This window comes from Phreatobacter sp. AB_2022a (assembly GCF_026847585.1).
Lineage (GTDB): Bacteria > Pseudomonadota > Alphaproteobacteria > Rhizobiales > Phreatobacteraceae > Phreatobacter.
In genome coordinates this window covers 1-57,671 of sequence record NZ_JAPSET010000036.1, presented here as the reverse complement: position 1 = coordinate 57,671, position 57,671 = coordinate 1, and the positions used below count along the sequence as shown (strand labels likewise).

At 67.9% G+C, this 57,671-nt stretch carries 35 protein-coding genes (1 of these 35 running past the window's edge); 25 read left to right on the top strand and 10 right to left on the bottom strand.

Translation table 11 applies throughout. The features are described from left to right. A protein-coding gene (locus OZ671_RS22820; protein WP_268862855.1) for a RidA family protein crosses the window boundary here: on the top strand, positions 1-105 show its 3' end. 276 nt of this gene lie to the left of the window's left edge; only the last 105 of its 381 coding nucleotides appear in the window; its start codon lies beyond the left edge, outside the window; the stop codon is at positions 103-105. Between the two features lie 6 nt (positions 106-111). Here the strand turns inward: OZ671_RS22820 and OZ671_RS22815 are convergent, their stop codons facing one another. From OZ671_RS22815 to OZ671_RS22795, 5 genes are all read right to left on the bottom strand, one after another. Beyond that, positions 112-966, bottom strand: a complete 855-nt coding sequence (locus OZ671_RS22815) for an alpha/beta hydrolase family protein (RefSeq protein ID WP_268862854.1) — start codon at positions 964-966, stop codon at positions 112-114. A gap of 33 nt (positions 967-999) precedes the next feature. Then, positions 1,000-1,242 carry a hypothetical protein gene (locus tag OZ671_RS22810; protein WP_268862853.1) on the bottom strand — a complete coding sequence of 81 codons (243 nt, stop codon included), beginning with the start codon at positions 1,240-1,242 and terminating at the stop codon, positions 1,000-1,002. A 127-nt stretch (positions 1,243-1,369) separates the two neighbouring features. Beyond that, on the bottom strand, positions 1,370-6,079 hold the full coding sequence (locus OZ671_RS22805) for an autotransporter outer membrane beta-barrel domain-containing protein (protein ID WP_268862852.1): 4,710 nt from the start codon (positions 6,077-6,079) through the stop codon (positions 1,370-1,372). A 298-nt stretch (positions 6,080-6,377) separates the two neighbouring features. Continuing rightward, positions 6,378-7,151 (bottom strand): SDR family oxidoreductase, encoded by a 774-nt coding sequence (locus OZ671_RS22800; RefSeq protein ID WP_268862851.1) that lies wholly within the window; start codon positions 7,149-7,151, stop codon positions 6,378-6,380. Between the two features lie 171 nt (positions 7,152-7,322). Continuing rightward, a complete protein-coding gene (locus OZ671_RS22795) occupies positions 7,323-8,975 on the bottom strand; it encodes a hypothetical protein (RefSeq protein ID WP_268862850.1) in 1,653 nt (550 codons plus the stop codon). A gap of 648 nt (positions 8,976-9,623) precedes the next feature. Here OZ671_RS22795 and OZ671_RS22790 point away from each other — a divergent pair. Genes OZ671_RS22790 through OZ671_RS22780 form a run of 3 tightly spaced genes read left to right on the top strand, consistent with a single transcriptional unit; the run spans position 9,624 to position 12,512 of the window. Then, positions 9,624-10,676, top strand: coding sequence for a TRAP transporter substrate-binding protein (locus OZ671_RS22790; RefSeq protein WP_268862849.1), 1,053 nt, complete (start codon positions 9,624-9,626; stop codon positions 10,674-10,676). A 7-nt stretch (positions 10,677-10,683) separates the two neighbouring features. Further along, entirely contained in the window at positions 10,684-11,196 is a 513-nt protein-coding gene (locus OZ671_RS22785; protein ID WP_268862848.1) for a TRAP transporter small permease, read from the top strand. Then, positions 11,193-12,512: a TRAP transporter large permease gene (locus OZ671_RS22780; protein WP_268862847.1), complete on the top strand. Its 1,320-nt coding sequence runs from the start codon at positions 11,193-11,195 to the stop codon at positions 12,510-12,512. The genes OZ671_RS22785 and OZ671_RS22780 overlap by 4 nt, the downstream gene beginning before the upstream one ends. 68 nt (positions 12,513-12,580) lie before the next feature. On the opposite strand, the gene OZ671_RS22775 is transcribed toward OZ671_RS22780, so the two are convergent. Next, entirely contained in the window at positions 12,581-12,934 is a 354-nt protein-coding gene (locus tag OZ671_RS22775) for a hypothetical protein (protein WP_268862846.1), read from the bottom strand. 99 nt (positions 12,935-13,033) lie between these two features. Here OZ671_RS22775 and OZ671_RS22770 point away from each other — a divergent pair, with 99 nt between their 5' ends. The 7 genes from OZ671_RS22770 to OZ671_RS22740 all read left to right on the top strand — a co-directional run bounded on the left by OZ671_RS22770 (position 13,034) and on the right by OZ671_RS22740 (position 41,189). Then, positions 13,034-13,498, top strand: coding sequence for a PaaI family thioesterase (locus tag OZ671_RS22770; RefSeq protein WP_268862845.1), 465 nt, complete (start codon positions 13,034-13,036; stop codon positions 13,496-13,498). Between the two features lie 10 nt (positions 13,499-13,508). Continuing rightward, positions 13,509-14,312 (top strand): crotonase/enoyl-CoA hydratase family protein, encoded by an 804-nt coding sequence (locus OZ671_RS22765; protein ID WP_268862844.1) that lies wholly within the window; start codon positions 13,509-13,511, stop codon positions 14,310-14,312. Between the two features lie 441 nt (positions 14,313-14,753). Further along, positions 14,754-16,274, top strand: a complete 1,521-nt coding sequence (locus OZ671_RS22760; RefSeq protein WP_268862843.1) for a TolC family protein — start codon at positions 14,754-14,756, stop codon at positions 16,272-16,274. Between the two features lie 68 nt (positions 16,275-16,342). Then, entirely contained in the window at positions 16,343-17,107 is a 765-nt protein-coding gene (locus OZ671_RS22755; protein WP_268862842.1) for an efflux RND transporter periplasmic adaptor subunit, read from the top strand. Between the two features lie 7 nt (positions 17,108-17,114). Then, on the top strand, positions 17,115-18,530 hold the full coding sequence (locus OZ671_RS22750) for an efflux RND transporter periplasmic adaptor subunit (RefSeq protein WP_268862841.1): 1,416 nt from the start codon (positions 17,115-17,117) through the stop codon (positions 18,528-18,530). Further along, positions 18,527-20,650, top strand: a complete 2,124-nt coding sequence (locus OZ671_RS22745) for an HlyD family efflux transporter periplasmic adaptor subunit (RefSeq protein WP_268862840.1) — start codon at positions 18,527-18,529, stop codon at positions 20,648-20,650. Before OZ671_RS22750 ends, OZ671_RS22745 begins: the two co-directional genes overlap by 4 nt. 127 nt (positions 20,651-20,777) lie before the next feature. Further along, complete coding sequence (locus OZ671_RS22740; RefSeq protein WP_268862839.1) at positions 20,778-41,189, top strand: Ig-like domain-containing protein; 20,412 nt, start codon at positions 20,778-20,780, stop codon at positions 41,187-41,189. A gap of 16 nt (positions 41,190-41,205) precedes the next feature. Here the strand turns inward: OZ671_RS22740 and OZ671_RS22735 are convergent, their stop codons facing one another. Next, positions 41,206-42,294, bottom strand: coding sequence for a malate/lactate/ureidoglycolate dehydrogenase (locus OZ671_RS22735; RefSeq protein WP_268862838.1), 1,089 nt, complete (start codon positions 42,292-42,294; stop codon positions 41,206-41,208). Between the two features lie 140 nt (positions 42,295-42,434). Here OZ671_RS22735 and OZ671_RS22730 point away from each other — a divergent pair, with 140 nt between their 5' ends. Then, entirely contained in the window at positions 42,435-43,292 is an 858-nt protein-coding gene (locus tag OZ671_RS22730) for an alpha/beta fold hydrolase (protein ID WP_268862837.1), read from the top strand. A 3-nt stretch (positions 43,293-43,295) separates the two neighbouring features. Here the strand turns inward: OZ671_RS22730 and OZ671_RS22725 are convergent, their stop codons facing one another. Continuing rightward, a complete protein-coding gene (locus tag OZ671_RS22725; protein WP_038312048.1) occupies positions 43,296-44,120 on the bottom strand; it encodes an OmpA/MotB family protein in 825 nt (274 codons plus the stop codon). Positions 44,121-44,127: 7 nt separating this feature from the next. Then, a complete protein-coding gene (locus tag OZ671_RS22720; protein WP_268862836.1) occupies positions 44,128-44,898 on the bottom strand; it encodes a motility protein A in 771 nt (256 codons plus the stop codon). A 325-nt stretch (positions 44,899-45,223) separates the two neighbouring features. Here OZ671_RS22720 and OZ671_RS22715 point away from each other — a divergent pair, with 325 nt between their 5' ends. From OZ671_RS22715 to OZ671_RS22680, 8 genes are all read left to right on the top strand, one after another. Further along, positions 45,224-45,484 carry a hypothetical protein gene (locus OZ671_RS22715; RefSeq protein WP_146053061.1) on the top strand — a complete coding sequence of 87 codons (261 nt, stop codon included), beginning with the start codon at positions 45,224-45,226 and terminating at the stop codon, positions 45,482-45,484. A 171-nt stretch (positions 45,485-45,655) separates the two neighbouring features. Then, positions 45,656-45,850 carry a hypothetical protein gene (locus OZ671_RS22710; protein WP_268862835.1) on the top strand — a complete coding sequence of 65 codons (195 nt, stop codon included), beginning with the start codon at positions 45,656-45,658 and terminating at the stop codon, positions 45,848-45,850. Positions 45,851-45,969: 119 nt separating this feature from the next. Continuing rightward, entirely contained in the window at positions 45,970-46,611 is a 642-nt protein-coding gene (locus tag OZ671_RS22705) for a glutathione S-transferase family protein (RefSeq protein WP_268862834.1), read from the top strand. A gap of 142 nt (positions 46,612-46,753) precedes the next feature. Then, positions 46,754-47,266, top strand: a complete 513-nt coding sequence (locus OZ671_RS22700) for a hypothetical protein (RefSeq protein ID WP_268862833.1) — start codon at positions 46,754-46,756, stop codon at positions 47,264-47,266. A 164-nt stretch (positions 47,267-47,430) separates the two neighbouring features. Then, positions 47,431-48,144, top strand: a complete 714-nt coding sequence (lepB, locus tag OZ671_RS22695) for a signal peptidase I (protein ID WP_268862869.1) — start codon at positions 47,431-47,433, stop codon at positions 48,142-48,144. A 7-nt stretch (positions 48,145-48,151) separates the two neighbouring features. Further along, positions 48,152-48,934, top strand: a complete 783-nt coding sequence (rnc, locus tag OZ671_RS22690) for a ribonuclease III (protein ID WP_268862832.1) — start codon at positions 48,152-48,154, stop codon at positions 48,932-48,934. After that, the gene (gene era, locus OZ671_RS22685; RefSeq protein WP_268862831.1) at positions 48,931-49,839 is read left to right on the top strand and encodes a GTPase Era; all 909 of its coding nucleotides are present in this window, start codon (positions 48,931-48,933) and stop codon (positions 49,837-49,839) included. The genes rnc and era overlap by 4 nt, the downstream gene beginning before the upstream one ends. Positions 49,840-49,844: 5 nt before the next feature. Next, on the top strand, positions 49,845-50,081 hold the full coding sequence (locus OZ671_RS22680; protein ID WP_268862830.1) for a DUF1737 domain-containing protein: 237 nt from the start codon (positions 49,845-49,847) through the stop codon (positions 50,079-50,081). 11 nt (positions 50,082-50,092) lie between these two features. On the opposite strand, the gene OZ671_RS22675 is transcribed toward OZ671_RS22680, so the two are convergent. Further along, positions 50,093-53,089 carry an autotransporter outer membrane beta-barrel domain-containing protein gene (locus tag OZ671_RS22675; protein WP_268862829.1) on the bottom strand — a complete coding sequence of 999 codons (2,997 nt, stop codon included), beginning with the start codon at positions 53,087-53,089 and terminating at the stop codon, positions 50,093-50,095. Between the two features lie 135 nt (positions 53,090-53,224). Between OZ671_RS22675 and recO the strand changes: the two genes are divergently transcribed. The 5 genes from recO to OZ671_RS22650 all read left to right on the top strand — a co-directional run. Then, positions 53,225-53,935: a DNA repair protein RecO gene (recO, locus tag OZ671_RS22670; protein WP_268862828.1), complete on the top strand. Its 711-nt coding sequence runs from the start codon at positions 53,225-53,227 to the stop codon at positions 53,933-53,935. A gap of 119 nt (positions 53,936-54,054) precedes the next feature. Continuing rightward, positions 54,055-55,332 (top strand): serine--tRNA ligase, encoded by a 1,278-nt coding sequence (gene serS / locus OZ671_RS22665; protein WP_268862827.1) that lies wholly within the window; start codon positions 54,055-54,057, stop codon positions 55,330-55,332. After that, positions 55,332-56,114 carry a 5'/3'-nucleotidase SurE gene (gene surE, locus OZ671_RS22660; protein ID WP_268862826.1) on the top strand — a complete coding sequence of 261 codons (783 nt, stop codon included), beginning with the start codon at positions 55,332-55,334 and terminating at the stop codon, positions 56,112-56,114. Before serS ends, surE begins: the two co-directional genes overlap by 1 nt. 15 nt (positions 56,115-56,129) lie before the next feature. Beyond that, entirely contained in the window at positions 56,130-56,789 is a 660-nt protein-coding gene (locus OZ671_RS22655; protein ID WP_268862825.1) for a protein-L-isoaspartate O-methyltransferase family protein, read from the top strand. A 95-nt stretch (positions 56,790-56,884) separates the two neighbouring features. After that, on the top strand, positions 56,885-57,671 hold a 787-nt coding region (locus OZ671_RS22650; protein ID WP_268862824.1), incomplete at its 3' end, for a LysM peptidoglycan-binding domain-containing protein.

Sequence of the window (57,671 nt, the reverse complement as noted above, 5' to 3'; positions counted from 1 at the left end):
CGCAAGGAGATGCTGGGCGAGCACCTGGTTGCCTCGACGGTCATCGTCACGGGCATTTTCGACGAATCCTGGCTCGTGGAGATCGAAGCCGTGGCGGTGGCTTGACGCGCCTCATGCGAGACGGCGGTCGATCTCGGCCCAGAGCGGCTCCGCAAGGCCGGCGCGGAAGCAGTCGAAATGGCCGATCGGTCCGCGGTGGACGATCGTCGCGGGCATGATTTCGACGCTCGCGAGCGCGGCCGGAAACCGCGCCGCGAGCGCCCTGACCGCGGCCGGCGGCGCGTAGGGGTCATCGTCGAAGCCGATGAGATGCACGGGCGCCCGTACCTCGGCGAAACGTTCGCGGGCCTGGACGGCCGGATCTCCGAAAAAGTAGCCAGGTGTCGCGCACCAGCCGCCCCATTGCCGGTAGACGCGGGCCGGCACATCCTCGCCGCCGCCGATCCGGCCGGCCGGAAAGTGGCCGACGAGCGCAATGGCGACCGGCGCGACATAGCGCGTCAGCCAGCGGACCTCGCGGGCCACCCGCCGGTCGAACAGGCGCATGTCGCCGGATTGCGCGGCAATGCCGACCATGCGGACGACTGCCGGATGGGGCGCGAGACCATAGGCCTGGCCGCCATAGCTGTGTCCGACGACGTGGAGCGGCTCGTCGGGCCAGGTTCCAGCGGCTGCCGCGCAGACGCCCCAGGCGTCGAGATCGGCCCAGTCCAGCATGGTCGCCGGAAATCCCTTGAGGCGAACCGGTCGCGAGCCGCCGATGCCGCGGTAGTCGAAGGTCACGACGCGCCGACCGCGCCCCGCGAGATGACGGGCGAAGGCGGCATAGAAGCGGCGATGGACCGCCATGCCGGATTGCACGACGACCGTCGACCGGACCGGCCCGGCCGGATGGAAGATGCTGCCCTGGAGCCTGAAGCCGTCGCGAGCCGCAAACTCCATGGTTTCGACTGACACATCGCTCATGCGGTGCTCGCGTCACGCCATGCCCGCGGCATCCTAGAGCATCCGATACAACCGCGTCATGCCGCCATTCGACTCTTGGTTGCGGATTCCCATATGCGGAAGCGCGATCACAAAATTGAAGGGCATGGCGCTCGTTTCCCACCGAACGGCGCCATGCCCGCAAACGCTCTCGCTTTTCTCGAGGCGCTGGATCGCATCGCCCGACAGCGGCCGTTCAGCTTCGCCGATGGCGTGAAGCTCACCACCGACGAGGATCGCCCAAGAGGCAACGTCCACAACCCGGACTTGCCGAGACAGCCGATGCAGGGTCGCTCGTGCCCAGTCCCTTCACGGGGCCGCGATCACATCGTCCCCGTCCAATCAATGGGTCCTGAGCCGGACGGGGAGGGCACGGGCGAAATGATCACCAGTTGACGCGGACGCCGAAGGTGCCGGTGGTTGCGCTCTGGCGGCTTCGGCTACCGTCGAGCGTCCAGCGGTGGCTGGCCTGACCGTAAACGCTCACATTCTGATTCACCCGCGCCGTGACGCCGCCAGCGACCTCCAGCGCCGTATCGCCGAAGCTGCTCTTGATGATGGGCGAGGAGGAACCGAAGGTGGTGCCGTCATTGCCGGAGAAGGCGTGCCAGAGATTGACCCGGGCGTAGGGCTGCCAGAGTATCCCCCGCTCGTCGCGCCCGGTATATTGCAGCCGTGCTCCGAGCCGCCCGGTCCAGGCCGGCCCCGCATTCCAAGCCACGCTCGAATACTGGTCCTGCGACCGGTTCACCGATACGCCCTGGTAGACGATCTGTGCCTGCGGTTCGATCAGCCAGCGATTGCCTTCGCCGAAGTGGATCGGGTAGCCCGCCTCCAGCGACGCCGTATAGGCGGTCGCTTTGGTCGAGATCCCCGCGCCATAGAGGGATGACGCCGATGCGTCGTACCAGCTCGTCTGAAACACCGCGTCGAGATACCAGCCGCCCGGGCCGAAATGTGTCCAATAGGCGCCGACCGAGGGGCCGTTCATCTGCAGCTTGCCGACAGCCAGGGACTGAATGCCCAGGGCGAAGCCCCGCACGGAGGGGGTGTTGTAGTCCGAATAGGCCATATACATGCCGGCATGGTCCCGGTGGCCGCTGTCGGTCGTCCGGCGCAGGATGTCGAAACCCGTCTGGAACCCGATCAGGTTGCCGGTCGCACTCGCATCCACCGTCCCGGCCCAGCGGTTGCTGACCCGTTCGCCGAACACCCGTCCCCAGACGCCGTTCGCATAAGTTCGCGCTTCCGGCCCGCCCCGCAGGTTCTCTTCCTCTCCGACGCGCTCATGCAGCGTCCCCAGGGTTGAAAGCGCCATCTGCCTCGCGATCGCAGGGATCGGAGCATAGAGCGGCACTTCCGGACGATAGAGGGGGATGTCCGGACCGCTCGGCGCCGTCGGGTTGGTCGGTGTGGCGATGAGGTGGGATCGCAGGAACCAGTCGTTTGGATCGGTGCTGCCGCCGCGGAAGAGCTCGTACTCATAGGCGCCGGCAGCGACGCGGCGGCCAAGCGTGAAGGCATCGGTCGTGGTCGTGCCGCCGCCGGTCACCTGCACCAGCCGGATGCCATCCGCCACGGTCAGCGCGCCCAGGCCACCGGTATTGCTGACCCACACCGAAGACGTGCCGCTGGCTCGGCCGCCATTGATCACCAGCACGTTGCTCGGGGAACCGTCGGCGCCAAGATAGGTGTTGAAGCCGATGCGGCTGCCGGCGCTGCCGACATAGTTGCCGACCGTCAGCGTGCTGTAGGCGCCCGTCCGCGGCAGGAACTGGATCAGGCCGGCATTGCTCACGATGCCGGTTGCGTTGGAATCGCCGGTGACGTTCCAGGCGCTGCGGGCATCGATCGCGACATTGGTCGCGTTCCGCGCCAGTCCGGTCCAGAGACTGCCCTGCGCCAGCGCGACGTTGGCCGTATTGCCGGCATCGGCCAGCAGGTCGCCGGTCCATTGCGACGTGTTCAGATTGGCGCTGGCGGCATTGCCGGGGCCGCTGAGCACCAGATTGCCTGTCCAATTGCTGTTGCCAAGGTTGTAGGCGAGCGTCGAGGGATCGACGAGGATATCGCCGGCGAGAGCGGGAATACCGTTGATGTTCAGCGTCAGGTTGCTCGGCGTGCCGACCGCGTCCCCGGTCACCTGCGCCAGCAAGGGCCGGCCATTCATCACCGCCGGAGTGATGGCGGTGCCGCCACTGATCGAGACCGTGCCGGTGCCGCCCTCGGCCCGGACGATCGCGCCGTCGGTGGCGCTCAGCCCGCCGCCGGTCACGGACACGGTGCTCGGCGTGCTGCCCGTCACATAGATTGTCGACGATCCGGCGCCGCGCACCGCCACGGTGGTATCGGAGGCAGCGATCATGCCGCCGTTGACGGTGGCGATGCCATGGGCTCTGGCGCCGGCAGTGGCAATGGCGGAACGCGTCAGGGCGATTGTGCTGCCGGCATCCTGCGCAGAGGCGCCGAAAGCGTTCTGCCCCTGCGTGGCGACCGTCACATCCGTCGCGGCGATCGCGCCGCCTGCCATCGTGTGCAGGCCTACGGCGTTGATGTTCGTGGTGGTGACCGAGGTGCCGGTCAGAGCGATGCTGCTGCCGACATCGGTCGACCGGACGCCGTCGGCACCGCCAACCGTCGAGGTATCGGCGCCATGGGTCGTGATGGTGCCGCCGGTGATCGCGGCCGTGCCGCCTTGGCTGACCCTGACGCCGATGGCACCATCGCCATGCGTGGTGATGGCGCTATTCTCGGCCTGCAGGCGGCTGCCGGCCCCGACCACATCCGCGCCATGCGCCTCCAGGCCTATCTGGGCGTCCGGGAACTGGAGAGCCGGGGGATCGTTTCCGGTCACCCGGTATCCGGTGGTGACCTCGCTGCCCGTCACGATGACCGTGCCGGCGCTGACGACGCGGATGCCCGCGCTGGAAGGGCCGGTCGTGCGGTTTATGATGTTGGTCAGGGTGACCGTGCTGCCGGTCCCGCTCGCCAGCGCGCCGGGGGAATTGGGCTGATAGGTGAAGACGCCGTAGCCGGAGAAGTCGATCCTGCCCCCGGCGTCCGCCCATATACCCGGACTGTTCGCGCCATAGGTGGCGGAACTCGCCCCGTTGCTGGCCTGGATGCTGCTGCCGGCGCCCTGGGCAAGCATGCCAGGGGAATTGGCGATGATCGTGCCACCGCGATAGTCGCCGGTCACGACGCCGCCACCGCTGATGGCGATCGTTCCCCCGCCGACGGCCAACAACCCGGCGCTGTTGTTGCCGTAGGCGCTCACATAGCTGTTGTTCAGGGTGAGCCTGCTGCCGGCGCCGAGGGCGACGGCAGCCGAGGCGTTGTCGCCGGAGCTGAACATATTCGAGTTGTTGAGGGTGATCGCGCCGCCGGCATTCGCGTAAGCAGCGCCGGCGCCCGCACCCAAAGTCGTGACGGCGGTGCGGGTCAGGACGATCGTACCGCCGCTCGCCGCATAGGCGCCATGCGCATTGTCGAGCTCCGTGTTCACCTCGCTGTCGCTCAGCGTGACGCTGCTGCCCGTCCCGACCGCCCGAACGCCGATGGCGTCGGCGCCGGTCGTGGAGACGGACGTATAGCTGCCGGTGATCAGGCCTCCGGCATCGGCATTGAGCCCATGACTGCCCGTGCCCTCGGTGCTGACCGTGACGCCGTTCGACGGTGTGCCGATCAGGGTGATCGCCCCGCCTCTGGTCGCCCGCGCGCCGGAGGCATTGGTCGCGGCGGCGGTGGTCGAAATAGCGGTGCCTCTGGCGGTGATGGTCGCAGCGGTATCGGCGAAGATGCCGGCCCCGTCGGCGCCTTGCGCGGTGACCGAGCCGCCGGTCAGGTCGATCGTCGCACCTTGGGCATAGGCGCCAAAGGCAATGCCAGCCGCGCCGGTGGTGGTGAGCACCACATTGGTGCCGATGGCGCTGGCCCCAGCCGTCACGCGCAGCGCCGTACCGCCGGCGGTGATCGTTGTATGGGTATTGCCGTTGTCCTGCAGCGTGGTCACGCTGCTCGCGCCCGCGGTGCTGACGCCCGTGCCGGTGGTGGTGATGGCGACACCGTTGCTAGTGAAGGTGCCGCCCTGCGTGAGATCGGTGTTGGTGACGCCGGTGACCGCGGTGATCGAGCCGCCGGTCAGGTCCACCTTGCCGGCCTGGGCGACGATGACCCCCGTATTCCCGGCGATGACCTCGGCAGCGATCCCGGTGACGCTGCCGCCGGTGGCGTAGATGCCGACCCTGCCGGCATTGATCACGGTATGGACGGCAGTGGGACCGCGGGTATCGAGGCCCAGGGTGATGGTGCCGCTGGTGATGGCGCCGTAGAGGCCCGCCTGGATGTTGACGCCATTGGCATTGATGGTGGTGCCTGAATTGCCCCAGAGACCGTTGCTGCCGCTGCCGCTCACCAGGATGCTGCCGCCGGTCAGGTTGATCGTGCCGGCTGTCGCGAAGGCGCCCGCATTGGTATTGGTGCTCTGCCCGCTGGCGTGGAGGATGGCGTCGGTCGCATTGATCACCGCGCTGGTGCCGGTGGTCTGCAGGGCGACGCCGGCGCCGCTGCTGGTACCGCTTGAGGTGGCGGTGATTTGCGTCGCGCCGCTGGCGCTGCTGCCGATGGTCAGAGTGCCGGATCGGACATCCACGCCGGTCGCGTTTCCGGTCGCCGTGGACGTGATGACGGTGCCGCGCAGCTCCCCGGCGCCGCCGAATTGCCTCAGGCCCGCCGCGCCATCTGCGGTGACCGTGCCGTCGGTCAGCAGGAGCGAGGCGGCGTTGTTGACGGTGACCGTCGTCACGCCGCTCGGCGCCGTCAGGGTGACGCCCGTGCCGGTGTAGGAGGCGCTGTTGGAGACGGAGATAGCTCCCTGCGCGCCCGCGCCGTTCCGGGTGACGTTGCTTTCGACGCAGGCGCCCGACCCCTGGCTGAGCGGATTCGGCGCGGTGCTCACGCATTGCGCGAGTGCCTGCGCGGAAGGCAGCACCGCCATCATCGCGGCGCCCAGGACGCAGCGATGACTGGACATGGAGCTCAGCAATGCCTGCTTCAGCGAGCGAAGGGCGGAGACATCAGAGCTGGGAACAGCCATCAACATATCCGTCGTATCAGCGCGCAATCGACGTACTCCCGTTTCGCGAATCATCCAAGGCAGGGGACACGCTGCAAGATGTAACAAACGAACCCTACAAGACTATTGCCGATTGCGATCTGTTTTCGAAGCAAGCGGTTGTATTTCGATACCGAACGCAGAAATCAGGGGCGACGCAGACCGGTGTCGATATTCTTGTCGCCCGCGCTTTGTGCTGCGATATCGTCGTCTGGCGCGCGGCGCCTCTACCGCAAGGACATGGCGGACGCGCGCCACGGGGCGCCCGCCACGCGACGGCCTACTTGGTCGTGTAGCCGCCGTTGACGAGAATGGTTTGTCCGGTCATCCACCAGCCGTCCGAGACCAGAAAGCGGACGAAAGGAACGATGTCATTGATGTCGGTGAGGCCCGTCTTGGTGAACTTCGACAGCGCTGCCGCCGTCTTGTGGTAGGCCTGGGCGTCCGTGCTTTCGGCAGGGTAGAAGAAGGATGTGTCCATCGGCCCGGGCCCAATTGCGGTCACCGAAATGCCGCGCTCGCCGAACTCCTTCGACGCTGCCCGCGTGAAATGCTCGACCGGCGCCTTCGTGCCGGCATAGGCGGCATAGAAGGGTGTGTAGGCGCCCAGCAGCGAGGTCACGAGCGTACAGATCTTGCCGTTGTCGTTGACGTGTTTGCCCGCCTCCTTGAGAAAGAAGAAGGCGGACTTCGCGTTCACCGCGGTCATTTCGTCGTATTCGGCTTCGGTGATCTCGACGAAGGGCTTCTTCAGCACCTTGCCGACCGTGTTGATGGCGATGTCCGGCTTGCCGATGGTCGCCACGGTGTCCGCGAAGAGCTTCTCGACCGCGCCCGCCGTGGTCAGATCGGATTGAAGGGCAATGGCCGTTGCACCGGCCGCCTTGATGGCAGCGACCGTCTCGTCGGCAGCGGGTTTTGTTGCGCTCGTGTTGTAGTGGATGGCAACGGCTTTCGCGCCGTGCTGGGCAAGATCGCGGGCAAGCAGACCGCCGAGATTCTTCGCGCCGCCAGCAATGAGAACCGTCTTACCCTTGATGCCGTGATCGAGCATGTTCCGTCTCCGCCGGTCGCAACAGTCGAAACGCGACCTTTGACGAAACTGCTCATGTTTCGGATGTCCAACCAGAGCAGCGACAGTATGTGCTCCTGACTCCTCTTGACGCCGCGTGCTTTCTGTGGACTGCCGTTGGGACAGTCGGAGATTCGCGATTATCCGGCAGCTTCAAGAGCCGGTGCGCGTATCGACGACCGCGAATCCGGCCTTTTCGAGGCCCTCGACGAGATGGGCGATGTAATCTTCCGGGACACATCGCCCTCTCCAGTCGAAATAGAATTCCGCGGCATAGTTTGGCCGCAAACGGCGCAGAACGCTGAGATGCTTCTCGGCTCTGACCGCGAGCCCGAGCTGTCCGCAAACGGCAGCAAGTATGACATGCATCAAATAGTATTTATCATTATCGATATTGAGATTCGAGGCCAGTCGCAGCGCGCCCTCGTAGTCGCGCTGTCGATAGAGCTCCATGATCGGGATGGTGTATGATAACGCCGGATGGTAGTGCTCGCGCGCGTTGGCGATCTGCACGAGTTCGGCACCTTCTTCATAGCGGCCCATGAAATAGAGGCGGTTGCCCAGCATCAATTGGTGCTCGCCTGATCCAGGGTTCAGGGCGATGGCCCGCCGGCCGGCCTTTTCGAATTCCTCGAACTTCCGCAGGGCGAACAGCGCCGTCGAGCGCATGCTGTGAGCCAAAGCGGAGTGCGGGGCGGTGCGGACGGCTTCGTCCGCCATATCGAGAGCTTCCTGCAAGATCCTGCCGCTCTCAGCCGGATGGGCGTAGAGGCTCCGAATCTCGTTCATATGGACATAGGCCAGCATCGCCCAGGCGTCCGAATAAAACGGCTCTTCCCTGACCGCGGCCTCGAGGCACTTCCGGATATCCTTCTGCTCGGCGTCGTCGAGGGTCGACAGATGGGCGACGGCGTGCACGACGCAGCTATAGGCGTCCTGGTGCTTGTCCGGATGAAGCTTGCGCTCATTCACATTGATGATGCCCCAGCGCTGCCCGATCGCGCTGGCAACAGTTTCGCCGATGGCCTTCTCCACCGCCATCATCGAGGACGCTTCGGTGGCTTCGATTTCCTCCCGGGACGCCAGAATGAGCCCCGACCGGTACTCGCTCAGGATCCATTGGCATCGCAGCGTCCGCTCCTCGACGTCGGCGGCGATGTCGAGCACATAGATGCTGCCCTCCCGGCCGGGGCGCAGGGACGCGACGAGCTCCTGCAGCGACCTGCTGGGCTCGAGGCCGGCTATGCGCAGGCCGTGATAGGGGACGAGCGCGGCGATCACCGAGCGGATCATGCGCCGCGATGCTTCGCCGAGCTCCGTGCCGGCGGCCGGCCTCACCACGATGATCGGGATCTTGTGTTCGGGACGTTGCCGGGCTTCTTCCGGCCGCGCCGGCGCGGGCATCGGCTGGAGCCCGGCTCGAACCAGCGTCTCGTTGCGGCCCGAAGTCTCGGCCGCCTTCGCATGACGACGCTCGAAACGCGGCACGTAGCCACCGACAGGCAGGTGAATCGCGACACTCTCCGCCGCGCCATCGATCGCGTAATACAGGGCCAGTGCCGAACGCAATCGCGTTGCTTCGTTGCGGACGACGGCATCCTTGGCGGGGTCGAAATCGGCGCCTCTGCCGAAGACGTCGATAGCGATCGTGTAGGCCTTCACCTGGGCGCTTTTGCCCGCGAGGGTCTTTTCGACGACATACCGGAGGAAACGCCTGCCTCGATCGGAAATGCCGGTAGATGGCGCATTCAACAGATTCGCTAGTGCCGCTTCAATGTCCCTCTCTTCGACGCCATCGATAGGCATATCGCTACTGGTCCACGCTCCCAAGCGCTCCGCGCGCGGAGCCAACTGCGTCTGGCAGGGTTTCTTGGCTTGCCCCCAAGCTTTGCTTCACTGCAGCATAACGTTCCGAGTCCTACAATTCTCCGCTACCGGATATTCCCGACTAATTCGCTCATCGTTGCCGCTTCGCGCCGGTTCGGCTTGATCGCTCCCGACCACCGGTTCGTCCAGGCCCGGGCGCCCCATGGTCTGCTCAAGCAGCCCCGTGTGCGAGATTGCCAGCGCGAGCGGTCGAGCGGCGACGCATGGCGCCCAGGCCGGTCCCGACGATCTCTTGGCCCATCCCGCGCCGGTCGGATGGCGCATAGCGCCTTCTCCGGTGACTTTTGCAGGGATCGCGTCGCGCGGACGGCAAATCGTAAGCTGCTCAGTTCTTTGCCCAAAAGCCGCGCCGCTTGACCGCGTTGACCTGCCGTTCGCCCCGGCGTCGTTCAGCCGGAAGCCAGCGCTCTGCGGTCAATTAGTCTCAATTCCAACTATTTGGGCTTGTCGCCGGTGAGAACATCACTATCGTCGTGACCGATTGGACAAGAGGCGTCCTGGATGGCGCCCCTTCGGCCTGAAGAGCCGGCCATTCTGGGGGAACTCCTGCCGAGGATCTTTGAGACGATGACCCTGTCCCGCCGCCACCTGATGGCGCTTGCCGGCGCAACCGTCGCCGCGCCCGCCACCCTGCGCACCGCCTGGGGGCAGAGCCCGCAGGTCACCTTGCGCATGCACCACTTCCTGCCGCCCGCGTCGAATGCGCATCAGCGCTTCCTGACGCCCTGGGCGCGCAAGGTGGAGGCCGAATCCGGCGGCCGCATCAAGATCGACATCTTTCCGGCCATGCAGCTCGGCGGCACGCCGCCCCAGCTCTACGATCAGGCCCGCGACGGCGTGGCGGACATCATCTGGACGTTGCCGGGCAATACGCCCGGCCGCTTCCCGGCGATCGAGGCGATCGAACTGCCGTTCATTGCCGGCAAGCGCGCGGTGACCAATTCCAAGGCTTTGGCCGAGCTCGCGCCGACGCATTTTCTCAAGGAGTTCTCGGAAGTTCAGCCGCTGTGCCTGTGGGCGCACGATCACGGCCTGATCCATTCCAACAAACCGGTGAAGACGCAGGCCGACCTTGCCGGCCTGAAGCTGCGCTTCCCGACCCGCCAGGCGGGCGAGGCGCTCCGCGCGCTCGGCGCCAATGCCATCGGCATGCCGATCCCGCAGGTGCCGGAGGCGCTCTCGCAGAACATCATCGACGGCGCGGTGGTGCCCTGGGAGGTGGTGCCGTCGCTCAGGCTGCACGAGCTCGTCCGCTACCATACCGAGATCCCCGGCTCGCCGACGCTCTATACCGCCTCGTTCATCCTGGCGATGAACAAGCCGAAATATGAAGGCCTGCCGGCCGACCTCAAGGCGGTGATCGACGCCAATTCCGGCATGCCCGCCGCGATCATGGCCGGCGAGATGTGGGACGAGCGCGGCCGCTCGGTCGCCGACATGGTCAAGGGCCGGTCGCGCAACACCATTTCGCTCTTGGCCGAGGACGAGGCGGCGAAATGGCGGGCGGCGACGAGGCCGGTCGAGGAGGCCTGGCTGAAGGCGGTGCGCGAACGCAACATCGACGGCCAGAAGATCGTCGACGACGTCCGCGCGGCCGTCACCAAGCACATGCTGGCTTGATCTGCCGATGACCAGCGAAACGGCAGGAGAGGGGGGGCGGCCGGCCGCGTCCGGGCCGATCGACCGCCTGGCGCGCGGGCTCGCCGTGTTCGGCGGCATGGTGATGCTCGCGACCGCCGCGATGGTGACGCTGTCGGTGCTCATGCGCTGGCTGTTCAAGAGCGGCATCAGCGGCGATTTCGAGATGGTGCAGATCGCCACCGCTGTGGCGGTCTTCTCCTTCCTGCCGCTGTGCCAGCTCGGCCGCGGCAATGTCTTCGTCGACACCTTCACGCTCAAGGCGCCGGCATGGCTCAACCGCGGCCTCGATGCGCTCTGGGACCTCGTCTATGCCGGCTTCGCGCTGCTGATCGCCTGGCGGCTCGGCCTCGGCGCCTATGATGCCATCGCCTCGCACACGAGCTCGATGGTGCTGGCCATCCCCATCGGCTATGCCATCGCCGCCACCGCGGCCATGGCCCTGTTCCTGGTCCTGGCGACGCTGACGGCGCTCAGGCGCCTGTTCCGGACCGCGTCATGAGCGGCGCGATGGTCGCCGTTCTCGGCTTTGCCGGGATGCTGGTGCTGCTCGGCCTGCGCATGCCGATCGGCCTTGCCATGCTCACCGCCGGCTCGCTCGGCTATATCCATTTCACCAGCGTCGCGGTCTTCCTCAACTATATGAAGACCACGCCCTACCACCTGTTCGCCAACTATACGCTGTCGGTCATTCCGCTGTTCATCCTGATGGGGGCGCTCGCCGAGAAGTCGGGTCTGTCGACGGCGCTGTTTCGCGCGGCAGCGGCCTTTCTCGGCCATCTGCGCGGTGGGCTCGGCATGGCGCTGATCGGCGCCTGCACGGGGTTCGGCGCCATCTGCGGCTCGTCGGTGGCGACGACGGCGACCTTCGGCCGGGCGACCCTGCCGGAGTTCCGGCGCTACAATTACGATGCCGGCTTCTCGACCGGCATGATCGCGGTCGGCGGAACGCTCGGCATCCTCATTCCACCCTCGGTGATCCTGGTCGTCTATGCCATCACCACCGAGCAGAACATCGCCAAGCTGTTCATGGCGGCGCTGATTCCTGGCCTGCTCGCGGCCTTGTTCTATTGCATCGTCATCGCCGTGATGGTCCGGCTGCGGCCGGAGGCCGGGCCGGCGCTGCCGCGGGTCGGCTGGGCCGAGCGGATGCGCACCGTGGTCGGCGTCTGGCCCGTTCTGGTGATCGCCGTCACCGTGGTCGGCGGCATCTATGGCGGCGTCTTCACGCCGACCGAGGGCGCCTCCGTCGGCTGCATCGCCATGCTGGCGGTGGGGCTGCTGCAGCGCACGCTCGGCTGGGCCGAGATCAAGGCTTCGATCATCCAGACCGCCGAGACCTCGGCGATGATCTTCCTGATCCTGCTCGGCGCCGAAGTGTTCAACGCTTTCCTCGCCCTGTCGCAGTTGCCGGAGCTTGCCGCCCAGATGGTCAGCCAGTCGGGCCTGCCGCCCTACGGCGTGATCGTGGCGCTGCTGATCTTCTACATCATCCTCGGCGGCGTCATGGACGAGCTCGCGATGATCCTGCTCACCCTGCCGATCTTCTTCCCGATCGTGACCGCGCTCGAGCTTGGCATGCCCGCGGATGACGTGGCGATCTGGTTCGGCATCCTCGTGCTGATGGTGGTCGGCATCGGGCTTACCGCGCCGCCGATCGGCCTCAATGTCTTCGTCGTCTCGGCGGTCGCCAAGGATGTGCCGATCCTTGCGACCTATCGCGGCGTCCTGCCCTTCGTCGCTGCCGACGTGGTGCGGCTGGGCCTCGTCGTCGCGTTTCCGGCGCTCGCGCTCTGGCTGGTCGAGCTGATGACCTGACGCCGCGCGATTCCAGCTGTCCGGAGCGGCGGAGACGGGACGCCTGTGCGGGGGACCTGCGCGGGCCGTCAGCCGGCCGCGCGGGCGAGCCGGCGGGCATTCGCCTTGACGCGCCGGGCCGCCGGCCTGGCCGCGGCGACGCCGATCGCCACCAGCCCTTCGGCGAGATCATCGGGCGACATCGGTCCGCAGGCCGAGCGGAGCATGAAGCGGCTCGCTTCGACGGTCGCGGCGATCGAGCCTTCGGCCGCCGCGCCGAGCTTCTCGGCCACCATGCGGACGGCTTCCTTCTGGCCGGCGGCGTCAAGCCCGAACGGCGTCGTCATCAGCGCGAGGCGATGGCCTATGGTGATGCCCGCGGCGACCGCGGTGCTGGCGGAGAGCGCGGCGGCGTTCAGCGCGCTGCCGGTAAAGCGGGGCATGTACCAGAACAACAGCGCGTCCCTCGTTCGTCCGGACGGCTTGCCCGGCCGGAATCGAGTTTGCGAACATCGCGGCCGATTGCAAGGAAAGGACGCCGCATGGCAGCTGGTCATCCCCGATTTCCGCCCAAGGACCCGGATTTCGAGGCCCGGGGCCGAGCCGGCTTCGCGCGCCAGACGCTGATGCAGACGCTGGGCGCCGAGATCGGCCTGGTCGAGCCTGGCCATGTCGAGATCGTCATGCCCTTCGCCCCGCATATCCTGCAGCAGCACGGCTTTGTTCACGCCGGCGCCATTTCCGCGATCGTCGACACCGCCTGCGGTTTTGCGGCGGTGACCTTGATGCCGAAAGCCGTCGGCGTGCTGACCACCGAATTCAAGATCAACCTGATGTCCCCGGGCACGGGCGAGCGCTTCATCGCCGTGGGCACGGTGATCCGCCCCGGCAACAAGCTGACGGTGACGCTCGGCGAGTGCTTTGCCGAGACCGGCGGCAAGCGCAAGCTCATCGCCATGATGACGGCCAGCATGATGCTGGTCGATACGCCCGGCATCGTCGATTGAGGAGCATGTCATGACCGATCTCATCATTGAACGCGACGGCCCGGTGACCACCTTCATCCGCACCCGCTCGGCGGCGCGCAACGCGATGAACCCGGAAGGGGCCAAGGCCCTCCATGAGGCGCTGCTCGCCTTCGAGGCGGACAGCGCGGCGAGTGTCGGCGTGCTCTACGGGGCCGGCGGGGCCTTCTGCGCCGGCTTCGACCTGAAACATGCGGCAGCCGCGCCGGACGCCGCCGCTTTCGGCGGGCCGCTGGACATTCCCGACGGCGACACCGACTGGCCACGCGGCCCGATGGGACCGACGCGTCTCATGCTGTCGAAACCGGTGATCGCCGCGATTGCCGGCCCGGCGGTGGCCGGCGGCATGGAGATCGCGCTCTGGTGCGACCTGCGTGTCATGGAGGAGGACGCCTATATGGGGGTCTATTGCCGGCGCTGGGGCGTACCCTTGATCGACGGCGGCACCGTGCGCCTGCCGCGCATCGTCGGACAGGGGCGGGCGCTCGACCTGATCCTCACCGGCCGCAAGGTCGAGGCCGACGAGGCGTTGCGCATCGGGCTTGCCGACCGCGTGGTGCCGAAGGGCACAGCGCGCGAAGCCGCCGAGGCTCTCGCCCATGAGATCGCCCGCTTTCCCCAGGGCTGCATGCGCGCGGACCGCGCCTCGACCTATGCCCAGTGGGACATGCCGATCGCCGACGCGCTGCGCAACGAATGGCGCATCTCGGCGCCGATGGTCGCCGCGGAAGGGGTTGCGGGGGCCGGCCGCTTCGCCGCAGGCAAGGGCCGCGGCGGCGACTTCGGCAATATCTGAAGCCGGCTGATGGTGCGCCGTTCGCCGGGCGGCCCGATCGAAGCGGACGGTGATGCGGTGACGGCGGCGCATCACTTCAACCTCGCTTCGATTCGGCCCGCCGGTACCAACGCTCTGAAGCGCTTTGTTAATACTGCGTTTTTTGAGAGGAAATGGCGCCGCTCGACAAATCAGGGAAGCTATTCTAGCTTCAGCAGAACCACGTAATAGGAAGTAATCATCTTCAACTTTTAGTCGTGCCTCAGGTCCGCTCTGCCAGTATTCGAGCTGGCAGTGCGAGGAAGAGAAATGAGTGATCTTCCGCGGTGGCGGGAGGGGATGAGATCGATTGCAAGGCCGGGGGGGCTTACTGTCGATCATCGTTCCGCGTGGCGTTCGCAGACACCTTTCAAGGCTGACAGGTTCCCGCCGGGAACGATGCGACAAGAGGCAGATTTCTGCATGTTCTGCAGATACACCCCCCTGACGGCGATCTCCGCCAGCGCTGCTTTTCTGTTTCTATCCGGCTGCACCGTCGAGCCACAGCCGATCACCCATTCGGAGCTTTCGACCATCGCGTCGGAGCGGCTGCAGCGCGTGACCGCGGACCAGGAGCCGGTGCGCGGACCGATCAGCCTTTACGAGGCGATGGCGCGCGCGCTGAAATACAATCTCGACCACAAGGTCGAGATCTTCCAGACGGTGGTGCGCACCTCCGAGTTGAACGCGGCCCATTACGACATGCTGCCCAATCTGGCGGTGAGCGCCGGCTATGGCGCGCGCGACAACGTGAATGCGTCGAGCAGCTTCAATCTCGTCACCCGTACCCAGAATTTCGGCGCGTCGACTTCGCAGGATCGCCATACCGGCGTTGCCGATGCGACGTTCAGCTGGAACATCCTGGATTTTGGACTGTCCTATGTGCGGGCGCGCCAGGCCGCCGATCGCGTGCTGATCGCCAGCGAAGCCCGGCGCAAGATGGCCAACCGGATCATCGAGGACGTCAGGACGGCCTATTGGCGCGCGCTGACCGCCGACAGGCTGGTGCGCAAGCTCGCAACCCTGGAGACCCGGACCCGGGCGGCGCTCGCCAGCACGCGGCGCGTTTCGGCGGAAGGCCAGACGTCGCCGGTCGCCGCGCTCACCTACCAGCGCGAGCTGATGGAGATCCGGCGTACGATCCAGGAGCTGCAGCGCGACCTGACGGTCGCCAAGCAGCAACTCGCCGCGCTGATGAACCTCGCCCCGGGGCAGAATTTCCAGATGGTCGCGCCGGGCCGCGAAGGGCGCCTGCGCGCGCCCGGGAACGTGCGGTCGATGGTCTGGACCGCGCTGCAGAACCGGCCGGAACTGCGCGATGTCGAATACAGCAAGCGCATCAACCTGCGCGAGGCCGACGCGGCGCTGCTGCAGATGCTGCCGGGCATCCAGCTCTATGCCGGGCCGAGCTACGACAGCAACAGCTACCTGCTGAACCACAGCTGGGTGGGGGCCGGCGCCAAGGTGAGCGGCAATCTCCTGCGCCTCCTGACCTATCCGGCACGGCGCGACGTCATCACCGCGCAGGACGAGCTCCTGGAGCAGCGCGCGCTCGCGATCACCATGGCGATCATGACGCAGGTCTATGTCAGCAATGTCCGCTTCCAGCATTATCAGCGCGAGCTGACGGCCGCCGCCGAATATTACGATGTCCAGCGCCGGCTGATGGAGCAGATGCGCGCCCAGTCGGCGGCCGAGCGGGCGAGCGAGCAGACGCTGATCCGCGAGGAGATGAACACCCTGCTGGCCGAGGTCCGGCGCGATGTCGCCCATGCAAGCCTGCAGAACGCCTATGCCAACCTCTACGCCTCGATGGGCCTCGATGCCTATGTGAGCGACATCGATTTCCAGGCGCCGGTCGCCGATCTCTCGCGATCGCTCGGCCGGCTTTGGCAGGAACGGGGAACAGGACAGGTCGCGCTGCTGACACCGCCAGCGCAATGACAGGCCCGCGGCGCGGCGGTCGCGCCGCGGAGGCAAGTGACTGCGTCGCATTGAGAGAGGAGCAACCCATGTCCGTTGCCCTGGTCCTCAGGCCTTGGTCCTTGGTCCTGCCGCTCGTGGCGCTCGCCGGCGTCGCGCAGGTTCAGGCGGAAATGCCGGCCGCGCGGCGCGAGGCGCCGGTGCGCGGCGTGGTGCGGCCTGTCGACCAGGCGACATTGTCGAGCGAGCTCGGCGCGCGTGTCGTCGAGCTGCCGCTGAAGGAGGGCGAGGCCTTCCAGCGCGGCGACCTGCTGGTCGCGTTCGACTGCCGCCGGCAGCAGGCCGAACATCAGGCGGCCGAGGCGGCGCATCGGGAGGCGCGCATCGCCTATGAGAGCCAGGTCTATCTGCAGCGCAACCAGGCGGGCTCGCGCTTCGACATCGATGTCGCCCGCGCGCGCGCCGAGAAGGCGCGCGCCGAGGCCGACGCGCTGAAGGTCCGCCTCGACCAATGCACGGTCGTGGCGCCGTTCCGCGGCCGCATCGCCGAGCTTGGCGTCCATCGCCACGAGACGCCGCAGGCCGGGCGGCCGTTCATGACCATTCTCGACGACAGCGCGCTGGAGATCGAACTCATCGTGCCCTCGGTCTGGCTGCGCTGGCTCGCCGTCGGCGCCACCTTTTCATTCCTGGTCGACGAGACCGGCGCGACCTATGCCTCGCACGTCATCCGCATCGGCGCGGCGGTCGATCCGGTCAGCCAGACCGTCAAGCTGATCGGGCGGTTGGACAATCCGGACGACAAGGTGCTGGCCGGCATGAGCGGCTCGGCCGCCTTCGAGCGCGGCATGTAGGCGCGTCATGGGCCAGCCCTCGAACGACCGTCGCGCTCCGCGCATCGAGCTCAGCCCGGCTTCCGCTGCTTCCGCTGCGCCCGCGCCGGCGCGCGAGGCCGGACAGGTCGCGCTGCGGGCGTTGATGCGGCTGGAGGCGGCGATCCGCAAGGTCGGCACGGTCGCGGAGCTGAACGCGCTGGTCGCCAACGAGGCACGGGGTCTGCTGCGCGCTCGCCAGATCTTCGTGATCGACTGCGAGGCGGGAGGGGCGCGGGTCGTGACGATTTCGGGACTGCCGACGGTCGAGCGCGGCGCGCCATTGATCCAGGAAATCGAAAGGGGGCTCAAGCGTCTCGGCGACGAGGAGGGCCTGGCGCGGCGTCACGAGTTCCGCCTCGCCGGTCTCGTCACCGAGGAGAGCGCCGGCTTCGTCGCCTATCCCTTGCAGGACATGCTCTGGCTGCCCTTCAAGGCGGACGGGGCGCGGCCGCCGGGCGGGCTTCTGGCGGCGCGCGAAAATCCCTGGGGCGAGGGCGATATCGGCGTCGGCGAGCATCTGGCCGACGCCATGGGTTATGCGCGGCGCGCGCTCACGGCGGCGCCGGCGCGCGTGCGCCGGTTCCGGCCCGGCCGCTGGACGCTCGTCGCCATGGCGCTCGGCCTTGCGGCACTGACCTTCATTCCCGTGCCGATGACCGTTCTGGCACCGCTCGAAGTGGTGCCGCGCGAGCCTTTCGTGGTGGCGACCAGCCTCGACGGGATCGTCGAGAGCATTCCGGTCGAGCCGAACCAGCGTGTCGTTCAGGGCGAGGTCGTGGCGCTGCTCGTCGGGGTCGAACTGCGCAACAAGCTGGAGGTGGCGGAGCGCGAGGTCCAGGTCGCCGCCGCCAAGCTGCAGAAGGCGACGCAGCTCGCCTTCGTCGATGTGCGCGGCCGGCACGACATGGCGCTGATGCAGGCCGAGCTCGACCTGCGCATCGCCGAGCGGGACTATGCCCGCGATCAGCTCGAGCGCACGGCGCTGCGCGCAGGCCGCGCCGGCATCGCAGTCTATGGCGACCGGCGCGACATTGTCGGCCGGCCCGTTGCGGTCGGCGACCGGCTGATGGAGATCGCCGACCCGGACGCGGTCGAGGTGCAGGTCGACATTCCCGTCGGCGATGCGCTGGTGGTTCGCCCCGGCGCTCGCGCCAAGCTTTTCCTCGATTCCGATCCGCTGCGGGCGGTCGATGCCACCATCGTGCGCGCGGACTACAAGGCGCGGGCGCGCGATGGCGCCAATCTCGCCTACCGGGCGGTGGGCCGCCTTGCCGACACGGCGGGCGTCGCGCCGCGACTTGGACTGCGCGGCACCGCCCAGGTCTATGGCGAGGCCGTGCCGCTGTGGTTCTACCTGTTCCGCCGGCCGATCTCGGTCCTGCGCCAATGGGCCGGGCTATGAGCACGGCCGCTCCCGCAACACCCTTGCCGGCCCTGAGGTCGGACCTCGTTCTCCTGGAAGCTGCGCCCGCGCGCGAAGGGCAGCCGCGCTGGCTGATCCACGATCCGCTGCAGCAGCGCTATATCCAGATCGAGGCGACGGCTCACCGGCTGCTCACGCTCTGGTCCCCGGCGCGCACGGCCTTCGAGCTGGCGAAGGCGATGTTCGAGCGCTTCCATGTCGAGATCGATGTCAGGGAGATCGAAGCCTTTTCCAGCTTCCTCAAGGCCAATCACCTGACGGCCGGCGCCGCCGGCGACTGGCGCCGCCTCCACGAGGCCGGCCAGCCGCGCCGGTCGCTCGCCTGGCGCATCCTGCACGGCTATCTGTTCTTCCGCATCCCGCTGGTGCGGCCGAACCGCTTTCTGCGCGCGACCTGGCCGTTCGTATCGTTCCTGTTCACGCGCGGCGCGGTGACCGGCCTCGCCTTCATCGGTCTTGCCGGGCTCTATCTGGTCTCGCGCCAGTGGGATGCCTTCCTGTCGACCTTCAGCTATCTCTTCAGCCTTGACGGGATCATTGCCTTCGGCATCGCGCTCGTCCTGGTCAAGCTCGCCCACGAGCTTGGCCACGCCTATATGGCGGTGCGCTTCGGCTGCCACGTGCCGACCATGGGCATCGCCTTCGTGGTGCTGGCGCCCATGCCCTATACCGACGTGACCGATGCCTGGCGCCTCACCGACCGCCGGCAGCGGCTGATGATCGATGCCGCGGGCATGATGGTGGAGATCGGCATCGCCGCCGTCGCCACCTTCCTCTGGGCCTTCCTGCCGGACGGGCCGCTGCGCAGCGTCGTCTTCACGCTCGCCACGGCCAGCTGGCTGATGAGCCTTGCGGTCAATCTCAGCCCGCTGATGCGGTTCGACGGCTACTACCTGCTTTCCGACCTTCTGGGCGTCGAGAACCTGCAGCAACGGGCTTTCGCGCTCGGCCGCTGGCGCCTGCGGGAGCTCCTGTTCGGCATCGGCTTCGCCCCGCCGGAGCGCTTTCCGCCGCGTCTGCACAGCCTGCTCATCGCCTATGCCTGGTTCACCTGGCTCTATCGGCTGGTGCTGTTCTTCGGCATCGCCCTGTTCGTCTACCACTATTTCTTCAAGGCGCTGGGCATCCTGCTGTTCCTGGTCGAGATCGGCTATTTCATCGCGCTGCCGATCGCCTCGGAATTCGTCGTCTGGTTTCATCTGCGGCGCCTGATGGTGCGCAGCCGGCGCAGCTGGCTCACCGCCGGCCTCCTGCTGGCGGGTCTTGCGATCCTCTTCGTTCCCTGGTCCGGCACGGTGCACGTGCCGGCACTCCTGGAAGTGGAGGAGACGGCGCAGCTGTTCCCGCCGGTCGCCGCGCACGTCGAGCGGGTCGACGTGACCCAGGGCGAGCGGGTTGCGGCCGGCCAGCGCCTGATGACCTTGCGCGCGCCGGCGCTCGAGCGGGAGATCAGGCAGGCGCAGATCAAGCTCGAACTGACGCGCCTGCGCCTTGCGCGCGGCGCCGGCGACGACGTCGATCGCGCCGAGACGACGATCCTGCAGAACGAGCGGACGGCGCTGGAAGGCCGGCTCGCCGGGCTGGAGAACGAAAAGCGCCGGCTGGTCGTCACCAGCCCCATGGCAGGGGTCGTGCTCGAGCTCAATCCCTCGCTCCATGCCGGCCGCTGGCTCAGCGTCAAGGAGATGCTGGCGCTGATCGGCGATCCGAGCCGGCTCGCGGCTCGCGGCTATCTCGCCGAGCGCGATCTCTGGCGCGTCCAGCCGAGCGCGGAGGCGAGGTTTATTCCCGACATGCCGACCCGGCCGTCGGTGGCGCTCAGGCTCCATGACGTGTCGCGGGCCGGCGTTGCCGCCCTCGACCTCGTCGAACTGGCCTCGACCGCCGGCGGGCCGGTGCCGGCGCGTGCCGATCCGCAGCAGCGGCCGGTGCCGACCTCGGGCCAGTATCTCAGCCATTTCCGGGCGGCGGGAGCCGTCGAGGCCGGGCCCGAGCGGGCCATCCGGGGCGTCGTCCATGTCCAGGGTGAACCGGAAAGTTTTGCGGCTGCCATCTGGCGTCAGATCCTGCGCGTCCTGGTGCGGGAGGCCGGCGCATGAGGACAGGTCGGCCGGGATGAGCCGGCCGCGCGAATGGAAGACCCGTCGCCGGGGGGCGAGACGGAGGCAAGACGGAATTCGACCGGACCGCTGCTTGCGAGTGCGGTCAGAACAGGCGGATTGATCGATGTCGACGAGGCTACCGGTTGCAGGTTCATCGTCCTCCAGGAAGGCGGGCAAGGCGGCGCGCACCGTCACGCTCAGGAGCCCGCTCGGCTATCGGCTGCTCGAGCCGCGCATGGTGTTCGACGGCGCCGCGCCTCATACCGAGGCGCATGGCCAGGCCGCGGCCGAACCAGGAGCCGGCGGGGCGGTTGCCGGCGCGGCGGCGGAGGCCGCCGGCCAGCCGCATGGATTGCCTGCGGCAGCTGATCATGGCGGGCAGGGCCAGAACGCGGGCTCCGATGCTGGGCGGCATGCCGGCCAGCCGGTCGCGGCCAATGCGCATCAGGAAAGGGCGCCGACACCGCTCGCCGAAGCCGCCGGCCAGGGCGCGCCGCAGGGGAGCGATCCCGAGGCCAGCGGTGCGGCGCAGGGCGCGAATGGCGCCGCGGCGCTCTCGCTGCGCAACGACCACGACTCTCATCGGATACAGCGGGATCCGATGCCGGGCGAGCGGAGTGCACGCGAGGCCGTCGCCGTGCAGGCTCCGGGAATGGACATGCTGACCGGCCAGCGGGAGCACCCGGCCGACAGCGGGCCGGGGACCGGTGCGGTCATCGTGTTCATCGACGCCGGTGTTTCGGACAAGGCGACTTTGACTGCCGGTATCGCGCCGGGCGCCATCATCGTCGAAATCGACGCCAACCGCGACGGACTGCAGCAGATCGCCGAAACCGTGCGGGGCTATAGCAACGTCGCCAGCATCCAGATCATCTCGCACGGCGACGTCGCCGAGTTTCGGCTCGGCGACGCGACGTATACCAACGCCAATATCGCCCAGTTCTCCGCGGTATTGTCCGAGATAGGCAGCTCGCTGTCGCGGGACGGGGACATTCTCATCTATGGCTGCAAGGTCGGGAGCGGGGCGAGCGGCGAAGCGCTCGTCGATACGCTGGCGGTCCTGACCGGGGCTGATGTCGCCGCGTCGGAGGACATGACGGGCGCGGCCAGCCTCGGCGGGGACTGGGCGCTCGAATACCGGACCGGAACGATCGAGAGCGCCGTCGCGATTTCTCAAGCCGCACAAGCGGCCTGGGACCATCTGCTTCTGCCGCCGTCCATCACGCTGAATTCCGGCAATCTGGTTGCGAACCCGTCATTCGAGACGACGACGAACTGGACGAGCAATGTCGGGGCGCTCGAGACCAATCCGCCGTCGACCTACGGCGTTCCGTCGAGCGGCTTCGGTTCGCGCGTGGCGGAGGTCGAAGGCGCCTTCAACGCGACGACCATATCGCAGACGATCACGACGGTCGTCGGCCAGACCTATACCTATTCGGTTCTGGCGGTCACGCGCTCGGGCAACACAGCAGACCGGGGCATCCTCCTGGTCAATGGCGCGTCGGTTCTGAACTTCACGACCGGCTCGACCTGGCAGACCTACTCCGTCACGTTCACGGCGACATCGACCTCGACCACGATCGGCATTCAATCGAATGGCTCGTCGGGCGGCCTTTCGTCGCCCACCGACGGCTCGGGCCTGATCGTCGACAACGTCCAGGTCGTGCCGACAAACTACGCGGCGGCTTATACGGAAGGCGGGACGCCGGTCGCGATCGCCGATGCGGCATCGCAGATCAACGATCCCGACAGCACGAACATGGCCTCGGCCACCATCGTCCTGACCAACGAGCAGGCGGGAGACCGCTTCCGGATCGGTGGTGCCACCGGAACGATTCTGTCGAACGGATCGACCGGCGCGATCAATGGCCTGACCTACACGGTCGTCGACAACGGCACGAACATCACCATCACGCTGACGGGATCGGCGACGAAAGCCGTCTATGCGGACACGATCGAGACCATCCATTTCGAGTCGACTTCGGTCAATCCGTCGACGACGCCGCGCACCATCACCGTGAAGGTCAATGATGGGGCTCAAGATTCCAATGTTGCGACGACCACGATCAACGTTGCAGCGATCAACAGCCTGCCGAATGTCGACCTCGATGGTCCGACGACGCCTGCTTCGGCCAACGGCATTACCAACGGCGGCTTTGAGAACGCCGGCACCGGATGGACCTCGGCGCAGGCCTCCGGCGTTTCAGGTCCGATAACCTATCCCGCCGCGGCAAATTCTCCGCTCACGACAGGCCCCTTCGGTGCAAGCACGGGCAGCGGCGTTCAGATCTTCACCGATACGGATGGTGCGATCGGCACAGGGAAAGTGCTGCTGCAGAACACGACGGCCGTCACGCTGACGCAAGGGCTGCAGTACAATTTTTCGTTCGACGTGAGAATGCTGTCGACCTCGCAGCCGGCCGCCGCCAATTTTTCCTGGGTGATCATGGACGCCGCCAACAACGTCGTCATGACCATTCCCGGCACCTACACGACGGGCGGCACCGGAGCCTCCGGCGCGACCACCCTTGCCGTCAATACGTGGCAACAGTTCCAATCGAGCTTCATCAGCGAACTCGCGACGGGGACCTACAAGATCGGTCTCACCTGGGACACGTCGACGACGCTCGGCGATGCGCGGGACGTTCAGATCGATCGTGTCTATCTCGGTCCGGAAGCAACGGGCTGGACGGCGACCTACACGGAGAACGGCACCCCCGTCGGGATCTCGGACATCGACGCGGCTGTTTTGGATGCGGACGGCGCGATTGCTTCCGCAACGATCGTCATCACGAATGGCGTGGCTGGCGACGTGCTCAGCGCGGCAGGCCTGCCGGCAGGCATCACCGCAAGCTACAATGCCGCGACATTTACACTGACGCTGGCGGGCAACGCGACGCCGGCCGACTACGCGGCTGCGATCGCGGCCGTGCGTTTCTCCTCGACGTCGGACAATCCGTCGACGACCCCGCGGACCATCAACGTGACGGTCAATGACGGGACGGTCAATTCCAACACGGCGGTCGCGACGATCAACGTCATCGCTGTCAACGATGCGCCGGTCAACACGCTGCCCGGCACCTTCACGATCGGCGAGGACGGCACGCTGCCCCTTACGGGGCTGTCGGTCGCCGACCCGGATGCTGGCGGCGGCACGATGACGGTGACGCTGTCCGTCGCGTCCGGCTCGCTCACCGCCACGACCGGCGGCGGAGTAAATGTCGTGGGCTCGGGCACCGGCACGCTGACGCTGACCGGCACGCTCGCCAACATCAACACCTTCCTCGCTGGGGCTTCGCGTCCGAGCTACACGCCGGTTGCCGACTTCAACGGCACGGTCCAGCTGACCATGACCACCAGCGACGGCGGTAATAGCGGTACCGGCGGGACGCTGACCGACAGCGACGCCAGCACGATCACGGTCACGCCGGTCGCCGATATCGCCAATGACACGGCGACGACCAACGAAGACGTGGCCGTCACGATCAATGTCGATGCCAATGACAGCTTCGAAAATGCCAGCCATGCAATCACCGCGATCAACGGCACCGCGATTGCCGTCGGCGGTTCGGTGACCGTCGTGAATGGCTCGGTGAGGCTCAATGCCGACGGCACGCTGACCTTCACGCCCACCGCAAACTACAATGGGCTGGCGAGTTTCACCTATACGGTGAGTTCGGGCGGGGTCACCGAGACTGCGACGGTCAATGTCACGGTCAACGCGGTGAACGACGCGCCGGTCAACACGCTGCCCGGCACGTTCACGATCGGCGAGGACGGCACGCTGTCCCTGACCGGCCTGTCGGTCGCCGATGTCGATGCCGGCAGCGGCACCATGACGGTGACGCTGTCGGTGGCTTCCGGTTCGCTGACGGCCACGACCGGAGGCGGGGTGACCATCGCGGGCTCGGGTACCGGCACGCTGACGCTGACCGGCACGCTCGCCGCCATCAATACCTTTTTGGCCGGGGCTTCGCGCCCGAACTATGTGCCGGTGGCCGACTTCAACGGCACGGTCCAGCTGACCATGACCACCAGCGACGGCGGCAATAGCGGCACCGGCGGGGCGCTCACCGACAGTGATACGAGCACGATCACCGTCACGCCTGTCGTCGATATCGCCGACGACACCGCCACGACCAACGAGGACACGCCGGTCGTCATCAACGTCAACGCCAATGACAGCTTCGAGAATCCCGGCCACGCGATCACGGCGATCAACGGCACGGCGATCACGGTCGGCAATTCGGTCGCGGTGGCCGGCGGTTCCGTGATGCTCAATGCCGACGGCACGCTGACCTTCACGCCGACTCCGAACACCAATGGCGCGACGAGTTTCACCTATACGGTGACCTCGGGCGGCGTCACCGAAACCGCGACCGTCAGCGTCACGGTCAATGCGGTCAACGATGCGCCGGTCAACACGCTGCCCGGCACGTTCACGATCGGCGAGGACGGCACGCTGCCGCTAACGGGCCTGTCGATCGCCGACGTCGATGTCGGCGGCGGCACCATGACGGTCACGCTGTCGGTTGCCTCGGGTGCGCTCGCCGCCAGCACCGGCGGTGGAGTAACCATCGCAGGCTCGGGTACCGGAACCCTCACGTTGACCGGCACGCTTGCCGCCATCAACACGTTCCTCGCCGGCGCGTCGAGGCCGACCTACACGCCGGTTGCCGATTTCAACGGCACGGTCCAGCTGACCATGACCACCAGCGACGGCGGCAACAGCGGCGCGGGCGGCACGCTCACCGACACCGATACGAGCACGATAACCGTCACGGCAGTCGCCGATATCGCCAACGACACGGCCACGACCAACGAGGACACGCCGGTCGTCATCAACGTCAACGCCAATGACAGCTTCGAGAATCCCGGCCACGTGATCACGGCGATCAACGGCGCGGCGATCACGGCGGGCGGTTCCGTGGCGGTCACGGGCGGTTCGGTGACGCTCAACGCTGGCGGGACGCTGACCTTCACCCCGGCGGCGAACTACAACGGCGCGGTGAGCTTCACCTATACGGTGACCTCGGGCGGCGTCACCGAGACCGCGACGGTCAATGTCACCGTCGTTCCCGTGAACGATGCGCCGACCCAGATCCTGCCAGGCGCGCAAAGCACGAGCGAGGACGTGTCGCGGGCGATCGCGGGCGTGACGGTCGGCGACGTCGACGGCGACATTCTCACGACGACCCTGACGGTGACGGGCGGTACTGCGACCGTCACGCTCGGCGGCGGAGCCGCGATCTCCGGCAGCGGCACGGCCACGATCACCATTTCGGGGACAGCCGCCCAGATCAACGCCGCGCTCGCCGGCCTCACCTATGTGCCGACGGCCGATTTCAACGGCACGGCCTCCATCGGCATCGCGACCAGCGACGGGACGGCGACGGCGAGCGGCACGGTTTCGATCGCGGTCAGCGCGGTGGCCGACATCACGAACGATTCCGTCGCCACCAACGAGGATACGGCGCTCACCTTCGCGCCGCTCGCCAACGACACGTTCGAAAATCCGGGCCGGACGATCACCGCGATCAACGGCGCTGCCATCGCGGCCGGCGGCACCGTCGCGGTCGCCAACGGCACGGTGCGACTCAATGCCGACGGCACGCTGACCTTCACGCCGGCGGCCGGCTATAACGGCGCGGTGAGCTTCACCTATACGGTGACATCGGGCGGCGTCACCGAAACCGCGACGGTCAGCGTCACCGTCAATTCGGTGAACGATGCTCCGGCGGGCACCGACAAGACCATCACGACCAACGAGGATACGGCCTACACGTTCAGTGCCGCCGATTTCGGCTTCTCCGACCCGAACGATGCGCCGCCCAATACATTGTCCGCCGTCGTCATCACCACACTGCCGACCGGCGGTACGCTGTATCTGTCAGGCACTGCGGTCACGGCGGTGATCTCGGCCGCCAATATCGGCAACCTGACCTGGGTTCCGGTCCTGAACAGCAACGGGACGGGCCTCGCCTCGTTCACCTTCCAGGTGCGCGACAATGGCGGCACCGCCAATGGCGGCGTCGATACCGATCCGACCCCCAATACGATCACCTTCAATGTGACCGCGGTGAACGATGCGCCGGTCAATACGGCGCCGGCCTCGTACCAGACCAACGAGGACACGCCGAAGGTGCTGAACGGCATTTCCGTTGCCGATGTCGACGCCAATGGCGGCATCGTCACCGTGACCCTGTCGGTCGATGCAGGCGGCGTGCTGCAGGCGACATCCGGCGGCGGAGTGACGGTCGCCGGCTCCGGCACGGCCTCGATCACCCTGTCCGGCACGCTCGGCGACATCAACGCCTACCTTGCCGGAAGCTCGGCACCGATCTTTTCGCCGACGGCCGACTTCAACGGGTCGGTCGTCCTGACCATCGTCAGCAATGACGGCGGCAATACCGGCAGCGGCGGACCGCTCAGCGATACCGACACGCGGATCATCACGGTGACGGCCGTCAACGACCCGCCCATCGGTTCCGACGGCAGCCTGACGACGGCGGAAGACACGCTGTTCAACGGGCGGCTGCCGGTCGCGACCGATGTCGACAACCAGCCCCTGACCTATGGCGCCGGCGCAACCGCGCCGGCCCATGGCACGGTGACCATCAATGCCGACGGCACCTATGCCTATCGGCCGGCGGCGAACTACAACGGCACCGACAGCTTCACCTATACGGTGACCGATGGCATCGCGACGGTCGAATATCGGATCACCGTCACGGTGACGCCGGTCAACGATGCGCCGGTGGCAAACCCGGCGACCAACACGACCGCCGAGGACACGGCGCTCGTCGTCAATGCCGCTGGCGGCGTGCTGAGCCATGCCAGCGACATCGACGGCGATCCGCTCTCCGTCACGAGCTTCACGGTGGCGGGAACGACCTACACGGCCGGCCAGACGGCGAGCGGGGCCTGGGGCTCGCTGACGCTTCGAGCCGACGGCTCCTACACCTATCAGCCGGCCGCCAATTTCAACGGAACCGTGCCGCAGGTGATCTATGTCGTCTCGGATGGGACGGCGACCGCCGCCTCGACGCTCGACATCACGGTGACGCCAGTCAACGATCCGCCGGTCTCGACGCCGATTCCGGCCCAGGTCTCCGATGACGGCCAGACGATAACGCCTTTCGACATTTCGGGCCGCTTCTCCGATCCGGATGCGGGCGACACCATGACCTTCTCGGCCTCCGGCCTGCCGGCGGGGCTGACCATGAACGCGGCCGGCGTCATTTCCGGCCGGCTCGACCACAGCGCCAGCCAGGGGGCTCCCGGCGGGGTCTATTCGGTGACGATCACCGCCACCGATGCCGGCGGCCTCACCACGACCCGCACCTTCGCCTGGACCGTGCGCAATCCGGCGCCGGTGGCGCATGACGACACGGTGGCGACCACCGAGAACGCCCCGGTCTCCGGCTCGGTCTTCGCCGACAATGGCGGCGGCGCCGACACCGATCCCGACGGCGATACGATCCGCGTCTCGGCGGTCGGCGGCGCGGCGGCCGGCGTCGGCACGGCGGTCGCCGGCACCGGCGGCGGCACCTTCGTCATCAATGCCGACGGCAGCTACACCTTCCAGCCCGGAACCGACTTCGACAACCTGGCGGCCGGGGCCACCCGCACGACCAGCATCACCTATACGATCTCGGACGGCGAGGGCGGCACGGCGACGGCGACCGTCACCGTGACGGTTGCCGGCGAGAACGATCCGCCGGTCGCGGTCAACGACACGTTCACGACGGCCGAAGATACGCCGGCGACGTTCGACGTGCGGGCGAACGACCGTGATGTCGACGGCGGCACGCTGACGGTGGTGGCGATCAACGGAACGGCCATCTCGGTCGGCCAGACGGTGGCGGTCGCCAACGGCACTGTGACGCTCAACGCCGACGGCCGGCTGACCTTCACGCCGACGGCCAATTTCAACGGCCCGCTGTCCTTCACCTATACCCTGTCGGACGGCGCGGCGACGGCCGTCGCGACCGTCAACGGCACGGTGACGCCGGTCAACGACGCACCGGTGGCGCGCAACGACTCCGTTGCGACCACCGAGAATGCGGCGATCACCGGTTCCGTGCTCGCCGACAACGGCAACGGAGCGGACAGCGACGTCGACGGCGATACGCTGACCGTCAGCGCGGTGAACGGGTCGGCGGCCGGGGTCGGCGCAGCCGTTCGCGGTACGGCGGGAGGCACCTTCACGATCGATCCGAACGGCAGTTTCCACTTCGTGCCGGGTACGGATTTCGACGACCTCGCTGCCGGTGCGACCCGCACGACAAGTGTGACCTATACGATTTCCGACGGCGCCGGCGGCGTCTCGACGGCCACCGTGACCGTGACCGTGACCGGGGAGAACGACGCCCCCGTCGCCGTCGACGACAGTTTCACGACGGTCGAGGATACGGCCGTGACCTTCGACCCTCGGATCAACGACCGCGACGCCGACGGCAATGCGCTGACCGTCACCGCCATCAACGGGACGGCAATCACGGTGGGCACGCCGGCCGCCGTGGCCGGGGGCACGGTGACGCTCGGCGCCGATGGCCGGCTGACCTTCACGCCCACCGCCAATTTCAACGGGTCGCTGGTCTTCACCTATACGGTGTCCGACGGTACGACGGCGGCCGAGGCGACGGTTCGCGGCACGGTGACGCCCGTCAACGATGCGCCGGTCGCGGTCAACGACGCCTTCACGACCTCCGAAGACACGCCCGTCATCATCGACGTCCGCTGGAACGACAGCGACATCGACGGCGATGCGCTGACGGTGACGCAGATCAACGGTGCCAATATCGCGGTCAACGGCTCGATCGCGGTCGCCGGCGGCGTCGTCACGCTCCTGCCCGACGGCACGCTGCGCTTCACGCCCACGGCCAACTTCAACGGCGCGCTGGCCTTCGACTACACGATCTCCGACGGAACCGCGACGGCCACCGCGCGGGTGGACGGAACCGTGACGGCGGTCAACGATCCGCCGGTGGCGGTCGATGACAGCTTCACCACGCCGGAAGATACGCCGGTCATCTTCGACGTCAGGAGCAATGACAGCGATATCGACGGCGACGGCCTCACTGTCACCGCGATCAACGGCGAGGCCGTATCGGTCGGCGTGCCGGTCAACGTCGCCGGCGGCGTCGTGACGCTGCTGGCCGACGGCCGCCTGCAGTTCACGCCCGCGGCGAACTACAATGGCGCGCCGACCTTCACCTATACGGTCTCGGACGGCACGGCCACGGCCGAGGCGACCGTTCGCGGCACCGTGACCCCGGTCAACGATCCGCCCGTCGCCTCCGACGGCAGCCTGACCACGGCCGAGGACACGCTGTTCTCCGGCCGGCTGCCAGCGGCGACGGATGTCGACAACGACACAGTGACCTATGCCGCGGGCACGACCGCCCCGGCGCATGGGACGGTGACGATCAATGCCGATGGCACCTATACCTATATGCCGGCGGCCGATTACAACGGCCCCGACACATTCAGCTTCATCGTCAGCGACGGCCACGGCGGCAGCAACGAATATTACGTGTCGGTGACGGTGACACCGGTCAACGACGCGCCGACGGCAACGCCGATCCCCGATCGGACGGGGGCGGACGGCGCGCTCGAGAATTTCAGCATTTCGGGCTATTTCAGCGATGCCGAAGGCACGCCTCTGACCTTCTCGGCCGGCGCTACCCTGCCGCCGGGCCTGACGATCGATGCCACGACCGGCGTCATTTCCGGGCGGCTGACGGCGGATGCGAGCCAGGGCGGCACGGGCGGCGTCTATACCGTCGCCATCACGGCGTCCGACGGCAGCCTGTCGGTCACCCAGACCTTTACCTTCACGGTCACCAACCCGCCGCCGATCGCGGTCAACGACGCGGTGACGACGGCGGAGGATACGCCCGTCACCTTCGACGTGCGCAGCAACGACCGCGACGGCGGACCGGCGGGCGAGGCGGACAACGATGAGCTCTCGGTCACTGCGATCAACGGAACGGCGATCACGATCGGCAGCTCCGTCGCCGTGACAGGCGGCCGGGTAACCCTGAACCCCGATGGCACGCTGACCTTCTCGCCCAGCGCCGACTATAACGGCACGCCGAGCTTCACCTATACGCTGTCGGACGGGCAGGGCGGCACGGCCAATGCCGTGGTCAATCTGACGATCACGCCGGTGAACGACGGCCCCGTCGCCGGCACGATCGGTGACCACGAAGGCAAGGACGGCACCACCGCTTCGCTCGCGGCCGGCGCCTTCTTCACCGATGTCGACGATGCGCAACTGACCTATTCGGCGACCGGCCTGCCGCCGGGCCTGACCATCGATCCCGCGACCGGCCTGATCAGCGGCACCATCGCGTCCGGCGCTTCCGGCCCGACCGGGCTCACCGCCTATATGGTCAGCGTCACCGCCACCGACAGCCAGGGCGCGAGCGCGACGGCGACCTTCACCTATACGATCGTCAACCAGCCGCCGGTCGCCAATGACGACTTCGCCACGACGGCGGAGGATACGCCGGTCGACATCCCGATCCTTGCCAATGACAACGACCCCGATGGCGATCCCGCGGTGGTCATCCGCGTCAACAACGTCATCCTGACGGTCGGGGGACCCACGGTCTCGACCGCCAACGGCACCGTCGGGCTCGTCGTCGTCAACGGCGTGGAAATGCTGCGGTTCACGCCGAACGCCAACTATAACGGCCAGGAGAGCTTCACCTATACGATCGACGACGGCAATTCCGGCGTCGACACGGCGCTGGTGACCATCACGGTCACGCCGGTCAACGATGCACCGGTCGGCAAGCCGATCCCCGACCAGGATCGCCAGGACAGCCAGGCCTTCACCTATGATCTCTCCGATTCCTTCAGCGATCCCGATCGCGAGGCGCTCAGCTACACCGTGACCGGCTTGCCGGCGGGCCTGACGGTCGACGCCGCCGGCCGCATCACCGGTACGATCGACCGCAATGCGAGCCAGGGCGGTCCGAACGGCGATGGCATCTATGCGGTCACCGTCACGGCGAGGGATGCCGGAGGGCTCACGGCCACCCAGACCTTCCAGATCCGGGTCACCAATCCCGCGCCATCAGCCCATGACGACGCGGTCACGACCAACGAGGATGTGCCGGCGAGCTTCAACGTGCTGACCGGCGCCGGTACGACCGGCGGGGTCGGCGGCGCCGGCGCCGACAGCGACCCGGACGGCGACCCGCTGCAGCTGATCGGCGCGACCGCCGGCAACGGCACCGTCACGTTCCAGCCCGACGGCACGATCACCTATACGCCCAATCCAAATTTCAACGGCACCGACGTCATCAGCTACCGGATCTCCGACGGCAATGGCGGCTTCTCGACGGCGCAGGTGATCGTCACCGTGGTGGCGGTCAACGATCCGCCGGTCGCCTCCCAGATCTCCGACAAGATCGACAGCGACGGCGAAGCCGGCATCTCGCTCGACGTGAAGCCCTTCTTCACCGATGCCGACCATGACACGCTGACCTATGCGATATCGGGCCTGCCGACCTTTCTGAGCTATGATCCGGCGACCGGCATCGTCTCGCTCAACACGGTCGACGGCCGTGTGCCGATGGATGCGAGCGTCAGTGGGCCGCGCGGCGACGGTGTCTATACGATCACGGTGACGGCGAGCGACGGCCATGGCGGCACGGTCAGCCAGACCTTCGCCTGGAGCTTCACCAATCCGCCGCCGACCGCGCATGACGACGTGGATGACGTGTCGGAGGATGGGCCTCAGATCAGGGGCAATATTCTCACCAATGACAGCGACCCGGATGGGGACCCGATCCGCGTGATCCGTGCCGGCGGCGTCGACGTCGCGGCCGGCGCGACGGTTACGCTGACCGGTTCGACCGGCGGCACCTTCACGATCGCCTCGGACGGAACCTATACGTTCGATCCGGCCGGCGCCTTCGACGACCTGCAGGCCGGCGAGACGCGTGTCACGACGATCATGTATCTCGTCCGAGACGCCAATGGCGCCAACAGCGACACGGCGACGCTGACGATCACGGTCACCGGTGCCAATGATGCGCCGATCGTCGATCCCGTGCCCGGCCAGCCGGCCGGCACGCTGCCGCCGCAACATGGCACCGATGGTGCCACCGTCAGCTATGGCGTTGCCGAATTCTTCTCCGATGTCGACGATGCGACGTTGACCTATGCGGTTGTCGGCAGCCTGCCGCCGGGCCTCTCCTTCGACCCGGCGACCGGCACGGTGTCGGGCCGGCTCACCGCCGATGCCAGCCAGGGCGGCACCGGCGGCGTCTACACGCTCACCTTCAGGGCGACGGACGCGCACGGCCTCAGCGTGACGGCGACGCAGACCTTCACCATCACCAATCCGCCACCGGTCGCCGGGAACGACACCGCCTCGACCGACGAGGACACGCCCGTCACCATCGCCGTTCTCGGCAATGACAGCGACGGCGCGCCCGACAGCGATACGCTCACCGTCGTCTCCGCGAGCGCGGCGAACGGCACCGTCGTGATCAATGCCGACGGCACGCTGACCTACACGCCGAACCTCAACTATAACGGCACGGACACGATCACCTACCGGATCAGCGACGGGCAGGGCGGCTTCGCCACCGCGATCGTCACCGTCGACGTCGCCGTGGTCAACGACCCGCCGGCAACGACGCCGATCCCCGATGCGACCCGCCACGACGGCGACGTCATCAATCTCGACATCAGCGGCAATTTCATCGACCCGGAAGGCGATCCGCTCACCTACACGGTGACCGGCCTGCCGCCGGGGCTGAGCTACAATGCCAGTACCGGCGTCATTTCCGGCCGCCTGGCGGCGGATGCGAGCCAGCGCGGCCCGGGGCTCAACGGCGTCTACGAGATCACCGTCATCGCGAGCGACGGCAAGACCGGTGGAGAATCCCAGCCGGTCCGGTTCACCTATACGATCCTCAATGTCGTGCCGGTGGCGAATGCGGATACCGCGACGACGCCCGAGGACCAGCCCATCCTCATCGACGTTCTCGGCAATGATACCGATGCCGACGGCGATCCCGCGGTCGTCCTCAGCGTCGACGGCACGGCGCTGACGGTCGGCGCCAGCGTCGACGTCGCCAATGGCCGCGTCACCCTGGTCGACGACAATGGCCGGCACAAGCTGCTGTTCACGCCGAACGCCAACTACAACGGCGTCGTCTCGTTCAAATATACGATGGGCGACACCAACGGTGGCACCAGCGAAGCGACTGTCAATGTGACGGTCACGCCGGTCAACGATCCACCCGTGGCCGGAACGATCCCGAACCACGCCCAGTCCGACGGCACCACGGTCGACCTCGGCATTGCCGGCTCGTTCAGCGACATCGACGGCGATCGTCTGACCTTCACGATCAGCGGCCTGCCGCCGGGATTGGCCTATGATGCCGATACCGGCCGGATCACCGGCCGGCTGACGGCCGATGCGAGCCAGGGTGGCACCGGCGGCGTCTATACGGTCGTGGTGACGGCGAGCGACGGCAAGCCGGGCAGCACGCCGGCCACCGCCAGCTTCACCTTCACGGTGACCAACCAGCCGCCGGTCGCGACCGACGACACGGTCGTCACCGCCGAAGACACGGCAGTGGTCTTCGACGTCCGCGACAACGATCGCGACGGTGGCACCGGCGGCGAGGCGGATAGCGATGCACTGACCGTCACCATGATCGACGGCCAGGCTGTCACGACCGGCGTCGGGGTGGTGCTGGCGAGCGGCGCCGGCACGGTCACGCGTGGGGCCGACGGCCGGCTGACCTTCATGCCGGCCACGAATTTCAACGGCACGGTGAGCTTTAGCTACACGATCTCCGACGGCCAGGGCGGCACGGCGACGGCCGAGGTCAACCTGACGGTGACGCCGGTGGCCGACCCGCCGACACTCGACCTTGATGCCAATACGCCGGGCACGGGTCATGCGACGACCTTCACCGAGGGCGGCGCGCCGGTGCCGCTGGCCGACGCCTCGGTCGCGGCGGCCGACCCGGAAAACGATATCGTCGCGCTCGACGTGGCGCTGGGAACGGCGGCCGACGGTGCCGCCGAAGTCATCCATCTCAATGGCGGCACCGACATCGTCAGGGGCACGGCCGCGAGCGGCACGGTCACCTTCGGCGGCGTCACCTTCGCCTTCACCTATGACGGCGCCTCGGCGCTGCATTTCCAGAATGCCGCTGGGACGGGCGCGCCGATGCCGGCCGCGGCCCTCGATGCGCTGATCCAGTCGCTGCGCTACGAGAACCGCAGCGACAATCCGACGGCCGGCGACCGCACGCTCGCCTTCACCGTGACCGACAGCACCGGCCTTGCCGCCACCGCCGTCTCCGTCATCACCGTGGTGCCTGTCAACGATGCGCCTGTCGCCGTGGGAGATATGGCGACGACGACCGAGAACAGCCCGATTGCCGGCGCGGCACCCGGCGTGCTCGGCAATGACGGCGACGCGGAGGGCGACAGCTTGACCGTCAGCGCGGTCGGCGGGCTCGCCGGCAATGTCGGCAGCGCCGTCGCGGGCAGCATGGGCGGCAGCTTCGTCATCAACGCCGACGGCAGCTACAGCTTCGATCCGGGCACGGCCTTCGACACTCTCAAGGCCGGCGAGCAGCGGGTGACCAGCGTCACCTACGAGGTTTCCGACGGCAAGGGCGGCTTTGCCACCGCCACGCTGAGCGTGACCGTGACCGGGCTCAATGATCCGCCGGTGGGGGCGGATGCGGAGATCACCACCAACGAGGACGCGGCCTTCGACGGCCGGCTGCCGCAGGCGACCGATATCGACGGCGATGCGCTGACCTATGCCGCCGGCGCGCCTCCCGCCCATGGCAGCGTCACGATCAACACCGACGGCACCTATGTCTACACGCCGACGGCCAACTATGCTGGCCCGGACAGTTTCACCTACACGGTGAGCGATGGCACGGCGAGCGTGACCTATACGGTCCACATCACCGTCGTGCCGGTGCCGGACGCGCCGGTGGCGGGTCCCTTGCCGAACCAGGCGCTGACGGATGGCCAGGGCGGCGTCGCCATCGGCGTTGCCCAGGCCTTCTCCGATCCCGATGCCGGCGACAGCCTGACCTTCAGTGCCACCGGCCTGCCGGCTGGCCTGACCATGGCGGCGGACGGCACGATTTCCGGCACGGTCGACCGCTCGGCTTCGCAGGTCGGCGGCGGCAGCTACCAGGTGGTGGTGACGGCAACCGACACGACCGGGCTGACGGCGACCCAGACCTTCACCATCACGGTGACCAATCCCGGACCGACCGCCGTCGACGACGCGGCGACGACGGGCGAGAACACGCCGGTCACGGGCCGCGTTCTCGACAATGACAGTGATCCCGACGGCGATCCGCTGCAGGTGGTTTCGGTCTCGGGCAGCGCCGGAGGCGTCGGTGCCGTCGTCGCCGGGTCGGCCGGCGGCGCGTTCCGGATCAATGCCGATGGCAGCTACAGTTTCGATCCGGGCGCCGATTTCGACGATTTGGCGGCCGGGGCGACCCGCACGACCAGCGTGACCTATACGATTTCCGACGGGCAGGGCGGCACCGCCGGCGCGACGCTCACCATCACCGTGACCGGCGTCAACGACGCGCCGGTCGCGGGTAATAACAGCCATACGACGCCGGAAGATACCGCGGTGTCGGGCGCGATCAGCGCGCGTGATCCCGAGGGTGCGCCGCTGAGCTACAGTCTCGACGCCCAGCCTGCGCACGGCACCGTGACGCTCGCCGCCGACGGCTCCTACACCTATCAGCCGGCACCGAATTTCAACGGCACCGATACGTTCCAGGTGACGGTGTCCGATGGTGCGGGCGGCACGACGACGGTAACCGTGACGGTGACCGTGACGCCGGTCAACGACGATCCCGTCGCGACGGCGGACGCCGCGACCACCAACCAGAACACGCCGATCTCGGTTTCGGGCGTGAGCGTGCTGGCCAATGACAGCGACCCCGACGGCGATCCGCTCGTCGTCAGCGCGGTTGCCGGCGGAGGGGTCGGCGTGGCGACGGCCGGTTCGACCGGCGGCACTTTCGTGATCAATGCCGACGGCACCTACAGCTTCGATCCGGGAACGGCGTTCCGGGATCTCAAGCCCGGCGAGCAGCGGCTGACGAGCGTCACCTATACTGTTTCGGACGGCAAGGGCGGCACCGCGACAGCGACGCTGACCGTGACCGTGACGGGGCTCAACGACGGGCCGGTGGCGAACAACGACACGGCGACCACGACGGCGGGCACGCCGGTTACCGGCGTCGTCACCGGCAATGATGGCGACGCCGACGGCGATGGGCTGACGGTGGTCGGCGTCGGCGTCGGCACGCCGGTTCGCGGCGTCGGCAATCCGGTGGCCGGCAGTGCCGGTGGCTTCTTCGTCATCCAGGCGGATGGCAGCTACGGCTTCATTCCCGATGCCAGCTTCGCTAATCTGCGGCCGGGGGAAAGCCGCGTCACCAGCGTCGACTATCAGATCTCCGATGGTCGCGGCGGCTTTGCCGTGGCGACTGTCAGCGTGACGGTCCTGGGCGTCAACGATGCGCCGACCGCGGGACCGTTGCCGCCGCGCAACGGCAGCGACGGCCAGGCGGTGAACTACAATCCTGCCTCCGTCTTCTCCGATATCGACGGCGACGTGCTGACCTACAGTGCCAGCGGGCTGCCGCCCGGCCTGATCATGGATCCGACGACCGGCCTGATCTCGGGAACCCTGGCGAGCAATGCGAGCCAGGGCGGATCGGGCGGGGCCTATACGGTGTCGGTGACGGCCACCGATCCCGGCGGGCTCAGCGTCACCAGGACCTTCACCTGGACGGTCACCAACCCGCCGCCGGTTGCCGGCAACGATGCCGTGACCACCGCCGAGGATACGCTCGTCAACGGGTCGGTTACCGGCAATGACAGCGATCCTGACGGGGATGCGCTGACCTACACGCTGGTCACTGGACCGACCAAGGGCTCGATCACCTTCAATTCCGACGGCACCTATTCCTACATGCCGGCCGCGAATGTCACCGGCACCGACACTTTCGTCTATCAGGTCTCGGACGGGCAGGGCGGCACCGCCCAGGCGACGGTGACGATCACCATCACCCCGGTGAACGACCCGCCGGTCGCGGTCGACGATCCGAACAGCTTCACGATCCCGGAGGAGGGCAGCGTCACCATCAGGCCGCTCGCCAATGACAGCGATGTCGAGGGCGATCCGCTGACGATCACCGCGATCGACGGCCAGGCCATTGCTGTCGGCCAGACGGTGACGGTCACCGGCGGCACGGTGACGCTCAACGGCGACGGATCGCTGATCTTCACGGCTGCGACCGATTATTCGGGTACGCCATCCTTCACCTATACGATCAGCGACGGCGTGGCGGCCGCGACGGCAACCGTGTCCGGCACGGTGACGCCGGTGAACGATGCCCCCGTCAATACCTTGCCGGCTTCGCTCAGCGGCACCGAGGATGTCGACCTGCCGATCACCGGCCTCTCCATCTTCGATCCCGATGCCGGCAGCGCGCCGGTGCGGGTGACGCTGAGCGTGCCGGTCGGCACGCTGACGATGGCGGCTGGCGCCGGCATCACCTTCCTGTCGGGAGGTCCCGGCAGCCCCGGCGGCACGGTGGTGTTCGAGGGAACGCTCGACGCGATCAACGCCTATCTCGCGGCTTCGCCGCCGGTCTATACGCCCGTCGCCAACAGCCATGCCTCGGTGACGCTGACCATGACGACGGACGATCTCGGCTCCGCCGGCGATGGTGGTCCGAAGTCCGACACCGATACGATGACCCTCGTCTTCGCCGCGGTGAACGACCCGCCGACAGCTTCGGCCGTGCCGCCGTCGCTGACCTTGGCGGAAGACAGCACCGCCTCGGGTGCCATCGTCGCCGAGGATGTGGACGGCGACACGCTCACCTACGCGCTGACGACGCCGCCGGCCCACGGCACCATTTCGTTCAATTCCGACGGCACCTATGTCTATGCGCCGAACCCGGACTATCATGGGCCGGACAGCTTCTCGGTGACGGTCAGCGACGGCAATGGCGGCACGCTGGTGCTGATCGTTCCGGTCACCGTGACGCCGGAGAACGACGCACCGGTCGGTCGCGACACCGCGATCACCCTGCCCGAAGATACGGTGTCGTCCGGCACCTTGCCGGTCGCCACCGACATCGACGGCGATGCCCTGACCTATGGCCTCGGCACGGGGGCGAGCCACGGCACGGCGACGGTTAATCCCGACGGCACCTACAGCTATCGGCCCGATGCCGATTTCACCGGCACCGACAGCTTCACCTATACCGTTGATGACGGAACGGTCACGGTCACCTATACCGTGACGGTGACGGTGACGCCGGAAAACGACCCGCCGGCGGCACAGGACGATGCCGCGACGACGGCGGAAGACACGCCGGTCATCGTCCATGTCCTGGACAATGACAGCGATATCGACGGCGACGGCCTGACGGTAGTGAGCGCCGACGCTGGCAACGGCACGGTGACGATCAATGCCGACGGCACCATCACCTATCGGCCGAACGCGAATTTCAACGGCACCGACACGATCACCTATCGCATCTCCGATGGGCATGGGGGCACGGCGATCGCGAATGTCGTCGTGACGGTGACACCGGAGAACGATCCGCCCGTCGGCAGCGACGGCACCCTCACGGTGACCGAGGATACGGTCGCGACGGGGACCTTGCCGGCCGCGACCGATGTCGATGGCGATCCCCTGACCTATGACATCGGCTCGCAGGCGAGCAACGGCACGGTCACGGTCAATCCGGACGGCACCTACAGCTATCAGCCGAACCCGGATTTCACCGGCACGGACAGCTTCACCTATACCGTGACCGACGGGACGGTCACGGTCACCTATACGATGACCGTGACGGTGACGCCGGTGAACGATCCGCCGGTTGCACACGACGATGTCGCGGCGACGCGCGAGGATACGCCCGTCGTCATCGACGTGCTCGGCAATGACAGCGACGTCGAGGGTGATCCGCTGACCGTGGTCTCCGCCTCGGCGCTCAATGGCACGGTGACGATCAATGCCGACGGCACCATCACCTACCAGCCCCGGCCCGATTTCAGCGGCACCGACACGATCACCTACCAAGTGTCGGACGGGCAGGGCGGCTTTGCCACCGCCAGCGCGGTAGTGACGGTGACGCCGGTGAACGACCCGCCGGTCTCGGGCGGCATGTCCGTTATGGTCGCCGAGGACACGACGCTGAACGGCAGCCTGCCGCCGGCGACCGATCCGGACGGCGATCCCGTCACCTACGGCCTCGGCTCGCCGGCCGGCCATGGGACGGTGACGGTCAATCCGGACGGAACCTACAGCTATCGGCCAAACCCCGATTTCCACGGCTCGGACAGCTTCACCTTCACCGTTTCGGATGGCACGACGACCTCGACCTATACGGTGACCGTCACCGTCACGCCGGTGAACGATGCGCCGGTCGCCCGCGGCGACACGGCGGTCGTGCCGCAGAATGGCGGCGCCATCATCCCGGTGCTCGCCAATGACAGCGATGTCGACGGCGATCCCTTGACCATTGTCGGCGCGAGCGCCCGGCACGGCAGTATCGTCATCAATGCCGACGGCACGATCGGTTATGTCGCGGCGCCGGGCTATCTCGGCGAGGACGTCATCACCTATCGGATCTCCGATGGTCGCGGCGGTTTTGCGACGGCCGAGCTGCGGATCACCGTGGTTCCGGCCGATACCCACGTGCGGGCGGGCCCCGGGCCGGCGTCAGACCGTGTGCTGCCGCCGGCGATCGAAACATTCGCGCCGGACCTTGCGACCCAGCCCTTCGTGCTCGATGCGCTGCAGGAGCTCGCCGATCTCAAGGGCCTGGCCAGCGGGCTCGCCGCCGACGGCATCGTGGTATCCGCAATCAATGGTCTGGCCAGCCTCGACGGCCTTGCCGGTCGCGCGCCGGTGATCGGTGACGCGGGAGAAAAGAGCGACCTGTCGCGGCCGTCGCAGCTCGAACGGTATCTCGCGCCGATCCCGCCGATCCCCGCCGACGGATTGCCGGAGCCTGCCCAGGGCTTCGTCGTGCGCTTGCCGCTTTCGGACGGGCTGGGCGAGCGCGATCCCCGGTCGGGCCAGATCGTCGTCGAGACGACCATGCACGGCCGGACGATCGGACTGCATCTGGCCGCCCGTGGCCTGCCGGCCGATCTGCGGATCGTCGACTATCGCCTGCTCCAGGCGAATGGCCGGCCATTGCCCGGCTGGCTCGACCGGTCGGCGCGCGACACGTTCTTCGGGCTGATTCCCCCCGACAGTCGCGAGGTCTCGCTGAAGATCGTCGCCATCCTCAACGACGGCCGGACCGTCGAGCGCGATATCCGCATCGATCTCGAGACGGGTGAGGCGAGCGAGGTCCGGGCTGCGGCGCCAGCCGGCCGGCCGCCGCTGTTCCAGGAGAACTTCGTCCCACCGCCGATCCTGCCGGATGCCGATCTCGATGCGCTGGGCGAGGCCTTGCGGCCGTAGCCGCCGGGCCCTCCCGTCAGCGCAGCGCCGCCCGGATGTGGGCGTCGTCGAGCCCGAGCCGGCGGGCGGTCGCGACGATCGAATCCCAGGTGCCATCCGAGAGCGGAATGCCGTCCTTCAGCTTCTTCGCCTTGGAGCGCTGTTCGGCCTCGCCCGGAACCAGGACCTCGCCGCCAGCCTCGACCGGCCGGGCGCTCTTGTAATAGGCGACATAGTCGGCGCATTCGGCAGGGAAGAAGCCGTCGGGATCGACCACGCGCGGGTCGACATAGATGGACATCATGCCGTTGCAGAAGCGCTTGTCGGGGCCGGTCGTGCCGGCGCCGGTCAGCGCGCCGCCGAGGATCTCGCACATGAAGGCGAGGCCCGAGCCCTTGTGCTCGCCGAAGGCCCTGATGGCACCCGGGCCGCGCATCGGGTCGCGTGTGCCCGGTCCTTGCGGATAGGGGCCGTAGAGCACGGCGGGATCGCCGCTCTTGCTGCCGTCGGGGGCGATCAGGGCGTCCGGCGGCACCGGCTTGCCGCCCATGGAAGCGACCAGGACCTTGCCCTCCGCGACCAGCGAGGTGGCGAAATCGAGCAGCAGGGGCGCGGCGCCCGGCCGCGGCACGCCGATGCAGTAGGGCGCCGTCGAGATCCGCCGGTCGACGCCGCCGAAGGGCGCGACCAGGATCGAGCCCACGACATTGACGAAATGGATCGAGACGAGGCCTTCCGCCGCCGCCATTTCGGCAAAATCGCCGATCCGGCCGAGATGCCCGGCATGGCGCAGGGCGACGGCGGCGAGGCCTTGCGCCTTCGCCTTGGCGATGCCGATCTTCACCGCTTGCGGGCCGACCGTCTGGCCGAAGCCGTAATGGCCGTCCAGCACGGCGAGCGAGGGCGTGTCGACGATCGCCGTGACGCTCTTGCCGGCCTCCACCTTGCCTTCGGCGAGCCAGTCGACATAGCGCTGGACACGCGCGACGCCGTGGCTGTCATGGCCGGTCAGATTGGCTTCGGTCAGATAGCGGCCGATGGCGGCGGCTTCCATGGGCGCGCAGCCCGCTGCCTCGAAAATGGCGGCGACCAGCGTCACCAGACGTTCGGCATCGACGACGGCCATGAGGTTCCTCCCTGTTGCCGGGCGATCATGACCGGCTGCGACAGCCGACGAAAGAGGTGCGGGGAACAGCAGGGATGCGCGCGGCCGGCTCTTCCGGCGGCCCGAACCGCGGTTTAGGCTCCGCCGCGGGAGGAGACACCATGCCGCAGTCCAAGACCAGACCCTTGCCCGCCTTCGAAGCCGGTCGCCTCGTCCGGCCGGACGGGGCCGTGATCCATTACGAGGTTGCAGGCGAGGGGCCGGCCATCGTTTTCGCCCATGGCCTGGGCGGCAATCACCTGAGCTGGTGGCAGTCGGCGCCGGTCTTCGCCGAGCGCCATCGGGTGGTGACCTTCGCCCATCGCGGCTTCGCGCCCTCGACCGCGCCGGGCGGCCGGCCCGATCCGACGCTCTATGCGGGTGACCTTCTCGCCCTCATGGACCATCTGGACATCGAGCGCACCGTGATCGCCGGCCAGTCCATGGGCGGCTGGACGGCGGTGGAGACGGTGCTGGCCGCGCCCGACCGGGTCGCCGGCATCGTCATGGCCTGCACTTCGGGTTCGTTCGACTACGACCGTTTCGACGACCCGAAGGTCAAGGCCTGGCGCGCCAGCGCGCCGCAGCAGATCGCCCGGCTCGCCGAGCGCGGCATCCACCGTGCCGCCGGCGCGCGCATGGCCGACGAGCAGCCCGACATCCATGCGCTCTACCAGGCGGTCGACCGGCTGACCTTCGGCCTCGACAAGAACGAGGTGGGCAATCGCATCCGCGCCATGCGGGTGCGCGGCGCCGAGGACGCGGCGCGCATCACCTGCCCGGCGCTGTTCGTGATCGGCGAGGAGGATCTCCTGATCTGCCCGCGCGGCATCGAGCTGGTCGCCGGCTCCTTGCCGAAGGCGCGCTGCGTGGTGGTGCCGGTCTCCGGCCATTCCGTCTATTTCGAGCGCCCGGCGCTGTTCAACGCGACGGTCCAGGGTTTCCTCGCCGAGATCGGCTGGGAGACGGCCGACGGCTGAGCGTCAGCGGCCGAGGATCGCCCGCGGCGCGACCGGCGCTTCCTTCATCAGGAGGATGGAGATGCGCCGGTTGGCGGCGAGATAGGGATCGTCGGGGAAGAGCGGATCGGTATCGGCCTTGCCGGTCACCGCGAAGACACGGTCGTTCGACAGGCCGTTCTCCTCCATGATCATGCGCACCGCATTGGCGCGGTCGGCGGTGAGGTCCCAGGCGCCGTAGCCGGGCCGGCCGAGGACGCGCGCGCTGGAAGTGTGGCCGGTAATGGTGATCCGGTTCGGCAACTGGCGCAGGGCCGGCGTGATCGCGGCGATCAGGCGGCGCGTGCGCTCATAGGGTTCGCGGCCGTCGGGCGGGAACATGGCCCGGCCGTCCTGGTCGACGATCTGCAGGTCGAGGCCGTCCGGCCGCTCTTCCATGATGATGTTCTTGGAAATCTCGGCGATTTCCGGGAAGGCCTGCAAGGCCTGGCGCAGGCTCGCCGCAGCGAGCGCCATCTGCCGGTCGGCCTGCAGGTTGTGGCCGTTCGGATCGTCGCGGTGCGACTGCGGGCCCGGCCGGTCCGACGGCGAGTCCGGCGACGGCGAGACGTTCTGCACGTGCGGACGCATCGGCACGCCGTTCAGCTCGATCATGCCGGTCATCTGCGTGTTGTTGGTCGTGCCGAAAGCCTCCCGGAACGAGCCGGTCATCATGTGCTTCTTGCGCTCGTCCTGGTTCGAGGTCGCCACCAGCACGACGAAGAAAGACATCAGAAGGCCCATCAGATCCGCGAAGGTGACGAACCAGCCGTGACCGCCCGCGTGACCTCCACCCTTACGCTTGGCCATGGGATCCTCAGGCGGCTTCCGCCAGCTCGTTGCGGTCGTGATCGGTCAGATAGGCGAGCAGCATCTCCTTGACGATCTGCGGGCTCTTCTGATTGCGGATCTGCACGACGCCGTCGATGATGATCGAGCGGGCAATATCCTCCTCGATCATCTTGACGTGGCATTTGTCGGCGATCGGCATGCAGACCATGTTGGCGACCACCGCCCCGTAGAGGGTGGCGATCAGCGCCATGGCCATGATCGGGCCGAGCTTCGAGGGGTCGGTCATGTTGGCGAACATGTTCACCATGCCCAGCAGCGTGCCGATCATGCCGAAGGCCGGGGCACAGTCGCCGATCGAGCGGTAGATCTTCTGCGCCTCGTCGAGCTGGATGTAGATATTGTCCTTTTCCGTCTCCATCGCCGTGCGGATGAAGTCGGCATCGTAGCCGTCGGCGATGTAACGCACGCCCTGGGCGAGCGTCGGATCGGCCACGTCCAGCTTTTCCAGCGCGTTCGGCCCCTGCTTGCGCGCGACGTCGGCGATCTTGGCGATCTCCTCGACGAGGTCGCGATGGCTGATGCGGCGCATGCCGAGCGCGCAGCGGAAGCCCATGGGAATGCCATGCAGGACGACGGGAAGCGGATAGCGCGTCAGCGTCGCCGCGAAAGCGCCGCCAAAGATGATGATGACTGCGTGCTTGTCGAAATATTGAGCAAAATTGCCGCCGTCGATCATGATCAGCGTGACAATCGTCACCACTGCGCCGACCAGGCCCAGTATTGTCGCGATATCCATAGGTGGTTCCGCCCCCGGGCCCCTGCATGTGATCGACCGGCTGCAACCCTAGGGGAGGGGCATTAAAGGCCCCTTAACGTTACCTCGGCCGAATGCGCCCTGTTTGCAAAGACTTATCGCCAAGCGCTTGGTCCGGCTCGCAAAATGCTTCGCGGTCTGCAACCTGCGTCGATCCGCCCTGGCCGGCGGGGCAGGCATGGCCTCTTTTGTGATTTGCCTTGGCGCATCGCCACGGCGTAGCGTTCGCCGATCGCCGGGCATGTATTGGGCGCACCGGCGACAGCGAGAGGAACGAGCTCGCGCGCTCCATCACGAGGAGCTGAACTTGACCCATATTCGCTATGCATTCGATGAGGGTTCGTTACCCCGAGAAGAAGTGCTGGTGGCGAGGGAGGCCTACAGAGACGCCTGTGCAGAGCTTGCGATCACCAAGCGCAGAAGCCGCCAGCATCGCATGGTGGCGTTGTGCGTGCGCGAGATGATCGATCTCGGCGAATTTCGCAAGGACAGGATCGTCAAGGCGACGGTGATCCGCTGCAGGAGCCTTGGCAATCTCATCGGCGAGGGGAGGGTCGAAGCGCGCTGACGACTTCGGCGACCTGGACAGGCCAGACCGGCTTACGTTATCCCCTGACAGTGCCGGTCTGGCGCATGGCGCACCGGGAGCGGAGCTGTTGAGCCGGCTCCTCGGGTCCTGCGGTGATCGGCGGTGCCGGCCGCGGCCGGCTTCGACTGACCAGGACGAGGACCGATCACCATGCAGAAGAAGGCCGCGCTCGCTTGCGCCGTCCTCTTGGCTTTGGCCATAGCCGGCTGCGCCCAGAACCCGCCGCCGGCACCGCCCGCCGCCCCCGTCGTCAACGCGACGCCGCCGCCCTTGCCGCCCGATCCGGCGCTCGGCACGCCGTCGCAGCCGTCCCAGCCCGCGGCAGCCTCGCGCCGCCGGCGCTGACCGTGGCGATCCGGAGAACGTTTCCTGCGGCCCTCCGAGGGCCGCCACTTTTTCGACAAGACATGTCGATCAAGTGAAATTGAACGGAGTCGTCCGCCGGATGAGCCAAGAGGTGCCGATTGCCTGACTACCGACTTCATTGCTTCGCCCAGTCGGGCAATTCGTACAAGGTGGCGCTCATGCTCGCCCTGTGCGAGCTCGACTGGGAACCGGTCGTCGTCGACTTCTTCCGCGGCGCAACGCGGGAACCGGGCTGGCGCGCCGAGGTCAATGCGATGGGCGAGGCGCCGGTGCTGGAACATGCCGGCCGGCGCTACAGCCAGTCAGGCGTGATCCTCACCTATCTCGCGCGCGAGCTCGGCAGGTTCGGGCCCGCCGACCTCGACGAGGAGCTGGAGATCCTGCGCTGGATCCTGTTCGACAACCACAAGTTCACCAGCTATTTCGCCACCCACCGGTTTATGTTCTCGCTGTCGGGCAAGCCGGCCGATCCGGCCGTGCTCAGCTTCCTCAGGAGCCGGATCGACGGCGCGCTCGGCATCGTCGACAAGCATCTCGCCGAGCAGCCGTTCATGGTCGGCAGCCGGCCGACCATCGCCGACTTTTCGCTCGCCGGCTACATGTTCTACCCGATCGCCGAGACCGGCTACGACCTCGCCGCCTCGCATCCTCATATCCACGCCTGGCGCGAGCGCATTGTCGCGCTGCCGGGCTGGAAACCTCCCTATGACCTGATGCCGGCCGCACCGCTCGCGGCGTAGGGCCGCCACGGGCGGAGCGTCTCCTGCCGGCGCCGGGCCCGCATTCAGGCCGCGCTTCGATATTGCGCGGAGAGCCGCATTGCGGAGGCGGCCGGGCGTAGGGTATCGGCATGGCATCGGCATCCTGATCGGATCTTCACACATGCGACTTCTCGTGGTTATCGCTTCGGCCGCGGCGCTTGCCGGCTGCATGTCGTCCGGTGACGGGCCGTCCTCCTCCGCGGTGCCGTCGCGGCTCGAGGCGGCGCCGGTCACCCCGGTGACGGCCAGCGCGCTGCCCCCGGCGGGAGCCGCAAGCGCCCAGGCGGCGCCGGTCGCCACCAGCGCGGCAGGCTCCTCCGCGACGACCTGGAATGCCGCGGGCAGCACGATGCAGCGGGCGCCCGGCGCGCGCGAGAGCGCAGGCCTCTCCAATGTCTCGCAGGTCTCGCGCGGGGGCGCCACCAGCGGCAATGCGCTCGGCGGGACCATCGTCAGCGGCCAGACCGCGGGCTCGATCCCGACCGTCGTCGACCGCAACCGCACGCTGCCCAGCCGGCGCAGCACGGTCGCGACCGATCCGACCGGCCCCGGCACGCCGCCGCCCGTGATCGCGCCCGAACTTCGGGATACGATGGGCAATTCGCTCAGGAACCGGCAGCGCGTCGATTTCTGAGGCGGGCCTCCGCCATGCGGGTGATCCGCCGTGCGGCGACGGCGCTGGCCGGCTCCGCATTGGCCGCGATTGCGCCTGCGCGCCGAAGCGGGCTATAGGGCGGGCTCCCTGGGAAATACGGACGCGATACAGTGGCTGAAACCAGCAAGGCCGCCAAAGGCGGAATGGGCGAAACCGTCCGCGTGGTCATCCATGCGCTGTTGATCGCCCTGGTGATCCGAACCTTCCTGTTCCAGCCGTTCAACATCCCGTCCGGCTCGATGAAGGACACGCTGCTGGTCGGCGACTATCTGTTCGTATCCAAATATTCCTACGGCTATTCGCGCTATTCCCTGCCGTTCTCGCCGGGGCTCTTCGAGGGGCGGATCTGGGGCTCGGTGCCGAAACGCGGCGATGTCGTCGTCTTCCGGCTGCCGCGCGAGCCGGATGTCGACTACATCAAGCGCGTGATCGGCCTGCCCGGCGACAAGATCCAGGTGCTGGGCGGCACCGTCCACATCAATGGCGTGCCGGTCCAGCGCCAGCGGATCGACGATTTCGTCGAGGTCGAGGAGGGCCGCGAAACGCGCACCCGGCGTTTCCGCGAGACGCTGCCGAACGGCGTGACCTATACGACGCTCGATCTCTACGACAACGGCTTCTACGACAACACGCCGGTCTATGAGGTGCCGCCGGGCCATCTGTTCATGATGGGCGACAACCGCGACAATTCCACCGACAGCCGCGTGCTGAGCCAGGTCGGGCCGATCCCGATGGAAAATCTCGTCGGCCGCGCGGAGATCCTGTTCTTCTCGATCGAGGAAGGCGAGCGGGCCTGGGCGTTCTGGCGCTGGCCGTGGTCGATCCGCTGGTCGAGGCTCGGCACCATCGTCAGGTAAGACCTTCTTGGCTCCGGGACGCAAACCGAAACCGATCCGACCGAGTCTGGCCGATATCGAGGCGCGGATCGGCCATGTCTTCGCCGACAAGGACCTCCTGGCGCGCGCGCTGACCCACCCGAGCGCGGTGAGCGGTGCGGACAAGCGCGACAAGTCCTATCAGCGGCTGGAATTCCTGGGCGACCGCGTGCTCGGCCTGGCCGTCGCCGACATGCTGTTCCGCCTGATGCCGTCGGATGACGAGGGCACGCTGTCGCGGCGCCTGTCCGACCTGGTGCGGGCGGAAACCTGTGCCGCGATCGCCGCCGAGCTCGACCTCGGCGCGGGGATCAAGGTCGGGCCGACCGAAAGCGCGAGCCAGGTCGGGCGGCGGGCGAGCGTGCTCGCCGACCTCGCAGAGGCGGTGATCGGCGCGGTCTATCTCGACGGCGGCTGGCCGGCGGCCGAAGCGCTCGTCGTGCGCAACTGGCGCGACCGGGTGGCGGTCAGTCCGGAGCACAAGCGCGACGCCAAGAGCGAACTGCAGGAGTGGGTGCAGGGCCGGGGCCTGCCGACGCCGGTCTACCAGGTGGTCGAGCGCACCGGGCCGGATCACGCGCCGGTCTTCACCATGGAAGTGCTGGTGCCGGGCCTTGCCGCCGGCCGCGGCCAGGGCTCGGCCAAGCGCCAGGCGGAAATCGCCGCAGCGACCGCCGTGCTTGTGCGCGAAGGCGTCTGGGCCGACACTCCGCCGGCGGCCGTGGCTGCGGAGCCGCGGTCCGGGGCGGGCGGAGAGGACGCGGAGCCATGACCGAGACGCCGACGCGTTGCGGCTTCATCGCCATTATCGGCGCGCCGAATGCCGGCAAGTCGACCTTGGTCAATGCGCTGGTCGGCGCCAAGGTGACGATCGTCTCGCACAAGGTGCAGACGACGCGCGCGCTGGTTCGCGGCATCGTCACCGAAGGCGCGGCTCAGATCGTGCTGGTCGACACGCCCGGCCTGTTCGCGCCCAAGCGCCGGCTCGATCGGGCCATGGTGACGGCCGCCTGGGGCGGCGCGGCCGATGCCGACCGGGTTCTCCTGCTGATCGACGCGCGCCGCGGCATCGACGAGGTGGTGGAGGCGATCCTCGACAAGCTCGCCGATATCCGCCAGCCGGTGGATCTCGTGCTCAACAAGGTCGACCTGATCGAGCCGCGCAAGCTCCTCGATCTTGCGGCGGCGCTCGCCGCCCGCGCCCGTTTCGACCGGACCTTCATGATCTCGGCGCTGACCGGATCAGGTGTCGCCGACCTGCGCAAGCACCTCGCCGAAACGGTGCCGGCGGGCCCCTGGCATTATCCGGAAGACGAGATCTCCGACCTGCCGGCGCGCATGCTGGCCTCCGAAATCACCCGCGAGAAGCTCTACAAGCGGCTGAACGACGAGCTGCCCTACGATTCAACCGTCGAGACCGACAGCTATCAGGAGCGCAAGGACGGTTCGATCCGCATCGAGCAGACCATCTATGTGGTGCGCGAGGGCCAGCGGAAGATCATGCTGGGCAAGGGTGGCGAGACCATCAAGGCGATCTCCACGGCGGCTCGCGAGGAACTGTCCAAGCTGTTCGAGGTGCCCGTGCACCTGTTCCTGTTCGTCAAAGTGCGCGAGAATTGGGGCAACGAGCCCGAGCGCTACCAGCGCATGGGGCTGGACTTTCCCAAGGGACAATGACCGCCATGCTGACCGCCATCAGTTCCAAGAAGACCACCACGCTCTACCGCTATCTGACCGGGCCTGATGATGCGAGCTTCTGCCATCGCGTCACCGAAGCGATCAACAAGGGCTGGCAGCTCTATGGTCCGCCGAGCCTCACCTTCGACGCCGTGAAGGGCCGGGTGGTCTGCGGCCAGGCGATCGTCCGCGAGGTCGAGGACGTCGCCTATTCGCCCGAGATGAAGCTGTCGGACTACTGAGCCGGGCGCGGTCACCAGCTGATGCTGGCGCCGCCGCGGATCGCATGGCTCGCCTCGCGCTGGCCGAGCGCGCCGTCATAGCGCAGGAACAGGCGGGTCGTGCTGTTCGGGCTGTAGCCGATGCCGGCGCCGACCAGGAAGAGGTCGCGGCCGGCCGCCGTTCCGAGCGTCGTGAACCCGGTCGAAGGATCGCCGATGAAAGCGGCCGAGACCGACGGGACGGTGCCCGACAGTTCGCGGGCATAACGCAGCCGGAGGTCGAAATTCACTGCGCCGGCGCCGATCGGCAGGCTGGTCGCGAAGCGGGCACCGACCGTCGCGCGCAGGCTGTCGAATCCCGAGCCGCGCACGATGAGCCCGCCGGCCCTGGTTCCGCCCTCGACGACGTCATTGACGCTGGCACCGGCATAGTCGAGCCCGATGGCCGGCTCGACTGACCAGCCCGCGGCGGCCAATCGATAACCCGCGGAGAGCGAGGCGCCACCGACATGGCCGCCGAGCGAGCCCATGGCCGGGCCGCTCGCGTCGATCGGGCGAAGGTCGCGGCTCGTGCGGCCGGTCAGCCAGCCGAAGGTCGCGCTGGCGTCGGCGAACCAGGCACCGGCGCGGTGGCTTGCATAAAGCGTTGCCGTGGCGGTCTCGACCCGGCCGGTCTGCGCGACCGAGCGCATCGCGAGCGACGTCTGCCCCCAGGCGAGGGCGAGGCCGAGCACCGTGTCCGGCGTCGCATGGCGGCTGAAGCCGGCGACGAGGCCGACGCTGGAGGCGGAGGAGGCGACGGCGTTGCCGTCGCTCGAGCGGTTGCCGAACTGGCCGGTGACCGTGCCCCACAGCGTCCAGCCGGAGGCCTCCCGGGGCAGGGCGCCCGCGCGCCAGGCGGCGGCATGGTCGCCAATGGCGGCCTGGACGTCGAAGACCTGGCGGCTGGCGGCGCGGCGCGCCTCGGCGTGGATCTGCGGCGAAAGCCGGTCGAGCAGGCTTCCGGCCTGGGCCGATCCGGCCGTGACGACGGCGGCGAGCACCGCGCCATTGGCGCCGGACCCGCTCAGGCTGTCGATGGCGGCGCCGAGGGAGGCCCGGTTCGGCGTGGTGCCGAGCGCCGCGGCGATACGGGTGGCGATGGTGACGTCGACGAAGGTCGCGCCGTAGAGCGCTTTTACCGTGATGAGGTCGGTCTGGGGCAGGACGCTGGCGAACCGGCCGTCGACCGCCGCGGCGGTGAGGATGCGGGACGTGCCGTTGAGCGTCGCCGCGCCGGCCGGCACGACGAGCAGCGTACCGCCGAGGCTCGCGGTCCCCGAGATGGCGAGGCGGCTCGCGGCCGCCGCGCCGACGGCGATCTCCAGCGTGCCGGAGGCGGTCTGGACGTAGTTGCCCGCAATGGTCAGCGTGCCCGGGCTGTTGCCGGGCGCGACCGTGCCGGCATTGGTCAGCACGGCGGTCGTCACCGTGCCGGTGCCGGCAAGGGTTGCCCCCGCCTCGACCTGGACCGAGGTCGTGCTTTCGATCGTGCCCGACAGCACCGAGCGGCCGCTGGCGAAGCGGGTCGTCTCGAACTGGGTGAAGGCGGTGTCGATCACCTGCGTCGCGCCGGCGCCGGGATCGAAGATGAGCGTGTCGTTGCCGGCGCCGCCGCGCACCGCGCCGACGAAGCTGCCGCCCCGGACGGTCAGCGTGTCGTTGCCGGCGCCGAGATCCAGGGCGACGCCCGAGGCGCTCGCCGCCGCGATCAGGCCGGAATTGACGACCGTGTCGGTGCCGTCGCCCATCTGGACGGCCGGATCGCTGCCGGTCCCGGTGATCCGGCCGCTGTTCTCGAGCACGTTGGCGAAGGTACCGACAATGCCGATGGCCTGGCCGGCCAGACCTTCGATCGTGCCGGCATTGCGGATGGTGACTGCGCCATAGGCCGAGCCGCCGCTGCCGTCGTCGATCAGGATGCCCCGGCTCGCGCCGGAGATGAGCGCGCCCTTGGCGTTCTCGATCAGGCCGCCGCCCATGGCAATGCCTTCCGAGCCGTTCGGCAGGCCGCCGGAATCGACGCCGCCGGCGCCGGCGCCGCGAATGATGCCGAAATTGCGCACCGTGCCGATGAAATCGATGTCGACGCCGTCGCCGTCGCCGTTGATCGAGGCGGCGCCGGTATTGGTGACGATGTTGCCGGGCCCGGCATAGGCGCCGATGATGGTGCCGTAATTGGTGACCGTGCCGTTGCCGTCGGAGCCGACCCCCGAGCCGTTGCGGCCGATGATGGTCGCGCCGGCTTCGTTGACCACGGTGATGTCGGTGTCGGCGGTGATGCCGTGGCGTGCGCCGCTGATCGTGCCGCCGGTGCGGTTGGTGACAGTGATGCCGGTATTGCCGCCGGCGTCGATGCCGTCGGAGCTGCCCGAGGAGGTGTTGGTGCCCGACGAATAGATCGTGCCGAAGTTCTCGATGACGTTGTTCTGGCCCGGGCGCAGCGCGTCGTCGGACTTCGCCTCGATCAGGCCGCCGGTGCGGTTGATCACCGTGACGCTCGCCGTGCCGGCGGACAGGCCGCGCAGGTCGATGGCCTGGCCGCCGCCGCTGATCACGCTGGTATTGTTGGCGATGATCCGCCCGGCATTGTCGATCACCAGCGTGCCGGCGGTCAGGTTGGTGTTGATCCGCAGCGCGTCGTTGGCGCTCGACTGGATCAGGCCGCTTGCCTCGTTGAGGATGGCGAGACTGCGCGGCGCAGTGGCGCCGCCGCTCGAATCGATGGCGCGGCCGCCGGTGGATTCGACGGTGCCCCGGTTGGTGACGACGGCGGCGGTCGACGCCCCGTTCCAGTTGATGCCGGCGCCCGATGGGCGCAGCGTGCCGCCGTTTTCGATCGTCAGGGTCTGCGTGCCGGAAATGGTCTGCGTCGTGGTGACGGTCTGGCCATTGCCGATGGTGGTCTGGGCCATGGCCGGAACCAGATGGCTGCCGGCGGCGACCGCCAGCGCGCGCAGGCAGACGCCGCGCAGGAATGTCGAAGTCATGATGGAAGCCCCTTCCCAGTGGCTCGCCTGATAGGCGCGGCACATGACGGTTTGACGAAACCGTTCGCGAACCGTCAGGTCCGGCCGGAAGGCGGGGAGCTTCCCTCGCAAGCCTGAAGCGGTCATGGTGCTGCGATGCAATGGATCGACGACGGCATCGTGCTCGGCACCCGCGCCCATGGCGAGGCGAGCGTGATCCTGGAGCTCTTTACCCGCGACCATGGCCGGCATCTCGGCCTGGTCCGCGGCGGCCGGTCGCGGCGCAGCCAGCCGGTGCTGCAGCCCGGCAACGGCGTGCACGCCACCTGGCATGCCCGGCTCGACGAACATCTCGGCAATTTCTCGGTCGAGCCTGTGCAGTCGCGCGCGGCGCGGCTGATGGAGGGCAGGGCCGGCGTTGCCGGCATCACCCATCTCGCCGCGCTGGCCCGGCTGATGCCCGAGCGCGATCCGCATCCAGGTCTCTATGAAGCCCTCACCGTCATTGCCGATGCACTGCCCGACGGCGAGCTTGCCGCCCCGCTTCTGGTGCGCTTCGAACTGGAAGTGCTGCAGGAACTCGGCTTCGGGCTCGACCTGACCGAATGCGCGGCGACCGGCGCCACCACCGATCTCGTCTACGTCTCGCCGAAATCGGCCCGTGCGGTCTCGGCCGGGGCGGGCGAACCGTGGAAGGACAGGCTCCTGGCCCTGCCGGCCTTCCTCGCCGGCCCTGCGCCGGTCCGGCGCGAGGACATCCTCGCCGGCTTCCGGCTGACCGGCTATTTCCTGTCCCGGCATGTCTTCGAGCCGCGGGGCCTTGCCATGCCCGATGCGCGCGCCGCCTTCATCCGCGCCCTGGGCTGAGCCGCCGCGATATGCCGCGCGGCAGGCGCCTCGCGCTTGCCATCGCGAATGGGCTCGCTTAATCCCGCTGGAGTGCGGCGGCCGGTTGGGTCCGGCCCCAGCGAACCTTGAGACATCCCATGCACGACATCAGGTGGATCCGCGACAACCCCGAGGCCTTCGACGCTGCGCTCGCCACGCGCGGCCGGTCCCCGCTCGCGTCCGACCTGATCGCGCTCGACGATGCGCGCAAGTCCGCGATCGCCAGGCTGCAGGCCGGCCAGGAGCGGCGCAATGCCGCCTCCAAGGAGATCGGCCAGGCCATGGCGGCCAAGGACATGGCGCGCGCCGACGCCCTGAAGGCCGAGGTCGCCGGCCTGAAGGATGCCATGGCGACGGCGGAAGTGGCGGAGAAGAAGGCCCAGGCCGATCTCGTCGCCGCACTCGAAGTGCTGCCCAACCTGCCGCTCCCCGACGTGCCGGTCGGGCCCGACGAGAGCGCCAATGTCGAACGGCACCGCTATGGCGCGGCGCCGGCGCTCGGCTTTCAGCCGCGCGAACATTTCGAGCTCGGCGAGGCGCTCGGCCAGATGGATTTCGAGGCCGCGGCCAAGCTTTCGGGGGCGCGTTTCGTCGTGCTCAAGCGCTCGCTCGCCCGGATGGAACGCGCGCTCGCCCAGTTCATGCTCGACCTGCATATCGGCGAGCACGGCTATGACGAGGTGGCGCCGCCGCTGCTGGTGAAGGAGGCCATTCCCTACGGCACGGCGCAACTGCCGAAGGCGGCCGAGGACATGTTCGTCACCCGCGAAGGCTTCTGGCTGACACCCACCGCCGAGGTCTCGCTGACCAATCTCGTGCGCGAGGAGATCGTCGCGGAGGAGGTGCTGCCGCTGCGCTTCACGGCGGCGACCCAGTGCTTCCGCTCGGAGGCGGGCGCCGCCGGGCGCGACACGCGCGGCATGCTGCGCCAGCACCAGTTCCTCAAGGTGGAGCTGGTCTCGGTCACAGCGCCGGAGCAGAGCCTCGACGAGCACGAGCGCATGCTGGCCTGCGCGGAGGAGGTGCTGAAGCGGCTCGACCTGCATTATCGCGTGGTGACACTGTGCACCGGCGACATGGGCTTTTCGGCGCGCAAGACCTATGACATCGAGGTCTGGCTGCCCGGCCAGAACACCTATCGCGAAATCTCGTCCTGCTCGGTCTGCGGCGACTTCCAGGCGCGACGGATGAATGCGCGCTACCGGCCGAAGGCCGGCGGGCCGCAGTTCGTCCATACGCTCAACGGCTCGGGCACGGCGGTCGGCCGGGCCTTGATCGCCGTCATGGAGAACTATCAGCAGGAGGGCGGCGCCATTGCGGTGCCGGCCGTCCTGCAGCCCTATATGGGCGGGCTCAAACTGATCGAGAAAGCCTGATGCGCATCCTGGTCACCAACGACGACGGCATTCACGCCCCCGGGCTGGTCAGCGCGGAGCGCATCGCCCGGGCGCTGTCCGACGACGTCTGGGTGGTGGCGCCCGAGAGCGACCAGTCCGGCGTGTCGCATTCGCTGTCGCTGAACGATCCGCTGCGCCTGCGCGAAGTGTCCGAGAAGACCTTTGCCGTGAAGGGCACGCCGACCGACTGCGTGATCATGGCGGTGAAGCACCTGATGGCGGGCGATCCGCCAGACCTCGTGCTTTCGGGCGTCAATCGCGGCCAGAACGTGGCGGAGGACGTGACCTATTCCGGCACCATTGCCGGCGCGATCGAAGGCACCATCCTCGGCGTCCGCTCCATCGCGCTGTCGCAGGCCTATGGCCCGGAGACGCGCCTGGCGGTGCCCTACGAGACGGCGGAAGCCCATGCGCCGGGCGTGATCCGGACCATTCTGGAAGAGGGCATGCCGCAGGGCACGCTGATCAACATCAACTTCCCGAACCGCAAGCCCGCCGACGTGAAGGGTGTGAAGGTGACGGTGCAGGGCCGGCGCGACCAGGAGATCCTGACCATCGACCCGCGCCATGACGGCCGCGGCAACCCGTATTACTGGATCGCCTTCGTCCGGCGGCCCCAGCGGCTGGAATATGGGGCGGATCTCTGGGCGCTCGCCGAAGGGCATATTTCGGTGACGCCGCTGAGGATCGACCTGACCGACGAGCCGACCATGACGCGCTACGCCGCCGTCTTCGCCGGCGACCGCGCCCCGGGTTCCTGAGGTCGGGTCCGCACGATGAACGAGAGGCCGGGCCCGAACCACTATCTGGCGGCGGCCGAGTTCGTTCTGATGCTGCGCCAGAACGGGCTGCACGATGTCAGGGTGCTGCGCGCCATGGAGCAGGTGCCGCGGGTGCCGTTCCTCGACCAGCGCTGGTTTCGCCTCGCCGACGAGGACATCACCCTGCCGATCGGCTGCGGCCAGTCGATCCTGCAGCCCTCGCTGACCGGCGCGATGATCGCCGCGCTCGGCGTCGAGGCCGGACACCGTGTGCTGCAGGTCGGCACCGGATCCGGCTATGCCGCGGCCATTCTCGGCCGGCTCGCCGCCACCGTCGTGACGGTGGAGCGCTGGCGGACGCTGGCGGACGAGGCCCATGCGCGGCTGCGCGGCCTCGGCTACGACATGATCGAAGGCGTCTTCGGGGACGGCCTCGACGGCTATCCGCCGCGCGCGCCCTATGACCGGATCCTCGTCACCTGCGCGATCGAGGCCATCCCGCCGGGACTCTGGAGCCAGCTCGCGCCGACCGGCGTGCTGGTCGCCCCGATCGGCAGCGGGCCGGGGCCGCAGGACATTGTCAGGGCGGAAAAGGGGCCGGAAGGGCCGCTCCTGACGCCTTTCACCAAGGCGCGGGTCGAGCCGGCCATGGCCGGAACGGCCCGCCGGCTGTAACGCCGATGCAACGTTCATCAATAATGGAAACCTAACCTTAACCTGAACAGGTCTTAATCACGTCGTGTCAAGTTGCGTACCGCGTGAGAGTGACAATGCGTGCTCGTGCGTTTTCCGGCCTGTCCAAGATGGCCCTGATCGTCGCCGTTTCCGGCCTGGGCGCAGCCTGCAGCTCGGATATCGCGCGCTTCGACGAAAACCCCTTCCGCTCGCAGCAGACGGCCAGCGCGCCGCCGCGCTCCGATACCGTCGCCGCGGCGCCGGTCACGCGGGTCGAGCGGGCGCCGCTCAGCCCGGCGACCGACCATATGGTGGCGCGCCCGCGCCGGCCTGCGCCGGTCGAGAGCTCGCCCTTCGGCGAGAATTCCGATCCCGGCCTGACCACCGGCTCGATTTCGCGCGGGCCGAGCTTCGGTTCGTCCAACCCGCCGACGCCGGCGGTGCGCCAGATGGCCATGTCGCGTCCGGCCGGCGGCCCGCCGTCCGTGGCCTCGCCCGGCCGGGGCGGCTGGTCGGCGACCGGCGGCACCAGCATCCAGACCTATCCGGGCGACACGGTGGAGACCCTGTCCCGCCGCTATGGCGTGCCGGCGAATGCGATCGCCCAGGCCAATAATTTCAGTCCCGGCCAGCAGCTCACCTCGGGCCAGACCGTGATCATCCCGACCTATTCGGTCGGGTCCGGCGGGGCGGTGGCCATGAACAACCCGGCGCCGGTGCGGCCGGCCGAGCCGATGCGGGCCCAGCCGCCGGCTCCGGTCCAGGCGAACAGCCAGGCCCCGGCACAGCCGTCACGGCCCGCCGCCGCGCCGCGTCAGGTGGCGATGGCGCCGCAGCCGAGCCGCAACGATACCGCCACCGCGCCGATGCCACAGGCCAGGA

Excerpts from the sequence above, each read along its gene's own strand:
- lepB (WP_268862869.1), top strand. The coding sequence starts at position 47,431 with ATGGGCGAAACCGTCCGCGTGGTCATCCATGCGCTGTTGATCGCCCTG.
- OZ671_RS22770 (WP_268862845.1), top strand. The coding sequence starts at position 13,034 with ATGGCAGCTGGTCATCCCCGATTTCCGCCCAAGGACCCGGATTTCGAG.
- OZ671_RS22735 (WP_268862838.1), bottom strand. The coding sequence starts at position 42,294 with ATGGCCGTCGTCGATGCCGAACGTCTGGTGACGCTGGTCGCCGCCATT.
- OZ671_RS22750 (WP_268862841.1), top strand. The coding sequence starts at position 17,115 with ATGGGCCAGCCCTCGAACGACCGTCGCGCTCCGCGCATCGAGCTCAGC.
- OZ671_RS22720 (WP_268862836.1), bottom strand. The coding sequence starts at position 44,898 with ATGGATATCGCGACAATACTGGGCCTGGTCGGCGCAGTGGTGACGATT.
- OZ671_RS22745 (WP_268862840.1), top strand. The coding sequence starts at position 18,527 with ATGAGCACGGCCGCTCCCGCAACACCCTTGCCGGCCCTGAGGTCGGAC.
- OZ671_RS22740 (WP_268862839.1), top strand. The coding sequence starts at position 20,778 with ATGTCGACGAGGCTACCGGTTGCAGGTTCATCGTCCTCCAGGAAGGCG.
- OZ671_RS22700 (WP_268862833.1), top strand. The coding sequence starts at position 46,754 with ATGCGACTTCTCGTGGTTATCGCTTCGGCCGCGGCGCTTGCCGGCTGC.
- recO (WP_268862828.1), top strand. The coding sequence starts at position 53,225 with ATGCAATGGATCGACGACGGCATCGTGCTCGGCACCCGCGCCCATGGC.
- OZ671_RS22655 (WP_268862825.1), top strand. The coding sequence starts at position 56,130 with ATGAACGAGAGGCCGGGCCCGAACCACTATCTGGCGGCGGCCGAGTTC.
- OZ671_RS22675 (WP_268862829.1), bottom strand. The coding sequence starts at position 53,089 with ATGACTTCGACATTCCTGCGCGGCGTCTGCCTGCGCGCGCTGGCGGTC.
- OZ671_RS22775 (WP_268862846.1), bottom strand. The coding sequence starts at position 12,934 with ATGCCCCGCTTTACCGGCAGCGCGCTGAACGCCGCCGCGCTCTCCGCC.
- era (WP_268862831.1), top strand. The coding sequence starts at position 48,931 with ATGACCGAGACGCCGACGCGTTGCGGCTTCATCGCCATTATCGGCGCG.
- OZ671_RS22790 (WP_268862849.1), top strand. The coding sequence starts at position 9,624 with ATGACCCTGTCCCGCCGCCACCTGATGGCGCTTGCCGGCGCAACCGTC.
- OZ671_RS22760 (WP_268862843.1), top strand. The coding sequence starts at position 14,754 with ATGTTCTGCAGATACACCCCCCTGACGGCGATCTCCGCCAGCGCTGCT.
- OZ671_RS22815 (WP_268862854.1), bottom strand. The coding sequence starts at position 966 with ATGAGCGATGTGTCAGTCGAAACCATGGAGTTTGCGGCTCGCGACGGC.
- OZ671_RS22765 (WP_268862844.1), top strand. The coding sequence starts at position 13,509 with ATGACCGATCTCATCATTGAACGCGACGGCCCGGTGACCACCTTCATC.
- OZ671_RS22710 (WP_268862835.1), top strand. The coding sequence starts at position 45,656 with ATGCAGAAGAAGGCCGCGCTCGCTTGCGCCGTCCTCTTGGCTTTGGCC.
- OZ671_RS22800 (WP_268862851.1), bottom strand. The coding sequence starts at position 7,151 with ATGCTCGATCACGGCATCAAGGGTAAGACGGTTCTCATTGCTGGCGGC.
- OZ671_RS22795 (WP_268862850.1), bottom strand. The coding sequence starts at position 8,975 with ATGCCTATCGATGGCGTCGAAGAGAGGGACATTGAAGCGGCACTAGCG.
- OZ671_RS22755 (WP_268862842.1), top strand. The coding sequence starts at position 16,343 with ATGTCCGTTGCCCTGGTCCTCAGGCCTTGGTCCTTGGTCCTGCCGCTC.
- OZ671_RS22680 (WP_268862830.1), top strand. The coding sequence starts at position 49,845 with ATGCTGACCGCCATCAGTTCCAAGAAGACCACCACGCTCTACCGCTAT.
- serS (WP_268862827.1), top strand. The coding sequence starts at position 54,055 with ATGCACGACATCAGGTGGATCCGCGACAACCCCGAGGCCTTCGACGCT.
- OZ671_RS22730 (WP_268862837.1), top strand. The coding sequence starts at position 42,435 with ATGCCGCAGTCCAAGACCAGACCCTTGCCCGCCTTCGAAGCCGGTCGC.
- OZ671_RS22725 (WP_038312048.1), bottom strand. The coding sequence starts at position 44,120 with ATGGCCAAGCGTAAGGGTGGAGGTCACGCGGGCGGTCACGGCTGGTTC.
- surE (WP_268862826.1), top strand. The coding sequence starts at position 55,332 with ATGCGCATCCTGGTCACCAACGACGACGGCATTCACGCCCCCGGGCTG.
- OZ671_RS22805 (WP_268862852.1), bottom strand. The coding sequence starts at position 6,079 with ATGGCTGTTCCCAGCTCTGATGTCTCCGCCCTTCGCTCGCTGAAGCAG.
- OZ671_RS22780 (WP_268862847.1), top strand. The coding sequence starts at position 11,193 with ATGAGCGGCGCGATGGTCGCCGTTCTCGGCTTTGCCGGGATGCTGGTG.
- OZ671_RS22785 (WP_268862848.1), top strand. The coding sequence starts at position 10,684 with ATGACCAGCGAAACGGCAGGAGAGGGGGGGCGGCCGGCCGCGTCCGGG.